The organism is Cognatundibacterium crateris (assembly GCF_010078235.1).
Lineage (GTDB): Bacteria > Pseudomonadota > Gammaproteobacteria > Burkholderiales > Burkholderiaceae_D > Undibacterium > Undibacterium crateris.
In genome coordinates, this window is sequence record NZ_JAABOS010000008.1 from 115,343 (window position 1) to 173,013 (window position 57,671).

The following is a 57,671-nucleotide window of genomic DNA, read 5'->3' on the forward strand; positions in this document are numbered from 1 at the left end:
GCCAAACAAACCGGCGATGGTACCGATCAGTATCAGCGACCAGCGATGCTCGCGCACCAAGGCACGGCGCTCATCAGCATCAGCAAAATCCGCCAGCGCATCATAGCTCATCACACGGTAAGTCAGCCAACCCCAGAGCAGCGGCTGCAGCACCAGGTTCAGCGGCGGCAGAAACATCAGCGGCAGGCTCAGCAACCACAGCAGCAGAAAAATCACAAACGAGCTCATGGAGTGGGCGACGCTACCCAGCAAAGAGCCACCATGTCTGAGTTCCAGCGCAGGATAATGGCGGCTGCTGACATGGCGACCTATCGCGGGCATCGCGAACAAGGCAATACAACTCAGCGCGGTAAATACCATCAGCGGCAGCAGCAACCACATTGCCAGTAAGGGCACCACCAGCGCCTTAAAACTCAGCAGTCCGAGCGCCGCCAGTATTTCACCGGCAGTCTGAAAACTGTTATGGCTGCCTAACCATTGCTGCACAAAATCAATCAAGGCCTGCAGCCCAAAACCGATCACGACACCCCAGATCACCAGCGCGGCCAGAAACGGCAGCAGCGTGAGCAATAGCATACGATAATGCAGCTGGGCAGCGACAGCGCGCCCCCAGGCCAGACCGACTGCAGCGATATTCATGAGTGACTTTCCTTTTCCAATCCCAGCATACGTTTGATGCCCAGGTATTGCTGAGACCAGAAACCCTGTCCATAGTTTCTGTCGCTGCCTTCCGGTGCCGGTAACTGATCCCGGATGCCAGTCACGACAAACTCTTTCTGGAACAAGGCGGTACCAAACAGCACATCCCAGACCGGGAACAAGACCGCAAAATTATGTCCGCCCAGCGTGCCCTTGCCTTCACTTTCATGGCCTAAGCCTATCGTATGGTGCAGGCGGTGAAAGCGTGGCGACACCAGCAGGTATTCACCGATTTTTCCGAAATGGATGCGCACATTGGCGTGCTGCAGGCTTTGCAGCATTTGCGATGCCATCACCAGCATCACGTACTGACGCGGCTCGACGCCGATCACAATCGCAATCACACCCATGTAGATATCGCGGATAAAGTCATCCAGCAAGTGATTGCGGTTATCGCTCCACAGATTCATATTGCGCTGACTGTGGTGCAGACTGTGCAGCCCCCACCACCAGTTGAAATGATGCTCGGCGCGGTGGTACCAGTAGTCAAAAAAGTCCAGCACCACCAGGTAGGCCAGGAACAGCAACGCCGGATACTGTAAAAAGCCCGACCACAGATGTTCCAGATGCAGCGGATTCACACCCTGCAAATGCAGCAGCGCGGTGATATGGTCCAGCACCGGATCGAGAATGAAAAACACCGCAATCGAAAACGCACCCAGCCGGTGTAATGCGGTGTAAATGAAATCATTCCAACGCGCGCGCCGGTCGGTGATCGCATGCACCGGTATCCAGGCTTCCAGCGGACGCAATACCAGAAAGAGCACAATCAGTTGCAGTACGCCGAGTACAAACCATTCCACGCCTTCAAAGGCATCTTCTACAAATTCACCCAGGCCCAGAAAAAACATGGCGGGCTGTACGATGGTTTCGAACAGCCAGGCCTGACTATTGGTCAGCAAATCAGAGACATTCATTATTTTTTCAAACGATAAAGTGGATGCTCGCGTAGCGTAGCAAAACAAAAGGATTTCTGCTGCAAACCCTGAATTAAGGGTTCCAGATTGGCCGGTGCCCAGGGGTCGCGGCGTGACCAGATGCCCAGATGGGCCATCACGATGTCACCATCGTTAAGGTCTTTCAGCATGCGCTGTAACAGGCTGGCATTACTGAATTTCTCACTCGATAACTCATCCCCGGAAAACCCGGCTGGTGCCCAGCCCACATGCGCATAGCCACAGGCAGCACCGGCTGCACTCAGACCAGGTGTCAGCTTGCCACCGGGTGCGCGCCAATAAGGGTCCAGATGCTGGCCTGTGAGTTGCAGGAAACGCTGGTCCACCCGCTTCAATTCTTCGCAGTATTGTGCCGGGGTCCATAGCAAACTCTGCCCGGCCTGTGCGCCGAACTGGGGCTTCAGCCGTATGCGGCCATCCGGCGCATCCGACTGCACATACACATGATCAAAGGTGTGGCTGCCAAAAGCATGGCCATCCGCCACCAGTTGCTTCCAGTAGCCAGCCCATTCCGGCGACAGTGAATAATCGCCACGTGTAGTTTTCTCGTTAGCCAGAAAAAAACTGGCTTTGATACGGTATTTTCTGAGGGTGCTGGCGATGAATTCGGCTTGCGACTGGCTGCCGGTATCGAAAGTCAGATAGATAGTGCCGCGACAGGACTTGCTGGCCACGTTGGCGGCATTGGTAGTGCCTGGCAACTGCGCATCAGCCGCCAGTGCGGCGGCGCTGAAACACAACAGGGCTGAGGCCAGCCCTGCTTTTGCCTTACATATTGCCGGCACGGTTCGCAAAATACACACCATGCGGTGAACGGCCAACCGGTATCAGCTTAATCACTTTGCGGCTAGGGATATCAACCACGGCGACTTTCTTAATCCAGCGCAGCGTCGCCCACAGGGTTTTGCCGTCTTCACTGACTTCCATACAATCGGGACCACCCGGAACCGGAATCGAGCCTACCATTTCCAGGGTTTGCTGATCCAGGATGTTAATTTCATTCGAAGTGCGGTTAGACACAAAAATGTGACGCTTGTCGCCCATGGCGCGGAAGTTATGGGTACCGACACCGGCCTTGATACGCTTCACCGTCTTCTGCGCGCGCCAGTCGATCACTTCCACATAATCCTTACCCATGATACCAACCAAGAGATATTTATCATCCGGTGTCATCACGATACCCGCTGGCAGTTTGCCAACCGGGATAGTCCATTTCACTTTTTGCGTGGCAAGATCAATCGCCGAGACCTGATCGCTGCCTTGCTGAGTAATGAACACGGTGGTGCTGGCCGCATCAAAGGCCATATGGCTAGGCAATTTTGCGAGCGGCACGCGGTTGGTCAGTTTCAGATCTTTGCCGTCATAGCGGTAAAAATCGACGCGGTCCAGGCGCAGGGAATTGGACACAAACCATTTTTGATCCGGTGAAAAACCAATCTGATACGGATCGGCGATATCGCTGATACGACGCTGAATCTGACCGGTCTTAGGATCGAGGAACACCAGTTCATCACCGACCGCATTGGCCACGATGAGCGACTTGTTATCCGGCGTCGCCATCAGATGATGCGGCTCTTTACCGATAGGGAAGGTACTGATTTCTTTATACGTTTGCTGATCCAGCAAACTGACCGTGGCATCACGGGAGTTAAGTACCACCACCACATTGGCATGCACTGCAGGAGCAGCAAATGGAACGAGGAAAGCAACCAGTAAAGACGCCAGCAAGGAACGACTACGCATGAAAGAAGACCGCAAATAAAAGAATCAAGTCCGCATTTTACCGTGCAAAGACGACCTAGTTTTTGTTTCTGTACATGGTTTTTCTGCTTTTGCCGCTAACTTGAGCAAAATCAAGCGCTTATCCCGATAAATTTACGCTATTTCACAAAAATTAGTTTTCAAAACCCCGCATAAATACTGGCTGCTGGCGACATTTCGGCCTGCACGCGCCATCTGCTGCGGACTTTTGATCTACAATTGCGCCACATTTTTTAGATTGAGGAGAAACCATGAGCACTATTACTACCGTCAGCGGTTTGCAATATGAAGACAAAGTTGTCGGCGAAGGCGCAGAAGCGCAAGCTGGTAACCACGTCGTGGTGCACTACACCGGCTGGTTGCAAAACCCGGACGGCTCTGCTGGCAAAAAATTCGACTCCAGCAAAGACCGCAACGATCCATTCTCTTTCCCACTGGGCGCAGGCCATGTGATCAAGGGCTGGGATGAAGGCGTACAAGGCATGAAAATCGGCGGCACCCGCATCCTGACTATCCCTTCCAGCCTGGGCTACGGTCCACGCGGCGCAGGCGGCGTAATCCCTCCAAATGCAACTTTGATTTTTGAAGTAGAACTGCTGGGCGTATAAGCCCCCGGCCTGTTCGCTAAGCTAAGCTCTGTGCTGCTGCTGATCAATCAGCAGCACAGAGCCAGCAACTCAGCCTATAAAACGTCTGCCCGTTGTGTGCAACTGGCGGACGTTTTTTTATTGTTGTGGGGTTTGTGTGGAGGAGAAGATGACGATTCTAATTCCTACCTCTCGGTTTGAATCGCTTGAGTCAAATGAGACGACATTGTTACCTTTATGCAAACATGGTATTTTATCTTTTTTATTTAATACACACCCAGCATTGACATGACAAAAGCATCCCCGTTGCAGCTTGAGTGTGCGGCTATTAAGACTTTGAGCTGCAATACGCGATTGCCTCCAAAGGGGATATCGAGTTCTTTGACAAACCAGATTTCTTTGTGAGTGGAGCAGGTCGAATTGGTATCGCAATTTCTAACCTTAAAAAAATCGGCGAACAAAATATTCTCTTTTACGTCTCATAAATTAAGGAAAATGATAGCAATATTTAGCGACAATAAAAATAAGTTACATACACTTGCAAATAGATGGCGATCAATTTCGACGGCGCTTCTGATTTCAAGTGCAGCTGCACTATCGTTTATAGTTCAAAGCTATATGTTTTCATACAGCGGGAAAACCATAGAAAGTGGCAAAGACCAATATACATTCCAATTAAATCACTGGAACAATGAGATATTCAAGACTTTGGCGGAAATTCGGCATTTAGGGATAGCAAATCACGTAGTAATCCAAACCGAGCCTAAATCAAACCGGGTAACATTAAGTAATCAGACAACTGGTTTTTATAGAGAGTTTAGTCTTGAAGTCGCGCAATTAAGCCGTCAACTAGAATATCAGGGAATGGTTATCTCAAATATCATGGAAGCTCAAAATCGACTTTACGATGAAGCTAATGGTTTAGATAAATCAGAGAAAAAATTAATAGCTGATCACCTAAAAGCATTTCTTGCTGCCAGCGACAAGCATCGAGAAATACGGAAGAATCTAGATGAAATAGTAGAGGAACTTGAAAAAAATTTTTCGGTAGATGAATCAAAATTATCCGACAATGAATTAACAGATATTCACGTTAAAAGAATTCAATTGGGTATGCGAATCTACTCAGATAAAAAATCAATTCTTTGCTTTAAGTGTAATTCTATGCAATTTGTCAGCGATTTCGCTACTGCTTCTGCCTTGGTATTTAATGATTACACAGCCTTAGTTGCTACACACAATAGGTCGGCAAAGTACTTTGATGCTATTAAAATGGCATTACTAACTACTATTGTGTGTGTGACAGCAGCGATTACATCACGTAAAGAAGTTAAGTCAGTTTTGAATAAACCTAATGACTTTGATCAAATTTAAAACTAAATAAAACCTTTGCATGACCCAGTGAATCTCCTCCTACAGCGTGCTAATAAAAATAATTCGGCTATGCTGCGCTCACGCCAGCATCAGCGCGCTCTTACAGCCAGACTCGCGCCCTTAAAATCCAACGGGTACAGTGCAAGCCAACGCTGAAAGCAGCCGCTGGTTTACTCTTTGATGGTCGGCCAGCGCGGTGTTTTTCTGCTGTTTTTTGGATTCGGCCAGCAGCTACTGGGACCAGCTTAGGCATACCGTGCGCCGTAAAGCGGCGGTTCTGGCAGATGGCATTGCCACACATCCGGGAGGATGAAGGCATTCAACGCCCGGCACACTGCGTCCGGCCTGAAAACGGATGTGCCTCAGCATAGAACTCCCGGAGTTTTGCTTGAGCCGGAGCGATAAGTAGCGCCATCAGGACAACACAGCCAACTGTGGATCATTTGAGACGGCTGGAGTTTAATCATTGATTTCATGAAAATAAATCAATTATTATCGTTGTACTTCCTTACACATTTCGACGATAAATCTCCCCTGCACATCCATGAATCCACACTCCCCATCTGTCGAACGTCTGTACTTTTTAGACTGGCTGCGCATACTGGCATTTGCTGGTCTGGTCGTGTATCACGTTGGTATGTACTACGTGAGCTGGGACTTCCATGTGAAGAGTCCTTTTGCCGGGCCGGGTCTGGAACCATGGATGAAACTGAGTGAACCGTGGCGCATGAGTTTGTTATTCATGATTTCCGGCGCGGCGACTGCGTATATGTTGAAAGGTGGCCCAAGCCTTACGCTGATCAGGCGCCGTAGTGCCAGTCTGCTGTTGCCTCTGCTATTGGGCATGGTATTGATCGTGCCGCCTCAGTCGTATTTTCAGGTAGTGCAGAAGTTCGGCTATTCGGGTGACTACTTTGAGTTTCTTCGCCTCTACTTTGGCCGCTATCGTGGCTTTTGTAGTGACAATCAGTGCCTGATCCTGCCCACCTGGAACCACCTCTGGTTCTTGCCTTATCTCTGGGTCTATACGCTGCTGTCATGTAGCTTGCTGGCCGTATGGCCGGGCGCCATTCAAGCGGCATCCCGGCTCCTGGACTACACGCTGCGCGGAATTGGCTTGATCATCATACCTACGCTGCTGATTCTTGCCGCCAGACTTGCATTTTTTGAACGCTACCCCTCAACGCACGCGTTGGTTGGCGACTGGTTCAACCATATCAGCTACCTCGGCATGTTCGTTTGCGGGGCGGCATTTGCGACATCCAAAGTCCTTTGGGAACGCCTGGCTGCGGCGCGTTGGCTGGCACTGACGCTGGCTTTGGTATTTTGGGCGGTACTGGTTTTTGAGCGCCCGGCAAAGCCACTTGAGCATGCGGTGGTCGCTATTTACCAATGGTGTGCCATCGTCGCAGCCTTCGGATTTGCAAAGACTTACTTAAACACAGATTCGCCAGCCAGGCGTCTTCTCACGGAAGCCGTATTTCCAGTGTATATCCTGCATCAAACCATACTTATCGTTGCCAGTCAGGCTTTGCTACCGCTCAAGCTTCGGCCGGCAATCGAGGGTCCTCTCCTCATTCTTATCACTTTCGTTGTTAGCTACGCAGCTTATTTACTCGTCAGCCGCTTCAAGCTGTTACGCCCCTGGTTTGGTCTGAAGTCGAAAAGGCCTGATATCCACGGCCCTGTCGCCAGTGCTTAGGTTAGTGTAGGTAAATTCAAGCTAAGGAAAATAAATGATCAATGAACAAGAATCAAAAGAAAAATTGAGCTATCGGGCTGAGGAATACCTGAACACAAAAAAAGCTACCCAATAAAAACCGGGTAGCTTTTTTTTCGCCGCTATGCTGCAATCACACCTGCAACGCACGATAGCTGCGGAGCAGGCCAACGCTGAGAACAGCCGCTGGCTTACTCCTTGATGAAATGCTGGCGGTAGTACTTGAGTTCTTCTATGGATTCCACGATGTCGGCCAGCGCGGTGTGTTTCTGGTGTTTTTTGAATCCGGCCAGCAGCTCTGGTTTCCAGCGGCGGCATAATTCTTTGAGGGTGGACACGTCCAGATTGCGGTAGTGGAAGAAGGCTTCCAGCTTAGGCATGCCGCGTGCCATGAAGCGGCGGTCCTGGCAGATGGAGTTACCGCACATCGGCGATTTACCGGCCGGTACCCAGACTTTGAGGAAATCGATCAGGGCTTGCTCGGCATCGGCTTCGCTGACTGTGGAGGCTTTGACGCGGTCGATCAGACCGGAGCGGCCGTGGGTGCCTTTGTTCCAGGCATCCATTTTATCGAGGGTCTCATCGGACTGATGAATCGCAAACACCGGGCCTTCTGCCAGTACATTGAGTTCTGAGTCGGTGACCACGACGGCGACTTCGATAATTCTGTCATTGTCAGGGTCCAGACCAGTCATTTCCATGTCTACCCAGATCAGATTGAGCTCATTGGCGCGCGCTGCTGCTGCGTTGTTTGCTTGCATATCGGTCGCTTGTGACATAATTCTTCCTTAGCTTTTTTACGAATGTCACATTTTCCCATGAATTCTGTCAGCTTTTCGGTTTTCTTCATCGGCTTTTTGCTGATTTCTGTGTGCTTGCAGTTCTGGCTCAGCGCACGCCATATCCGCCACATCCTGTGCAAACGCGACAGCGTGCCAGCGCAATTCGCGAAAAAAATCAGTCTGGCAGCGCATCAGAAAGCGGCCGACTACACCGTGACCAAGACCAAGCTGGGCTTGTTGATGCTGATGCTGAATGTGCCCGTGCTATTGGGCTTCACGCTGTTTGGTGGGCTGCAATGGTTGTCAGTCACGATCGCGGGCATCACCGGGCCGGGCATGCTGTACCAGCTCAGCCTGTTTGCCGCATTTGCGCTGATCACGGGCGTGCTGGACTTGCCATTTGCTTACTATTCGCAGTTTGTGGTCGAAGAAAAGTTTGGCTTTAACAAAATGACACGCTCGCTGTTTGTGCGGGATCTGATCAAAAGCAGTCTGCTGGGCGCCGCGATAGGCGCGCCGCTGTTGTGGCTGGTGCTGACGCTGATGGCCTCGGCAGGTGATCTGTGGTGGCTGTACACCTGGCTGGTCTGGACTGGCTTTCAGTTCCTGATGATGCTGATTTACCCAACGTTTATCGCACCGCTGTTCAACCGCTTCACCCCGCTGGAAGATGACAGCTTACGCAGCCGTATCGAAGGCTTGATGGCCAGAGTCGGTTTTGCCTCTAAGGGTTTGTTTGTGATGGATGGCTCTAAGCGCAGTGCGCATGGCAATGCCTATTTCTCTGGCTTTGGTGCAGCGAAGCGCATCGTGTTTTTCGATACCTTGATTGAAAAACTGAGCCCGGCAGAAATCGAAGCAGTACTTGCGCATGAACTGGGGCATTTCAAACTGCGCCACATCGTCAAGCGTATCAGCGTGATGTTTGTTTTTTCACTGGGCTTCCTGGCTTTGCTCGGCTATCTGAAGCAGCAGGTATGGTTCTATACCGGCCTGGGCGTTGATCCGCTGTTACTGGCGCAAAATGATGCGATGGCTTTGTTACTGTTCATGCTGGTCCTGCCGGTATTTACTTTCCTGTTGTCGCCATTGGCGGCGATCAGTTCACGCAAGCATGAATTTGAAGCCGATGCCTTTGCCGCTAAACATGCGAGTGCGCAGGATCTGATTGCGGCGCTGGTCAAAATGTATGACGATAACGCATCGACACTGACGCCTGACCCTTTACACTCTGCATTCTATGACTCCCACCCACCGGCCGCGATCCGCATCCAGCATTTGCTGGCCGCACAGTGAAGCGCAGCCCTGAGACCACTTTGAAGGAATGATGATGAAAACTGCCGACTTACTCGCACTCAAATCCCAGCATACAGAAACCGGGCTGGCGGATGCGGAACTCAGCGCTTACTTTGCTGCGACCCCGGGCTGGAGCCAGGATGGGCCGCGTATCGTGAAGACCTTTCAATTCAAAAATTATTATGAAACCCTGGCCTTCATCAATGCGATTGCCTATGTGATCCACGCGGAAGATCACCATCCTGAGCTGGTGGTCACCTATAACCGCTGCCTGATCCGCTTCGACACCCATACCGTGAACGACGGCAAAGGCGGTATTTCAGTCAGTGACTTTATTTGCGCGGCCAAGGTCGATGCGATTTTCGAGCAAAGCTTTTCCTGATGGCACACTTACAAGGACTGGTGATCGCCGCGCATGGCCGGCATTATCTGATACAGGCAGAACTGGATGGCGAGCAGCATAAACTGCACTGCGTCACGCGTGGCAAAAAGAGTGATGTGTCGGTCGGCGATGTGGTCGAATTTGCGCTGACCTCGAAAAATCAGGGTGTGATCGAAGCCATCACCCCGCGCAAAACCCTGCTCTATCGCTCGGATCAGTACAAATCCAAAATGCTGGCGGCCAATCTGACGCAATTGCTGATCGTGATCGCGACTGAGCCCAGCTTTAGCGATGATCTGGTATCACGCGCCCTGGTCGCGGCGGAATCAGCCGGTATACAACCTGTGCTGATACTGAATAAAACCGACGTCACCGCCTCCCTCGATAAGGCCAGAGAGCGTGCCGGACTGTACGCGGGACTGGGCTATCCTGTGCATGAGGTATCAGCCAAAGAACAGCCTGAAGCAACCCGCGTGCTGCTGGAAACACTGACACGTGGGCAAAGCACTATCCTGATCGGTCAATCCGGCATGGGTAAATCTTCGCTGATTAATCTGTTGATACCGGATGCCGATATCGCCACCCGTGAAATCTCTGCAGCGCTGGATACCGGCAAACACACCACCACCTTCACCCGTCTGTATCAGCTCGATGCACAGTCCTATGTGATTGATTCACCGGGTTTTCAGGAGTTTGGTCTGCATCATTTGAGCGAAGGTATGCTGGAACGGGCCTTCCCGGAATTTGTGCCACATCTGGGTAAGTGCCGCTTCTATAACTGCCATCACCACACCGAACCTGGCTGCGCCATCCTGGCCGCGATCAGCGATGGCGAAATCAGCAGCATGCGCCATGAGCTATTCGAGCAACTGGTGCACGAATCGAAGCAAACTGTCGGGTATTGAGGCGTTTAGCTGGGTGATTCCACTTCGTGTGGTGCGGCATGCATACACATTGTTGGCATTGTTGGCATTGTTGGCATGATAGACATCATTGCCGGTTTGACTCAGAAAGCGTCATTCCCGCGCAGGCGGGAATCCAGTGGCGTACCAGTCGCGAGACACTGGATCCCTGCCTGCGCAGGGATGACGAATTTTAGTGCATCAGTATTTGGATCAAGGGTGCTCGCATTATCAGAGCTTACCCTGACGCAGACGTTCAAACCAGGCGCGTTCTTTGGGCTCAAGCGGGCGCTGTATCATGCGTTCCGGGATTTCCCACAGCACTAGCTTGGGGGCTTCCTGACTAAATTCTTTGCTGTGAAAATAGGCTTGTGCCGCGCCGTCGAAGGCACCACCGTCTTTCGCCAGATTCGCAACGGGCGCACCGACATGGCGGCTCAGGAAAGGCACAAAATTGCCACGCAGGCTGAATGAAGTACCGATCAGCGACAAGGCGGGTAAGCCGCTGTCACCAAACAAATCATCGCTATTGACCACCACCGGTGCGACTTCACTTAGGGTGGTAATTTCAGTCGCCGGTCTGGCCCAGGCTGGCAGGCCTTCCAGGCTGGAGACTTTATACAAATCACCCATGCGTTCGCCCTGACGGCTCTTCACGCTGTCAGCATTGAGCGGCGCAGCGTCCGAGCTGATCCACTGCTTCTGACGTAACTGAGTCGCGATATATGCGGCCACCGCATTGGCACCGGCTTCATTCCAGTGAGAATCAGTGCGGTAATAACGCTCCCCGGTCACAGCCTGCAGCGGCAAGCGCAAATCCAGCACTGGCACCTGTGCCTGCTGTAATTCGCCTATCCACTGATCCATACGCGGACCAAAAGCAGCCGGACGATATAGGCCACAAGTATGGCTGTTTTCCATGCGCGCCTTGTCCGGCACCACGGCCACCACCAGCGGTATGCCTTGCGCTTTAAGCAGTGTTGCCACCTGCCCTACCATCCAGGCACGTGCTTTGGCATTCTGGGCGGCGTCATCAAAGCTGCTCAATTCTTCGGTCAGAAAAAACCAGCCACTACATCCGGGCCTGACCTGAGCGCCGGTATCACGCGCCAGGTTCCAGCTGACTGCGCGTTCGGTCGCCGCGAAGGCTTTGCTGAAGATGAATTTTTCGTTCAATTGCGAAGTCAGGATGCGCGTGGATTCACCTTGTGCGACTTTTTTCCAGTCGGCCATCTCACTCCATTTGTCAGCAGGAATCGCACGTAAAGTCTGAATACCAACTGCAAAGCCACCCAGCGTGATGGCCGCAAACGCGGCTGCCGGCAGGTACTTCCACAGTCCGGCACGTTCAGGGCGATAGATAAATGCTTCACTCATATCAGCCTCTTAAAACTGAAAATACAGGAAGGGAACGGCCTTCTGACCCGCCAGCACGATCACACCATAACTGAAAGTCAGCACTGGCCACAGCATGCTCCAGCTCATTACGCCGAGGCCGCCGCGTTTCGCAATCGGTGTGGCCGGATAGACCACGCACAGTAAACCAATCAGGAAGGTCAGGATAATCATAGGACGCAGCGCCAGGATCACTTCATCCTGTATGCCGAAACCGTGTAAGCCGAGCTGACCGGCCCACATGCCCAGTGCATTATCAAAGCCAGTAGCGCGGAAGATAGTCCAGGCGAACATCACGGTCAACATAGTCAGTGCACGCGAGGCATAATCCGGCATAGAGTAACCACGCTGAGTAAACGCACGGTCACAGCACAGGGCCGTACCTTGAATAATGCCCCAGATCAGATAATTCCAGTTATCGCCACCATGCCATAAACCACCGATCGCCATGGTCAGCATCAGATTGACATAAGTGCGTAAGGGTCCCTGACGGTTACCACCCAGACTGATGTACAGATAATCTCTTAACCAGGACGACAAAGTCTGATGCCAGCGGCGCCAGAAGTCCTGTATCGATACCGCCAGATACGGGTTGTTGAAATTCTCTTCGAAATGAAAGCCCAGCATCAGGCCCAGTCCGATGGCCATTGCACTGTAACCGGCGAAATCAAAATACAGCTGAAAGGTATAGGCGATGCAACCTATCCAGGCATCCCAGAAGCCGGGATGTTTGAGACCGAAACACAGTGCCACTACCGGTGCCAGCGTATCGGCGATCAGCACCTTCATGGAAAAACCTATCATGAAGCGACGCACGCCGAGCGAGAACTTTTCCATCGAAAATACGCGTTCGCGCAATTCCTTATCGATGACTTTGTAACGTACGATAGGACCGGCTATCAGATGCGGGAACATCGCCATATAGGCAGAAAATGCCAGCACATCATACTGCGCAGGTACCACCTTGCGCCGCACATCCACCACATAGGAAATCGCGTGCAACACGGTGAATGACAAGGCGATGGGCAGCATCACATGCTCCCACGGCAGTGCTTCCATCTGGCGTCCGGTCAGGAATTCATTGAGTGTAGACACCAGCATATTGGTGTACTTGTACCAAACCAGCGATGCCAGGTTGAGTACAATGGCCCAGGCCATCCAGCGCGTCTTCCATTTTTCATCCTGCGTCTTGTCGATCAGGATCGCTGCGCCCCAGGCCAACAGGGTCAGCGCGATGATCAGGATCAGGAACTTGGGCGTCCACCAGGCATAAAAAATCCAGCTGCCGACCAGCAGCGTATGGTTGCGGTAGTTCTGCGGTGTGACCAGGTACAGGGCAAAGAACAGGGGCAAAAACAGAGTCAGAAACTCAAGTGAGGCAAATACCATAGCTGCGGTCCGGTGTCAGATCAGGATGTGCTGTCGCGCACGAAAAAGACTTGCTGCGCTTTTTTAGACGGAATCACGATCACGCTGTAACGTTCGCCCGCCTGCAACTGGCCCATATCCACGGCAGCACCGGCATCGGCCTTATTGCATTGTGCCTGCACACTGAGTTTGACTGCATTCACCAGACGGCGCTGGGTAGTACCAGTCGCCACATTCTCGAATACCGACGCACCTTTAGCACCACCATTCAGGCCAGCTGCAGTACAGGCTGGATCAGCATTAAGCAAGGAAATGGAAGCGCGATTGGCATTGAAATCAGCAGGCGACTCACGCACGATCAGGCTGTCCAGACCATTGCCTTTATTGACGATGGCGATAGTGATGAATTCACCTGGCTTGGCAACGACATCAATCGCTGTTTTATGATTGCCGACTTGTACCGTGGCGCTCAGCTTATCACCGGCTTTGACCGGATAAAAACGTGATACCCGATTATCAGTCTGTGCTCCCAGCGCCACTTTGGCACTGCCATTGACCACGCTGGCTTTGTCGCTGGCGGCATTCAGAAAGCGCACAAACGAAGAATCCTGACCGGGACCGGTTTCATATAAAGGATTATCCGCATAGGCATTGAGGGACAGCGCCAATGTGATGCAGCTGAGGGCAAATTTTTTCATGATAGGTGTCAGGGTTCGGTGGCATTCTGGTTGCCAGCAGGCTACTTACCCTGCTGTCAGCTTACGTGCTTGCTTACTTGCTTATTTAATTGTTTAGCAGCCAGTCTCTGCATCGCGCAGGACTGGCTGGCATTGCGTCCGGAAGACGGTTTAACGCTTGATGGTATTGATAATCGCTGGTGTGCTGATCGCATTACCGATCGCTGTTCCCCAGGATTTATAGCCGGCATTATCAAAATGCTGGCCATCTATCGAGCCCCATTCGCCAGGCTGGGACAGCTTGAGCGAATCCACATAGGTGCATGGTGCGACGATTTCAGACAAATAGCCGGACATTTCTTTAGCGCGCGCATAAGTCTTGTTGAATTTGCCGCCTTCTGTACCCCAGGCCGGACCTACCCAGACGCAGGCCACGCCATTATTTTTCACGCCCTTAGTCAGACGTGACACCTGTTGCCAGATCCAGGTTTTCTGCAGTTCAGGCTGGGTATAGCCAGCCATGGTGTCACCGTTGACGACCACCACTAAATTTGGTTTGTAGGTTTTAACCAGTTCATTGAAAGGACGCGTCATTGCATCCTGACCAGTTTTGACCTCGACCGGACCATCTTTCAGACGTACCGCACCGCCGCAGGAGGACTGGCTTTTCACCATCCAGTCACCGGCAGCCACACCGCAGGCACCGAAGGAATACACCACCGCACCTTTGCTCATCAGATCATCATGCAAAGTCGTGATCAGATAATCAGGGGTGGACATGTGGCTATCGCCAATGATCAGGACGGTCAGTCCGGCTAACAGTGCGCTCATAGTTTCGACTCAAAAAAGTGGTGCTGATTAATCTGACGTATTCCCGACCTCATGTTGACCCCAGCGCCAGCGGATTACACTTTATTTCGGCATGGAACAAACATTTCGGGAATTGCGCACAATTATAAATATGATGCGCTCATTTGCTACTGGCAAACAGGCAACATTTCCATATTGAATTAAGTTTTTTTACCAATTGACTAGAATTGACAATCTGGAGTAAGTTGCTCCGGTACGCAAATATACTGACCAAGTCATAATAGTCCGTGAATAATTCGTCGCTAACGCATGAATAATTCGTAAATAATTCATATTCACGGCACTATTACGTCTTAAATTGCTTTTTCCTGAATTTCATATGGGAAAGAGAATTTAATCCCTTATAATTAAGCAGTTATGACAGGCGGCGGCATGCCCCCATGCTGCCCGTTTTATTTATGGCTATCAAACACTTCCTGCAATTCTCCGATTTCACCCGCTCAGAATTTGAATATGTGATGCAGCGTGCGCGCATTATCAAGCAGCGCTTTAAGGCGTATCAGACCTATCATCCGCTGGTCGACCGCACGCTGGTCATGGTATTCGAAAAAAACTCCACCCGTACCCGCCTGTCGTTTGAGGCAGGCATGCATCAGCTCGGTGGTGCTGCGATTTACCTGAATACGCGAGACAGCCAGCTTGGACGCGGGGAGCCGGTAGAAGATGCAGGTCAGGTCATGTCGCGCATGTGCGACATCATCATGATCCGTACCTTCGAGCAGGAAATGATAGAAAAATTCGCCGCCAATTCGCGCGTACCTGTGATTAACGGCCTGACCAATCAGCATCACCCCTGCCAGATCCTGGCAGATGTGTTCACTTACATAGAACATCGTGGCTCTATCGCAGGCAAGAAAGTCGCCTGGATCGGTGACGCGAATAATATGCTGTATTCCTGGCTGCAGGCAGCGCAGGTGTTCGGTTTCCACCTGCATGTCTCGACACCGAAAGGCTATGAGATGGATATGTCGCTGGTGGGTGCAGATACTGCGCATTACACCCTGTTCGATAACCCATCCGATGCCTGTGCTGGCGTAGATCTGGTCAATACCGATGTCTGGACCAGCATGGGTTATGAAGCAGAAAACGAAGCACGCCTGAAAGCCTTTGACGGCTGGATCGTGGATGAGGCTAAGATGGCACGCGCTAATCCGGATGCCCTGTTCATGCATTGTCTGCCCGCACACCGTGGCGAAGAAGTGTCTGCCAGTGTGATCGATGGCCCGCAATCTGTAGTGTGGGATGAAGCAGAAAACCGCCTGCATGTGCAAAAAGCGCTGCTCGAATATCTGGTGGTGGGCAAGATCGAAGGATAAAAAAATTTACGAAAACCTCTCAACACAGAGGCACGGAGACTCGGAGAAAAACAGGAGAATGGCAAATGCATTTCCAATTTCCTCCTAAGCTTTTCTCTGTGCTTCCTCTGAGTCTCTGTGTCTCCGTGTTGAGAGGTTTTTCGCTTGGCATAACACTATTAACAGAAAGTACAACATGAGCGATATTAAGAAAGTCGTCCTCGCCTATTCCGGCGGTCTGGATACCTCCGTTATTCTGAAATGGCTGCAAGACAATTACCAATGTGAAATCGTGACCTTCACTGCGGATCTGGGTCAGGGCGAAGAGCTGGAACCGGCCCGTGCCAAGGCCTTGAAATTCGGTATCAAACCGGAAAACATCTACATCGACGATGTACGCGAAGAATTCGTGCGCGACTTTGTTTTCCCTATGTTCCGCGCTAATACCATTTATGAAGGTGAATACCTGCTGGGTACCTCCATCGCGCGTCCGCTGATCGCAAAACGCCTGATCGAAATCGCAAAAGAAACCGGTGCCGATGCAATCTCGCACGGTGCGACTGGCAAGGGCAATGACCAGGTACGTTTTGAGCTCGGCGCTTATGCGCTGATGCCAGGCGTGAAAATCATCGCGCCTTGGCGTGAATGGGATTTGCTGTCGCGTGAAAAACTGCTCAAATATGCAGAAGATGCTGGCATCGATATCGACATGAAACACAAAAACGGCGGCGCACCGTATTCCATGGATGCCAACCTGCTGCACATCAGCTTCGAAGGCCGTCATCTGGAAAACCCAAGTGCAGAAGCCGAAGAAAGCATGTGGCGCTGGACCGTCAGCCCGGAACAGGCTCCGGACGCACCGGAATACCTGGACATCGAATTTGAACGCGGCGACATCGTAGCCCTGAACGGCGTGCGCATGTCCCCTGCCACTGTGCTGGCCGAACTGAACCGCCTGGGCGGCAAACACGGCATCGGTCGCCTGGATCTGGTTGAAAACCGTTATGTCGGTATGAAATCCCGCGGTTGCTATGAAACGCCAGGCGGCACCATCATGCTGCGCGCGCACCGTGCGATAGAATCGATCACGCTGGACCGTGAAGTCGCGCATCTGAAAGATGACCTGATGCCACGTTACGCCAGCCTGATTTATAACGGCTACTGGTGGGCACCGGAACGCATCGCACTGCAGACGCTGATCGACCATACCCAACAGACCGTCAATGGCTGGGTACGCATCAAACTGTATAAAGGCAATGTGATTACCGTGGCACGCGATTCGAAAACCGATTCGCTGTTTGACATGAATATCGCGACGTTTGATGAAGACGGCGGCGCCTACAATCAGGCTGATGCTGGCGGCTTTATCAAGCTCAATGCACTGCGTATGCGGATTGCCGCCAACGCGCGTGCAAAACGCGGTCAGTAAGCACTACAGTATGTAATATGAAAATGCCCGCATCTTTGCTTGATGCGGGCATTTTTTTGTCTGTCATTTCGTCTCTCAATTACCGGCGCTTTCACATTGCGCTGAACACTTTTTTCAGGACTAGTCATGAGCACACAGTTTGATCAGGTCAGTATCGTTAAAAAAGCCAACCTCTATTTTGATGGCAAATGCGTTTCCCACACCGTGCTGTTCGCGGACGGCAGTAAAAAAACCCTGGGTGTGATTTTTCCATCCACATTAGTGTTTAACACCGCAGCAGCGGAAATCATGGAACTGAATGCCGGCAAATGCCGCATACGTCTGCAAGGCAGTCAGGACTGGCAGGAATATCAGGCCGGTCAGCAATTTCAGGTAGCGGCCAATTCCAGCTTTGAGATAGAAACGCTGGAAACGCTGGACTACGTGTGTCATTTCATCTGAGGCAGATAGCGACCAGGCTGCTTCATTGACGCTGAAGCTGGATAATGCGCATCCGCTTCAGCTTGAATCTCAGATAGCTTAGGCGTCCGCCTTAGTCGTCGCGCCGGTGTCCATGTCCGTGCTCACGGCCGTGCTCTTCCCGGCGCCATTCACGCCGCTCTTCCCTGCGTTCATGCTCCCAGCGTCGATGATCATCGCGATAGCGGCGGTCGTCATAACGATCCCAGCCATAGACGGGTGCCGGAGCATAACGCCGATAGGACGGCGCATACACAGTCTGGTACCAGTTATCCTGCACAAAATAGACCTGGCGGCCGCAGGCATCGTAGCGATAACAGTGGTGAGACCAGTGATGGATATGGCCGGGTGGTACGCGCAGATACAGTGGCTGTTCGATATACACAGGCGGCCGGTTCACCAGCAGCGGACGTTCATACACCAGTTGTGGACGCATGGTATTGCCTATGTCCAGCCGGCCGTAAAAGCCAGGATCACCGACAGATACCGAGACGCCGATATCGCTGGCCTGGGCGGGGGAAGTGCCTGAAAGACTGGCTGCGGCCAGCGATAAGGCGATGAAGAATGCAGACGCTTTCATGATTTCTGTCCTTGTCCGGGTTGCGCTGTGATGCAGCTCACATGCTACAAGAGTGATGCTTGAGTGCAGCGTGAGTCCAGCATGAGTTCAGCGTTAACGCCGCCCGGATGAAAGCGGATGACAGCAGGATCGCAAGCATTTGTAAGCAGATGTATGCGATCCAGGTATTTGTGCCGGATCAGGCTTTAGACGTTTTGCGGAAATCTTTAAAGCGAAAACCCATGATGCCGAGTGCCGCAAAATACACACCGGCCGAAATCAGTACCAGTCCACACATAATCATCGCGCGCAGATACGGCGTGGATTTCATCTCCAGCCACGGGAACTGATCTGAAATCCAGGAACAGGTGGCGGCCATGATCAGCAAGGCTGCAGCGAGTTTAATGAAGAAAGGCAGCCAGCCAGCGCGCGGCTGATAAATGCCGCGACGGCGCAAACCGGTGTACAGCAAACCAGCATTCACACAGGCGCCCAAACCGACCGACAGCGCCAGCCCGGCATGCGCGAACCATGGCACAAAAATCAGGTTCATCAACTGGGTGGCGACCATCACCGACAGCGCGATTTTGACCGGCGTGCGAATATTCTGTTGCGCATAAAAGCCGGGCGCCAGAATTTTCACCAGAATCAGACCAATCAGACCGATGCCATACGAAAGCAAGGCATTAGCCGTCATATGCACTGCATGATCACTGAATTTACCTTGATGGAATAAGGTCGCAGTCAGCGCTTCCGGGATAATTGCCAGCGCCACTGCGGCTGGCATCGCCAGCAAAAATGTGAGTCGCAAGCCCCAGTCCAGCAAGGCAGAATATTCTTCTTTATCGCCATCGGCATTCGCCTTAGACAGACCAGGCAGCAATATGGTACCCAGTGCCACGCCGAGTATCGCGGTCGGGAATTCCATCAAACGGTCGGCGCTGGCCAGCCAGCTCACGCTGCCCGGGACCATACGTGTCGCCAGATTGGTATTGATCAGAATGCTGATTTGTGATGCAGACACGGCCAGCACGGCAGGCGCCATATTTTTGAGGATGCGACGCACGCCGGCATCCTGCCAGGCGGTGCCGGGCCGCCAGCCTATACGTGGCAACATCCCTACCCGCATCAAGGCCGGTATCTGTATCGATAGCTGCAGCAAACCACCGACAAAGACTGCAATCGCGAGCGCGTAAATCGGCGTTTCCAAATGCTGTGCCAGCCACAGCGAAGCCGCAATCGACGTCAGGTTATACAGCACCGGTGTAAAGGCCGGGATCTTGAATTCACGCCAGGTATTCAGGATGCCGCCAGCCAGCGCCACCATGGACATAAAACCTATGTAAGGGAACATAATGCGGGTCATCACCACACTGGCCGCAAAATCATCCGGCCGGTCGACAAAACCGCTGGCTGCCGCATACATGATGGCCGGTGCACCTGCCACGCCCAGCGCGCAGGTCAGCACTAAGGCCCAGACCAGCAAGGTCGCTACGTGATCGATCAGGTCTTTGGTTTTTTGCTCACCCTGCTGGGTTTTATATTCCGCTAATATCGGCACGAAGGCCTGCGCAAATGCGCCTTCTGCGAACAAACGGCGCAGCAGATTGGGAATGCGAAAGGCGGTATTAAACGCATCGGTCATGCCGTCTGCGCCAAATTTTGTAGTGATCAATACGTCGCGCGCCAGCCCCGTGATGCGGGAAAGCATGGTCATGCCGCTGATAGAAACGAGGGTCTTTAGTAAATTCATAGGCCAGCATTATAGCCTCTGCACTGCACAATCTTCCGTTTTTCCCCTGATTTGGTACACTCTGGCAGCCGAGCCGCAATGCTCTTTTCCGCAGTGTTCTTCCGGAGTCCAATTATGTCTGTGTTTTCACGCTACCGCCGTGCCCTGCAGTTGCCGGGGCTCCTGACTGCCCTGTTGCTGAGCGCCAGCTTCTGTCTGCCAGCCAGCGCTATCGACAACAGCGGTCTGGAAAAAGCAGCGAGTGCGCTGGCCCAGTCCGGTTTTCAAGGTGCGGTTTTGGCCGCGCGTGGCGATCAGGTCTTGCTACAAAAAAGCCTGGGGCAGTTTGGCGAGCTGAATCAGACTTTCCGCTTCGCTTCTATCACCAAGCAGATGACGGCGATACTGGTGATGCAGGAAGTGGATGCCGGCAAATTCAAACTGGATGCCAGTTTAGGCAGCTATTGGCCGGATTATCCAAATGCGGATGCGCGTGCAATCACGCTGCGCCAGCTGCTCACGCATTACTCCGGCCTTTACAATGAAAATGCGATACCTGACTTCCATATGGCGTCGGCCGCACGCGGTGACAATATGCAGGAATTTGCGACTGGCGTGTGCGCTCAGCCGCTCAAGGCCAGCCCGGGCAGCAGCTTTGATTACAACAACTGTGACTACATGGTGTTGGGTGCGCTGCTGGAGCGCATGAATAAGCAGAGGTTTGCGCAACTGCTCAAAAAAAGAATCTTCCAACCCGCAGGCATGAAGCAATCCGGGCTGTATAACGCAGCCATGCCAGACAAGCGCAGCCATGTACACGGCATACTGAATGGCCAGCCTGAACCGGAAGTTAATTTCGCCAGTTATGGCGCAGCGGGTTCCAGCTATGGCACGCTGCAGGATTTGCTGGCGATGAACCGCGCTTTCATACAGGGCAAGCTGATGTCTGCCGCAGCCCGCAACGAGATGCTGAAGCCGAATGCGACTGGTGGTGCACTGGGCGTGTGGGTCTATCCGTTTGGTGGCGCAGATGCGGCTAAACCAACGGTGATCGTTGAACGTCAGGGCTGGATAGCGGGAATAAGAATCTTGAATCTGGTCGATACTGCGAGCGGCAATGTACTGATACTGGTCAGCACCAATGGCGATCTGGATCTGACCCAGACCTGGGCCAATCAAGGCCCGGCGGCGGCCTTATTGAGCGCGTTGATTAAAGCGAAGTGAGTTCTTGCTGCATAACTCGCTGCCGGATATAACTACAATCAGGCAGCGTTATCTATCATCATTAAAGTGCCAAAGCTGCCTCTGGCGACGGCATGGGTTTTACTGGCGGGGACAATGAATAATTCCCCCGCCCTGACCGAAATCACCTTCCCATCCAATTCCAGATTCAATTGTCCATCCAGCACAAACAAGCCCTGATCAAAATCATGCATTTGTGCAGGATAGCCAGTGGCATCCATACGCAAAACTTTCAGACTGGCACCCGCAGCTTTACCCAGCACGGTACTTTGCCAGGCATCAGGGAGCGCAGCGGCGCGGGATTTAACATGAGTCAGCGGCATAATTCAATCACAATCACTAATTACAGCTATTGAACAGGAACAGCACGAGCGTCATTCCGTTTGCGGTCAGCATTTGCTGACCAAATCAACTAAGCAAATTTGATACCACCAAATCTCAACATGCTATTTTCAGCCTTGATCTTGCATCAGTTCCGCTGCAATCTGATGAGTATCTTTTAAAGTCTGCAATACGATATTCGAACGTATATCGAGCACACCCGCCGTTTTATACAAGCGCTCCAGCACAAAGCCAGAGTAGTGTTTCAAATTCCTGGCGCGTACTTTCAGCAGGTAATTTGCATCGCCGGTGATGATGTAAGTCGCCACCACTTCCGGCCATTGCTGCAGTGCCCTAGAGAAATTTTCGTGCCAGTCTTCTACGTCTCGCCGCATCGTCACCTGCACAAAAGCCTCAACTTCTATCCCGACTTTGGTCGCATCAATCACCGCACAATAGTGGTGAATAATGCCTGCATCTTCCAGCGCTCTCACTCTGCGCAGGCACGAAGATGGGGATAAAAATACCTTATCTGCCAATTCCTGATTACTGATACGTCCGTCGGTTTGTAATTGCTGCAAAATTTTCAGGTCGGTCGCATCCAGTTGCATGTATTCGCTTTCGTCCGGGTTCAGGTCAAACTGTGTTTGCTGCATCACAGCAAACAAATTTAGCGGAAAATTTCAAATATTGTCTATATCTGGCAGTATATTCGACTACATCCAAATTACTCCATGCAATTTGCAAGAAATTGTCACGTAATCCGGCATAAAATCACTGCTACTCAATTGCAGGAGTTTTTATGTCCACCGCAACGCATAGCAGCCAGATCTGGGACATCAGTCCCGCCATCAAAACCGGTATTCCGGTATGGCCGGGCGATACCGCCTATCAGGCCGAAACCACCTGGCAAATCGCCGATGGCTGCCCGGTCAAAGTCAGCAAAATCACGCTGTCCACCCATACCGGCGCGCACTGCGATGCGCCCTCACATTACGATATCGACGGTGCCGCGATTGATGAAGTAGCGTTGCATACCTATATCGGTGCATGTCGCGTAATTGATTGCCAGGACGCGGCTCAGGTACTGCCGGAACATGTGCAGCCCTATCTGAGCGAGATTCCGGCGCGCGTGCTATTCCGCTGCTATACCCAGGCACCGCAAAGCAGCTGGGACAGCAACTTCCCCAGCGTGGCAGCCGCCACCATCACGCTGCTCGCGCAACATGGCGTGAAGCTCATAGGCATAGACAGCCCTTCGCTCGATCCACAGGACTCCAAGACACTGGACGCGCATCATTGCATCAAGGCGCATCAGATGGCGATCCTGGAAGGCATCGTGCTCGATCAGGTAGCGGCCGGCGACTATGAGCTGATTTGCCTGCCACTCAAGCTGCACGGCCTGGATGCCAGCCCGGTACGTGCGATTTTGCGGCGCTGAAGGCCAGACATCATTCATCCATATTTTCACTATCCACCACTGAACAATTGATAGAAACAGGAGACAGCATGAGCACCGTAGCGAACACCGTACTGACCCGCGCCGATTGCGAGCGCATGGACGCCAGCGATGCACTGGCCGCATTGCGCGAGGATTTTTTACTACCGGAAGGCATGATTTACCTGGATGGAAATTCACTCGGCGCGCGTCCCAAAGCCTCGCTGGAACGTGCACGCCAGGTCATCGAACAGGAATGGGGCCAGGACCTGATCACCAGCTGGAATAAAGCAGGCTGGTTCGATTTACCCTCGACCCTTGGTGATCAGCTGGCACCACTGATCGGTGCGGACAAAGGCGAAGTCGTGGTGACCGACACGACCTCTGCCAATCTGTTTAAAGCGATTGCAGCGGCCTTGCACATGCAGTCTGCACACACAGAACGCAAGACCATCATTACCGAGCGCAGCAACTTCCCTACCGATATCTACATGGCAGAAGGCATCACGCGCTGGCTGGATCGCGGTTATCAGATTGTACTGATCGATCATCCGGAAGAATTAGCCAGCGTGATCAATGAAAAAACGGCACTGGTGATGCTCACGCATGTGAACTACCGCACTGGCTATCTGCACGATATGAAGGCAGTAACAGCACTCGTCCATCAGCACGGTGCACTGGCACTGTGGGATCTGGCACACTCGGCGGGTGCGGTACCGGTGCAACTGCAAGAGGCGAACGCTGACTTTGCTGTAGGCTGCACCTATAAATATCTGAATGGCGGTCCCGGTGCGCCCGCCTTTATCTGGGTGCCGCACAAGCATCATGCGCAGTTTCATCATCCGCTTTCAGGCTGGTGGGGACATGCGAGCCCATTTGCGATGGACCCGCATTTCAGCCCGACACCCGGCATACGGCGCGCGCTGTGTGGCACCCAGCCTATGATTTCGCTGGCTCTGGTCGGCTGCGGTCTGGATGTGTTCGGCAAAACCTCGATGCAGGCTTTGCGCACTAAATCACTGGCATTGACCGATCTGTTTATCGCCCTGACAGAAAGCCGCTGCGCATCCCATCCATTGAAACTGGTCACACCACGCGCGCATGCACAGCGTGGCAGCCAGGCCAGCTTTGAACATCCGCATGCCTATGCCGTGATACAGGCACTGATTGCACGCGGCGTAGTCGGTGATTACCGCGAACCCGGCATTATGCGTTTTGGTTTCACGCCTTTATATGTCAGCTTTGCCGATGTCTGGGATGCCGTAGAAATCTTGCGCGACATCCTCGATCAGCGCGATTACGACAGCAATTTACAAAAAAATGCAGTGACCTGAGTTCACTGCAACTATTCGTTCAAATCCGCATCGTGCGCGGCCGCACCTCAGTTGCAGCGCCACGATGCCGCCCCAAATTAAGGAAAAATAAGATGAGCTCACACAACGAATCCGCTGGCAAATGCCCTATGGCCTGGCATGGTGCCCAACTCGATTTCTCTTCATCCATGAGTTATGGCGATTACCTGGGTCTGGATCAGGTACTGAGTGCACAGCATCCGCTGTCGCCCAATCACAATGAAATGCTGTTCATCATTCAGCATCAGACCAGCGAACTCTGGATCAAACTGATGCTGCATGAATTACACGCGGTGCGCCGTCAGATCCGCGACAATGATTTGCCACCGGCTTTTAAAATGCTGTCGCGGGTCGCGCGTATCATGGACCAGCTGGTACATGCCTGGGATGTCTTGGCGACCATGACACCGAGTGAATACACCGCGATCCGCCCTTACCTCGGTGCCTCATCCGGTTTCCAGTCGCATCAGTACCGCGAACTCGAATACCTGCTCGGCAATAAGAACGCCACCCTGATGGCGGTCCACGAAAGCAAACCGGAAGTGCATGCGACACTCGATGATGCACTGCGCACGCCATCGATTTACGATGAAGCGATCCGCCTGATGGCACGTCAGGGTCTGACGATAGATGCTGACCGTCTGGAGCGCGACTGGACCCAGCCAGTGACAATGAATGAATCGGTGAAAGCGGCCTGGCTACAGGTCTATCAGGCACCGGAACAACACTGGAGCCTGTATGAACTGGCTGAGAAACTGGTGGACATGGAGACCGCATTCCGCATCTGGCGCTTCCGCCATGTGACGACAGTCGAACGCATTATCGGCTTCAAAACCGGTACCGGTGGCACCGCTGGCGTCAGCTATCTGCGCAAAATGCTGGATGTTGTGCTGTTCCCCGAACTGTTTGCGCTGCGTACCGCTTTATAATCGCAGCACTGGCAACAATGAGGCGAACACGTCTGTGTCTGACCAGGACCGCAACCGGGGCGGTGTTACTCCGGTCAGATCACAGAAAGGCAGCCCATGCTGAGTTTGGAAACCGCCATCAGTTTTTTAGGCATCTCGATTTTACTCGGGCTCAGTCCCGGCCCGGATAATGTGTTCGTCCTCATGCAGTCGGTGATGCAAGGACGGCGCGCCGGCATGCTGGTGGTGCTGGGTCTGTGTACTGGCCTGGTGGTACACACCACCGCCATCGCGATGGGGCTGGCTGCCGTATTTGCCGCATCCGCCATGGCCTTTACCGTCATGAAGCTGATCGGTGCCGCCTATTTGCTGTATCTGGCCTATGGCGCTTACCGCGCACCGGTCAGCACAGCCGACCAGCAGCGTCCACCGGCCTTGTCTGGCCGCCAGCTGTATCTGCGCGGCATAGTCATGAATCTGACCAATCCTAAAGTCGTGCTGTTTTTCCTGGCTTTTCTGCCGCAATTTGTGTCGGCCGAACGGGGGGCGATTGCACCGCAGTTTTTTCAGCTCGGCGGCATCTTCATCCTGGCCACCCTGCTCGCGTTTGGCAGCATCGCCTGGTTTGCCGCCAGTGCCGGTCAGCGTTTGCGCAGCTCGGCCAGCGCTCAACGCTGGCTCAATCGCAGCGCGGCGCTGGTGTTTGCCGGTCTGGCAGCCAAGCTGGCGTTCTCACAACGCTAAATCAGGGACCATCTGTAAAACACAAAGTCCGCATCAAATAAGGCTGTCCAGCCATTTTGCCGCCAACAGGCGCAGCGGTATTGGGTCTTGCTTATTTTGATCTGGCATAGAAGTAAAAAAAATCTGCCCCAGGTGCGACCGGGGCAGATTTTTTTATATTGGCGCCAACTTATTTGGCCGCGGCTTTAGCGGCTTTAGCAGATTTCACTGACGCAGGCGCTTTAGCCTGATAAACCGTATTGCCTTCCTTGATGGTTTCCAAGACCTGGATGCTGCGTAACTGCTCAGGGTCTATCGTCATTGGATTGGCGGATAAAACCACCAGATCGGCCAGTTTGCCAGGTTCTATCGAGCCCTTGCTGCCGTCTTCAAAATGCTGCCAGGCAGCCCACAGCGTGATGCTCTTGAGTGCTACTGCGATCGGCAAACGCTGATCCGGGCCCAGGATGTCGCGGCTGCGGGTACGACGGTTGACCACCGCATCCAGAATCGCAATCGCATCCGGAAAGGCCACCGGTGCATCATGATGCTGGGTGAATTTCATGCCACGGCGCAGTGCCGACATGGCAGGTGAAATCCGGTCTGCACGTTGCGGGCCCAGCGTTTCATCGCGGTGCCAGTCGCCCCAGTAATACGCATGCATGCCAAAAAACGAAGGCACGATACCCAGCCTTTGCATCGCATCGAGCTGTTCTTCGCGCACGGTTTGCGCATGGATCATCACATTGCGCCGGTCCAGCAAGCCATATTTCGCCACCGCCTTGCCCACGCCACTCAGCATCTGATCGGCCGCCGCATCGCCATTGGCATGTACCAGCAATTGCCAGTTGTTGGCATAGGCCTTATCGATCAGACGTTCGGCTTCATCATCGCGGAAAGTCGGATAACCACGATAATCAGCCGGTTTGCCTTTGGGTGGCACATGGTAAGGATGACTCAGAAACGCTGTCTTACCTTGCGGTGAACCATCCAGACTCAGCTTCACACCACCGACCCGGAAATGGCCGCGATAGGCGCGCTGGTTCCAGGCCGAGCGCATAAATTCTTCGGTGAAGGACATGGCCAGATCAGGATAAGACACCACGTCGATCAGCATCTTATTCCCCTGCGCCAGCGCGGCCCAGGTCTTGTTGGTGTTTTCGTCAGAGCGCCCATCCTGACCGGTGGTGAAGCCAAAGCGCGCATACAATTGCTGGCCCGCGAGCAGCATCGCCGCGTAGTCCGTGGGCGATGGCTGGATCAGCTTCATGCCAGACGCAAACCAGGCAGTTTCTTCCAAGACGCCATTGGGCGTTTTACCATCGGCTTCACGCTGTATCTGACCGCCTTCCGGGTCCTTGGAATCAGCGTTCAGACCGACCATTTGCAAAGCCTTGGTATTGAGTACGCCCAGATGACCAGACTGATGAATCACCAGCACCGGCTTATCGCGCGAGACCGCATCGAGTTCCTGCCGGGTTGGCGCACGCCGCTCTTTTAACTGCGCATCATCATAGCCAAAGCCAATGATGATGCCCTTGCTGCGCGCCAGCGGGGTCGCTGCATACGCTTTCAGTATCTGCTGCAAGGCTGCGATGCTATTCCCTTTGCCATCTGGTGCAGGCAGTAAATTGGCCGATACCGCTTGCAAACCGGTCAAAGAGACATGGCCATGCGCATCGACAAAGCCGGGCAACAGCGTCTTGCCTTTCAAGTCGATCACCTTCGTCGTCGCCGACTTGTGCGCCAGCACGCTTTGCTGATCCCCTACCGCAATCAGCACGCCATCCTTGATCGCCAGCGCTTGCGCAGCAGGCTGCGCGTCATTCATGGTGACGATTTGCGCATTGATATAAATCTTATCGGCATCCGCCGCCAAGGCGATGCTGCTCATCGCCATCCATCCCAAACCCGCTGCCAGATTACGCCACATCGCATGCTCCTCAGTTAGATGAATCTTTGCTTCATTCAGTCATTTGTCGCTTTGCGCCCTAAAACCACAAGTGCGTCGCGTCGCCAGTTGCTGATCAGGCAGCTGTTCAAATGACATCATGCATCAAAGCGATGCTGCCCACAAACAGATTTTGTCTGCGTTTGCTGCGCACTTAGTCTGCCTGGCTTTCTGAGAAAATTCCCGGCATCAGTTAAACTGTCGCCTTTGCCGCCGTCTATTCAGGAGTAAGCATGCATACCGTGACACGCGAAGACCAGACCATCGTGCCATCTAAAATCGTCTGCGCTGGCAGAAATTATGTCGCCCATATCGCCGAACTCGGTAATGAGGTACCAGCTGAACCTGTGATTTTCCTGAAGCCGAATTCTGCGCTATCGGAACAATTGCGCGCCGATGGCGAAGACATCCATTACGAAGGTGAAATCAGCTTTTTGCTTAAGGATGGCCAGCTGGACGCCGTCGGTTTCGGCCTCGATCTGACCCGCCGTGCAGTGCAAACCAGCCTGAAAAAACAGGGCTTGCCGTGGGAACGCGCCAAGGCCTTTGATGGCTCGGCCGCGTTCAGCCGCTTTGTGCGCTTTGATGGCAATCCCGAAGAGTTAAGACTGGAATTATGGATAGACGGTCAGTTGGCGCAACAAGGCGGCACACCGCTGATGCTGTTCAAACCGGCGCAGTTACTGGCATCGATACAAAGTTTTATGCGCCTCAATGATGGCGACATCCTCATGACTGGCACGCCGGAAGGTGTGGGCCCGGTACGCCAGGGTGCCAGCTACTGCGGCCGGATTTATGCCGGTGACAACCTGCTGGTGGAACACAGCTGGATCGCCATCTGAACTGAGCACGAACACCGGGCTTTAAATACACCAACACCAGTGTGTTGCAGCACCACTGTCAGGCGGCTGCGACACACTGACACCACTGAGAAGAATGATGAAGCACAGAAGTAAAATCCCATACCACAGCGCGGCCAACATAGAAAAATCGCGTATCGCGGCACAACTGGCGGCCGATGTGCTGCATATGATCACACCGCATGTCAAAGCTGGCGTCAGCACTGAACAGCTGGACCAGATCTGCCACGACTACATCGTCAATGTACAAAAAGCGATACCCGCCAATATTGGCTACCACGGTTTTCCTAAGACTATTTGCGCCTCTGTGAATCAGGTGATTTGCCACGGCATCCCATCCGGCCTGGTACTGAATGAGGGCGACATCCTCAACATTGACGTCGCGGTGATCAAAGATGGCTGGTACGGCGATACCAGCCGTATGTATCTGGTCGGTGCGGTCAGCGCAGAAGCGCAACATCTGGTGCGCACTACCTATGACTCGCTGTGTGCCGGTATCCGTCAGGTCCGTCCCGGCAATACGCTGGGCGACGTCGGCTATGCGATACAACAAGTCGCAGAAAAAGCCGGTTACAGCGTGGTCCGGGATTACTGTGGCCATGGCATAGGCAAGATTTACCATGATGAACCGGAAGTGCGCCACTATGGCCGCCGTGGTGAAGGTATCGTGCTGCAGCCTGGCATGATCTTCACCATAGAGCCGATGATCAATGCCGGTAAAGCGGCAACCCGCCAGCTGGCCGATGGCTGGACCGTGGAAACCCGCGATGGCTCCTGGTCGGCGCAATGGGAACATATGGTGGTCGTCACAGAAACCGGCTGCGAAGTGCTGACCGCCTGGCCAGAAGCCGATCCGGCTTATCCGGATGTGTTTGCTTAATTCCTGATTGGTCGTGGTGGTGTGGGCGCAGTGCGAAACTGCTCAGCCCACACTGCTTCTGGCTGCAGCTATGAGTACTGCATTTTGGGCGCAAATTTGACGGAAAGCCGCGCTGATGCGTGCATCGCAGATCGGGCAAAAACGCCTGTGCGGTCAAAGCATTCGATTTCGCAAAAAGTACGGCTAACAAACTGTTAGAGTCGAATTTTTGCCGCCACAGAAAATTCCCCAGCTATCGTTTACAGCGCGACATATCGATGACGCGGGATGACATCGTGATGTAACGATTCTAAAAAGTGCACACCGCATTCAATCAACATAAAACCATATAAACAGGCTATTTTATGTAACGATTAATGTAACGATTAATGTAACGATTAATGTAACGATTAATGTAACGATTAATGTAACGATTAAAGAGGAATTGCATAAGGAGTAAAGCTTTAAGTATTCACCCCGGCGATGCCCGCCGCCCCAAGCATCAACCGATCTAGCTTATCCGACGAAATTGATTCAAAATAAAACGAAAGGCTAGTAACACCAAGCGAAAGCTGATTCACTTGATTCAGCCAGACACTTATAGGCAAGTAAAATTTGACGATGTGAGATGTGGAAATTAATTCCACCGAGAGAAGTTAAATGCACTATCTATTCATTGAATCACAAAAAAAACACCTAAAATTTGCGTAACAACGGCACAAGAAGTAAGTTTAAGCGAAAAAATTTCTCGCCTTTTCGCGAGCATACTCTTGCTAAGAATTTAAACCGCGCTCACTCATACCACGCAGTAAATCGGATTTGACATCGTCAAAACTTGCAGATCCTTCTCCGTTGACTTTTACGATTTCCGAAACAATTTGATCGAAACTCATATTGACGTTCCTTAACTTCCAACGATACTCCTTAACCTCGCTAGGGGCTCCACTATCCTTCATTCGCTCATAAACAAAAGCCCCAACGTAGCACAATACGTACAACCAACTTAGAAGTGTAGACAGCAGTCCAAAAATTAGAAAAACGGACCAAAAGAAAGTCTTCGCGTATACCGTTTGTTTCTTAAAATCTGAATTTAACTCTTTTAGAGAAAGAGACAACCTACTCTGTCTCATTCCAATTTTGTTTAGATTTTTTTCAAAAAGAGAATTGAGGACAATCACTCTATTTACGATAGAAGTTAGATAAAGCAAAAAAGCGATAGCAAGTCCAGTTTCATAAGACAACATATATTTTTCCTTTACATGGTTACCCTAATAAAAATTATTTATTTTTTATTGAAAATAATTTTTTAAAGAGACCAATTTTTCCAGATAATTTTATGATACTTTTAAAAACGTATTCGTTATATCAGATCAACATGTCGTAGAGCAAACATTTAAAGTTACAAAAAACGCCATTGACTATGGCATTCTTCGATGCAACTCCTGTCAACCCATTGCCTGCTACCATCAGGCTCTAAACTTGTCAAATTTCCCAATTGACGAAATCTTCATTTACAAGCAAAAACCTGAAGAATTATCGATCGAAATTGCCAAAGGCTCTGAGTAATTTATCGGCCTAGGATCGATTGTAGAAGCGTACGATGTTCAGGTTTACGTGTGTGAATAAACTAAAGCATTCGATTCACGCGATACTTTAACTGTATATCTACACACCATCCGCTGAACGACGTTCTAGTACTCACCATATTTACCTTCGCATGCGTAATTGGTGCGTAAATCGTGCGTAATTCAAGTTCGGATCGAAGCAAAAACGCGCTTACATGAGGGTATTGCAGACTTTAAGAAACCTACAGGACACGCCTGAAACCTATGTTAAATATGGGTTTGAGGGAAATTGCCAGGTTTTAAGATGTGGGAACTGGTCCCGCCGACAGGAATCGAACCTGTATCTTACGCTTAGGAGGCATACGTTCTATCCATTGAACTACGGCGAGACACGGTGTGAAACGCCATGACGGCGCTTCAGCAAGCCCGCCATCTTACCTGACTGGACAACAACAATCAATTCACGCTTGCATGCAGGATGCGGCGCGGATGGTGGAAGCTGCTGCGGTCTCGCGTACAATACGGTTTTTTTCAATGCTGTGCGGCACCCCGGGCTGCGCACTTCCCTCAGGAATTTATGGCTGTTATTTCATTAAGCGATGCCCAACTGGCATTCGGTCACGTAGCTTTGCTCGATCATGCAGAGTTTTCCCTGGAAACCGGCGAACGTGTCGGTCTGATCGGCCGCAATGGCACGGGCAAGTCTTCCCTGCTCAAAATTATCGCCCGTACGTCCAGGATAGATGACGGTTTGCTCGTGATGCAGCAAGGTCTGAAAATCGCCTATGTAGAACAGGAGCCGCAATTCTCTGCCGAGATCAGCGTGTTTGACGCGGTCGCTTCCGGCCTCGGTGAGCTGCCTGCGCTGTTGCAGGAATATGAAAGCCTGACCGGTCAGTTTGGCGGTGACAATGACGATGCGCTGATGGAGCGCATGCATGACATACAGGTGATACTGGATGCGGCTGACGCCTGGAGCCTGTCCAACAAAGTCGAAACGACCCTGGACAAACTGAATCTGCGCCGTGATTCCATCATGGGCACTTTGTCGGGCGGGATGAAAAAACGGGTGGCGCTGGCCTGCGCCCTGGTCGGCGCGCCGGACGTGCTGCTGCTCGATGAACCGACTAACCATCTGGATTTTTCGTCGATCAAATGGCTGGAAGGTCTGCTCAAAGACTTCAATGGCAGCGTGTTATTTATCACGCATGACCGCTCTTTCCTGGATAACGTGGCGACCCGTATTGTGGAACTGGATCGCGGCAAGCTGACTTCTTTCCCGGGCAATTTCAGCACTTACCAGACGCGTAAGGAAGAACAGCTGGAAATCGAGGAAACTGAAAATGCCAAGTTCGATAAGCTGCTGGCCCAGGAAGAAGTATGGATACGCAAAGGCGTGAAAGCGCGCCGCTGCCGCGATGAAGGACGGGTACGCCGGCTGGAAGATCTGCGTCTGCAGCGCAGCGCCAGACGCGACCAGCAAGGTCAGGTCAAACTCGATATCACGACCGGTGAACGCTCAGGCAAAATCGTGGCGGAACTGGAAAATGTATGCAAATCCTTTGGCGACAAAGTAATCGTCAAAGACTTCTCCAGCATCATCCTGCGCGGTGACAAAGTCGGCCTGATCGGCCAGAACGGTGCCGGTAAAACTACCTTGCTGAAGCTGATACTCGGTGAAGATCAGCCTGACAGCGGCATGATCAAACAGGGTAGCAAACTGCAGGTCGCTTATTTTGACCAGATGCGTGCCCAGCTGAATGAAGATACCAGCCTGGCCGATACCATTTCGCCGGGCAGTGACTGGGTTGAGGTGAATGGTCAGCGCAAGCATGTGATGTCGTATCTGGGTGACTTCCTGTTCGCACCGGAACGCGCACGTTCGCCAGTGAAATCGCTGTCCGGTGGTGAGCGTAACCGCTTATTGCTGGCGCGCCTGTTCGCGAAACCAGCCAACGTGCTGGTACTGGATGAACCGACCAATGATCTGGATATCGATACCCTGGAATTGCTGGAAGAATTATTGGAAGACTATAACGGCACTGTTTTCCTGGTCAGCCATGACCGCACCTTCCTCGACAATGTGGTGACCCAGGTGATCGTGTCTGAAGGCGAAGGTCAGTGGCGTGAATTTATCGGTGGCTATACCGACTGGGAACGTTATCGCGATACCGTCAGCAGCAAGCCAGCGAAACAAGAAGCCAAAGCAGATAACAAAGCCAATGCTGCGACCACGGCAGCCAGTGCAGCCCCGGCAGCCAAAGGCAAAAAACTCAGCTACAAAGAACAGCGTGAGCTGGAAGAATTACCTAAACTGATCGCGCAACTGGAGCAGGAACAAGCTGCCATTACCGCAAAACTCAGCGATGCCGACTTGTATAAAAACGGGCCGGATCAGGCCAATCAGTTGAATGCGCGCTTTGCAGAAATTGATGAGCAATTGCTGGAAGCGCTGGAAAAGTGGGAAAACATAGAAGCTAAATCTAAGGGCTAAGCGCCCTCCCTGTACGGGGGCATGATCGCCATGCCCCTTTCTTTATTCGGCATCGTTGGCGCTCACCCGAGCAAGGAGTCGTGCATGTCAGTTTCATCCCGTTTTTTCTTAGCTATGCTGCTGAGCGCTGCCACGCCGCTGCTGATGGCGCAGAATCTTTACCGCTGCGGAAACAGCTATCAGGATAAGCCCTGTGATCCGGGTCAGAAATCCCAGATCATCGGCACCTTGCCTGGCAATGGGAACAGCGGAATTCCGCGCGCAATACTGGATGGAGAATGTACACGGCGCGGTGAAGAGGCCAAGAAAATTATCTGGATGCGCGAAGGCGGCGCCACCCAGGATGCCTTGCTGGCGGAAGCAAAAACCGAGGACCGGCGTAAGCTGATCAGCGATATTTATGCGCAGCGTGGTAATTCCAGCGATGTGCGCAGCGCGATAGAAAAAGACTGTATGCAGGAAAAGCTGCGGCATATGCCGCTACCGGCCGCACCTGCTGCGCCCGCCTCCCCTGCGGCTCCAGCAGCACCAGCGGCTCCGGCTGCACCGGCCAGCCCTGCGGCTCAGCAAGCGGCACAAAAGCAGTTGTGCAGTCAGCTAAAAGAAATCAGCAAGCGCACGCCACCTGAAGGGCTGGGTAAGGGCGCGCCAGACCTGAGCCAGCAGATCAAGGCGCTGGGTTGCGATAAAAACTAAGCGAAGTCAGAGATTCAGAGATTCAGGAAATCGGCACTCAGTCTGGCTATACCGATGCATTGCGGTGAAAGTCGGTGCACCAGATCAGCAATTCCTGTGCGGGCATAGGCTTGGCGAAGTAATAGCCCTGAATCTGCTCGCACTCCATCGCGGCCAGTGCCTGCAGGGTTTCCAGGCGCTCCACCCCTTCTGCGACTACCGGCAAACCAAAGTTGTGCGCGAGGTCGATAATACTCTGCACGATTTGTTTGTCCTGCAGCGATTCCGTCATATTGTCGACAAACACGCGGTCGATTTTGAGTTCATCTATCGGGAAGCGGCGCAGATAAGCAAATGAAGAATAACCGGTACCAAAATCATCAATCGCGAGCGGAAAACCGAGCCGCTTAAGCTCACTCAGGACTTCGACGGTTTTATCCAGATCGCGTATCAGCGCACTCTCGGTGATTTCCAGTCCTATGCTGCCGGGTTCGGCAAACCAGACCTCCATTTTGTGCGCCAGTGTGCGCGGCAAATCCGGCTGACTAAGCAGGCGCGCTGACAAATTGACCCAGACTGTGACATCCAGACCGGCCATTTTCCAGCCTGAGGTTTCGCGTAACACGGTGCTGAGTACCTGCAGCGTCAGCGCTTCGACTAAGCCGCAACGCTCAACGGTATCGATCAGCACGTTGACCGGCACAAACTGAGGATGATCAGATGGCCAGCGCACCAGCGCCTCGACCGATACCATGCGATTACTACGGATATCCACCTTGGGCTGATACACCACCCGCAGCTCATTGGCCTCGATCACATCGGCAATCAGTTTAGGCAGGTTGTCGGGCATCAGACTGCTTTTTACATCCCTTTCAGCAAGCGCATAACGCTGATGCTCAAGTAAGGCACCCTTTTGAGCCTGGTCGGCCATACGCAGCATAGTAGCCGCATTCATTCCTTCCATCGGAGCCAGGGCCACACCTATGCTGGGATTAAAGTGCACGCTGTGACTGTCCAGCATCAAAGGTGCCTCCAGCACCCCAAGTATGCGGTGCACTGCCAGCAATGCCAGTTCCTGTGCTGCCAGACCAGGCAACATCAACCAGCATTCATTGTCACCCACAAACACGGCGCTATCCTGCGGCCGCAGCCCCGGTTGTATACGGTCCCACAAGCGCGTCTGCATCTCCTGCGCATAACTGGCTGAAATCAGCGCTGTAATGCGGTCACTACGCTGTAATTGCAGGATCAGCACTGCCAGGGTAGTGCCAGCTTCACAGGTATTGATTTGTTGCTGCAGTTGTATAGAAAATTCGGCACAGGAATTCAGGCGCTGCGCGCTGGAGGTAGTCAGTGTCATGATGATTTCGCCTGATAAAAACGCCTGCTGTCTATGCCATAAGCACCGTCCGGTAAGCCACGCAGGATGCGGACTTGAGTCTTTCCTTCGGATTTATCCTGATGCATCAGGCTGAAGGGATAGGGTTGTTCCAGCTGATTTTTGTCGCGGTCAGTCAGTATCAGGATTTTGGGTTCCAGGCGACGTAATTTATTATGCTCCAACACGATGGCGGCCTCACCACTCGATAATTCAATCAGACTGCCTATCGGAAAAATACCGATCGCCTGTACAAAATCTTCAACCAGCGGCGCATGTAATTGGGTATCGGCTTCGCGGAATAACTCTTTCATCGCATCAAATGCCGAGCGCGTTGAATCATAGGAGCGCTGCGAAGTCATGGCAGCAAAACTGTCCGCAATCGCCGCCATGCGACCAAAGATACTGATCTCCTTCCCCTTGAGTCCAGCCGGATAACCGCTGCCATCAAGGCGCTCATGATGCTGGCTGATCCCCAGATACACATTGTGCGACAGCGGGCCATTGCTTTGTAATTTACGCAGGCTGAAATCGACATGAGTACGCATCATTTCGCTCTCATCGTCTTCCAGCTTACCCGGCTTTTTTAATAACTCTTCGGGCAGACTCAGCTTGCCCACATCCAGCAGCAAGCCTATCAATCCCAATTCATTCAACTGCGGACGCGCAAACCCCAGATGGCGTCCCAGCACCATCAGATACACGGCGACTTTGATGCCGTGGTTATAGGTCTCGGTATCCTCAGACTGCATACGGATCAGCCACATCAAGGCAGAGGGATTGGCGATGATACTTTCGGTGAGCAGCATGACAGCGGGCTTGACCTGCTCCACCTCCAGCTCTTTACCGTTTTTAATATCATCCGACATACGGCTCAGGAATTCCTGAGTGCGCTCGACGGCGACGCTGGCATGGCCCAGCTCTTCCTGCATCGGCGCTTTGTCCTGATAAATCACCAGATTCAGGGTCTGAGGAATATGCTCAGGATGCTGCCTGCGTTTTGGGAAATGATGGCGCTTGCGGGTATCGGCAACAGGTTTGGCCTTATTCCATTCGATCACCCATTCTTGTGCACGCTCCATCCAGTTCAGCGGGGCATAAATCACATCGCGTGGATACAGGGTTTCAATAAAATGGCTGAATACCGGGGTCGATGGCGGTACCAGTTTGGAACTGAGTTCAGCCTGCGAAACACTGCTCTGCGCGACGACCTGATGAGTAAAGCGCAGATAATAAGGCTCAGGCTGACTGGCTCTGGGTTGTTGCGCCATGCGACGCGCCTGCAGATAGGCGGATGCGGTCGGCTTTTCAAACAACTGTCTGACGCCATGCTGGACTTTTGCCAGCACCGACTGTTCAGCGGCAGGCGGCGCAGTGTAAGTGACGCGCACGGTGCTGTCACCTGGATGCAAATCAGCCGCGATATCCGGATTCTCTTCATGAAAGCTGTCCCAGGGCAAATGCAATAATGCACCCGGATCGCTGCGACTGGGGTCAATGGTGAGTTGATTCACCATGCCCTGCAGCGTTTGTAAATCCATCAGCTCGGTCAGCAAGAAACCCTGAATCAGAAAATCCGTTTTTTCCCAGGGACGGTCCAGTTCCGCCACAAACATGCCAGTGCGCAGGTCAGCGATACTGATAACCAGACTGTGACGTAATTTTCTCTTTTCACGCATGTGAGGTAATCTGCTTTTGATGGAGTTCAGTCATTGAAAGAATAAAGATACTGATAGAGCAGGAGTAAGCCAGCTGTGCTGATTGTTCAATACCTTAGCACAGCTTGCAGTAAATACAATTCCATACCCGATTCAGCATACAGAAATGCCGCTAACCCAAGCTTGATCTGCAACATAAACCCGGCAGCAGCGCAATTTCCACGCAACAATTATTTCCACTTGGAAACAATTGAAATGATACGCTGAACATTTTCTCTATAGACAAACTAAAGACAAATTAAACGTTAAAGATGGATACAGAATAATCAAAGGCAGAGGATGTAGTCCATGCATCTGCCTGATTTAACAAAGCATCACAGTGCCTGAACAGAATCTGTAAATACCGGCTCTGCTTCCAGGCTGACCTGAAATAAGGTATGCACGTCTTGCTGGATAGCCGCTGCCAGCGCGCGGATATCCGCACCCGTCGCCTGACCGCGATTGACCAGCACCAGCGCTTGCTTTTCATAGACGCCGGCACGCCCCAACTGCCTGCCCTTCCAGCCGGCTTTCTCTATCAGCCAGCCTGCCGCCAGCTTGTAGCGGCCATCTTCCAGTGCATAACTGACTAATTCAGGGAACTGCGCCAGTAAGCTTGCGCGTAGTGCCGCACTGACGACAGGATTTTTAAAGAAGCTGCCTGCATTTCCGATTTGCGCCGGGTCCGGCAATTTGGACTGGCGAATGGCGATCACCGCATTGCAAACGTCTTGCGCGGTCGGTGCTGTGATTCCGGCCTGATCCAGAAAGCGCTGTACATCGGCATAGCCCAGACGCGCTTGCCAGCGCCTAGGCAAGGCCAGTGTGACCTGCAAGATCGTCATTCTTCCCTTGAACGCCTGCTTGAAGATACTGTCGCGGTAGGCAAACTGGCAGGCTGCCTTATCCAGCGTAACCAGCTCACCGCTATCCCAGTCAAACGCATCCAGACTATGGAACACATCCTTGAGCTCCAGGCCGTAAGCACCGATGTTTTGTACCGGTGCCGCGCCGGCTGTGCCCGGGATCAGGGCCATATTTTCCAGTCCGCCCACCCCTTGCGCCAAGGTCCACAGCACCAGCTGATGCCAGTTTTCTCCGGCCGCTACCTGTACAAACACGCTATCCGCGTCGCTGCCGACGATTTGCTTACCCTGCATGCACATATGCAAGACCAGTGCATCGATGCGATCAGACAGCACCAGATTGCTGCCGCCGCCCAGTATTAGTCTGGGCATAGACATCAGTTGCGGATTCTGACGAACAGACTGCAAATCCGCTACGCTGCGGATCTCGGCAAAATGGCTGGCAATCGCAGCGATACCGAAGGTATTGTGCTGAAGCAAAGAGAACTCAGTGGAAACAGCCAGCGGGTTCAAATGGGTAGGATGATTTGTCATAAGGCGAAATTATAACGTTTGGACTCTGTGCCAGTCGCACATTTGATAAAATGCGCTACGTTTACAATTCATCAGGAAAGTTTTATGCCATCGTTTGATACCGTCTCCGAAGCCAATATGGAAGAAGTGAAAAATGCGATCACCCAGTCGAATAAGGTGATCACTAACCGCTTTGACCTGAAAGGCACCAGCGCGAAAGTTGAACTCAAAGATAAAGAACGCGAAGTCATTATCTACGGCGATTCCGAATTCCACCTGGATCAGATCCTCATCGAAGTCACGCAGACTATGGGTAAGCGCAAGGTCGATGTACGCTTCCTGGACATGGGTAAACCCGAAAAAATTGGTGGCGATAAAGTCAAACAAGTCATCAAAGTCAAAAATGGCATTGAATCTGACGATGCCAAGAAAATCGTCAAAATCATCAAAGACAGTAAGATGAAAGTTCAGGCCAGCATCCAGGGCGATGCAGTGCGGATTCAAGGTGCCAAGCGTGATGACCTGCAAGCTGCCATGGCCTTGCTGCGCAAAGAAATGAAAGATCTGCCGCTGGATTTCAATAACTTCCGCGACTGATACGACGCTGAAGCCAGCACGCAAGCACCGCCCTTTCCAACCCGCCGGGTCCGCCAGTATGAAACTGCCAGCACTTTTCACAATATTGTTAATCAGCGCATGCTGTAGCGGGCTGGCGGTCGCGGCCGATATCGGTGTGGTCGCCATCCTGTCCGGTAAGGCGATACTGGTGATCGATGGGGCTGCGCCCAAGACCTACGAAGTGGGTGCCATGCTGAATGGCGAAACGCGTCTTCTTGCAGTCGATGGCGACAACGCCACCATCAGCACCAATGGCAAGCGGCAGGTACTGCGGCTGGGGCAAACCGATTTCAAAACAGGCGGAGGAAAATCCAACCAGGTGATGTTGAAAGCGGGCGACCACGGACACTTCATGGCACCCGCCAGCATTAATGGTGTTGCGCTCAGCATGATGGTGGATACCGGTGCCAGCCTGATCGCGCTGCCCGCCAGCGAAGCCAGACGCATAGGCATCAATTACAAAGCTGGCCGCCCAGGCCGCGCCAATACCGCAGGCGGCGTGGTCAATACCTATCTGATCAAACTCGATAGCATCAAGATCGGCGATATCGAATTATTCCAGGTTGATGCCTCAGTCATCGAAGCCGGACTCAGCATGCCTCTGCTCGGCATGTCCTTCCTGAATCGCATGGAAATGCGGCGTGAAGGTGAACAGATGACGCTGACTAAACGCTTCTGAATCCCAGCGTCAAGGTAATGCGTGCAGCGCTACTCAATGCGGCATTCAGCACAGCATAAATGCCAAATTTGGAAATTATCTTTATCAATATTGGCCACCAGGGTGGCTATTCAAATCCAAAATTAGCGAAATCCGCATAGTTATTTACTGGCAATGCTGGCGATCAGCGCAGTTTTCCCACGCTGATAGCCGTTGCTGTTGGCGTATCCGGTTTATTCAGAATGCGACAAACGACGCTGCTTAACGGCTGCCGCCAGGCCTTCCAATACCTGAATGCTGGATTCCCAATCAATACATCCATCCGTCACGGACTGGCCATAGACCAGTTCCTTGCCCGGCACCAGATCCTGACGCCCTGCGACCAGATGCGATTCCACCATGACGCCAACGATACGCGTATCGCCAGCTGCGATCTGGCCTGCGATATCGGCGCAAACCGGGATTTGATTGGCTGGATTTTTAGAACTGTTGGCATGCGAGGCATCGATCATCAGACGCGATGCCAGCCCGGCATTGGCAATATCCTTACAGGCCGCATCGACGCTGACGGCATCATAATTCGGGGCCTTACCGCCGCGCAGGATGATGTGGCAATCTTCATTGCCATTGGTCGATACGATAGCGGAGTGACCGCCCTTGGTGACTGATAAAAAGTGGTGTGGCTGTGAGGACGCCTTGATCGCGTCGACCGCGATTTTGACATTGCCATCGGTACCGTTTTTAAAGCCAACCGGGCAGGATAAACCCGACGCCAGTTCACGGTGTACCTGAGATTCTGTGGTGCGGGCACCGATCGCGCCCCAGCTGATCAGGTCAGCAATATACTGTGGACTGATCACATCCAGGTATTCCGTACCGGCTGGCAAACCCAGCTCATTGATATTCAGCAGCAGCTCACGCGCCAGACGCAAGCCATCGTTGATGCGGAAACTGTTATCCATGTAAGGATCGTTAATCAAGCCCTTCCAGCCGACTGTGGTGCGTGGTTTTTCAAAATACACGCGCATCACGATTTCCAGCTCCCCCAGAAAACGCTGGCGTTCCGCTGCCAGTTTGTGGGCATATTCCATGGCGGCTTTGGTATCGTGGATAGAGCAAGGTCCGATTACGACCATGAGCCGGTCGTCCTGACCGTGCAAAATACGGTGCAATGCGGTGCGTGCATTGGCGGCTGTTTCAGATGCGATTTCCGAACACGCGAATTCGCGGATCAGATGGGAAGGCGGGACCAGCTCTTTCATCTCGCGTATGCGTAAGTCGTCAGTACGTTGCATGGTTTCTCCTGAAAATGTTCAATGGTTTAAATTCGTACACTTATTCTTAGGGCTTACCCACCGCTATCAGCGCATTTCTGCCTATTGGTCTGATCTGGCCGGATAAGGCACTTGGTTCAGACGGCCTCTGTCAGGCACACAATATTGATAAAGCAAGAGGTAAAAAAAAAACCGCCATCGCTGGCGGTTTTTTAGAATTCTGGTTGGGCTCTTTTTCTTTGTGCGCTTACCTTCTTCCTACCGCCTGTGGCTGGGAATAGCTAAAGTAAAAAAAGAAAAAGAAGTAGACGCGTTTCATACAAAATTTGTGTGCGTTTTGACCCGTTAATTATCTGCATTTATGCGGGCGACATCGCAGTCTGCCACTTGCCAGCACAAATTCGAAAACTGATATTGCATCATATTTCAGCAAATGGCAAGCGTAAAACCCGCAGATTTTTCATTTTTTCCATAAGGCCGGCGGCTCAGGCGGAATATCTGCATCGGGATACACATTCATGATTGGTGGCGGCACTTCCTTGAGCTTGATTTGCGGCGCATGACGCGCCACCCAGGCACGCATCTCGTTGAGATTGGTCGCAATGTCAGCGCGCGCTGGCGCCAGTCTGACAGCGCGTTCCAGCAAGCCCAGTGCTTTTTCATAATCGCCCTGCGCCGACAAGGCGACAGCCTGATTGTTGAGCGCCGACGCATCAAACGGGTTCACCTTGGCGGCTTCAGCAAACTTTTTACTGGCCGCTGCTGCATCGCCCTGAGACAGTAACTGGCGGCCTTCGGTCTGCAAATCGGCGGCAAACAGCGCCGGACTCAGGCTCAACAATATGCAAAGTAAGACACTACGGACTAACATCTCAATTCCCCTGATAATAGGTTTTCGGTACCACCGGCGGGAAAGAAACTTGCGTCTTTCTTGGCTCAAAGGTGTAGCGCAAATAAACGATACCGGCAGCATCGGTGAAATCACCCGAATTATCCACCGAGAAGCGTCCGCCGACAGAGAAGCGCGGCGTCATTAAATATTCCAGACCACCCGCCAGCTTATACTGCAGACCGGTATGACTTTGCCCAGGATAGCTGGTCGTCACATTCACCAAGGGATTTGCACCGGCAAACAATTCGAGTGCGGCCTGGTCAGCCGCGATCAGCGGATAAACCAGGGCGCTGTCTTCGCGGAAGCGCTGAATACCGATTGCAGCGCCAAGCTGATAGGCAAGGCGGCCGTTACGTCCACTCCACTCCACCGGCAGATTCACTGCCAGATACGATTGCGGACTAAAGTAACCGCCATGACCGTAAGTGAAATAACGCAGATTCTTTTTATAGAACATGGTGTTCATACCGACACCGGCAGTCACTACATTATCCTTGGTTTTATACACACGCCAGTAAGCACCGCCACCAAGATCGAAGCCTGTGTTCTTCACCACCTGGGTGCCTTGTACGCTATAAGCGCCCAAACCACCATAGAGACCGCCGTCTTCCATGTCATAAGACAGGTCGAGGCGCGCACCATTTTTCGTTACACCGCCCCAGCTCAGACCAAACAGACTGTCTTTGGCACCTGCATACGACAAATAGCTATCGGTCACTGAGCGACGCGACAGTTCCAGACTCAGGTTCAGGCCGTCAACAGCGGTACTCCATTTGACACCACCGACCACATTCCGGATCGGGAAGTTGATCGGACTGGAACCCACATCCAGCTTCAGTCCCGCCTCTGCCAGGGAATAACTGAGATTGAGTGCAACCCCTTTTGCGACTTGTTCTATCGAGCTGGCACTGGACAAACCCTGCTCTTTGGCGACAGCTGTAAAGGAAGTTTTTGTGAATTTAGCGCGTTCATTCAGTATCGCATTCTTAGCAAACTGACCTGCGACGTTTGTGTCGTTCAGTTGCAAAGTACCGGCATCGATCACGACCGGAATAATCTTCAGTCCGAACTGGCCATAACCGAGCGTGGACAGTTTTGCCTCTACCGGCATTTCCACATCTTTTAACTGTGACAAGCCGCTCTGACCGCTACGTGCGCGCGCGGATAAGCCAGCAGTGACTTCAGAGCGGTTTAACTCATTTAGGGATTCAATTTCACGTATCAGGGCAGCTTCTTCCGGACTGACATCCGGTAAGTCTTTAGACGCTTTGCGTGTGACATTCGTTGCTTGTAGTTTGCTGGCATTCGCAACTTGCGTATTCGACGCTGGATAAGCTGGGTTGCCTGTGAGCGAAATCGGCTTCTGTGTGACAGGAGCGGCGCTTACTGTCACCGGGCTGCCAGCAGTGACAGCAGAATTGACACCAGAATTGACCACAGCAGCTTGGGCTGAAACTCTTGACAAAGCTGGCGTCGGTGCAGCACCAGCCGCACTGACTGGAGTAGCCGGAGCAAGAACAGCAGCAGAGACCGGGCTAAGGTTTGTGGTGACGGGCTGAGTCTGCGGCTTGCTAATGCTGCTGGCAGCGCCCGGATTCAAGCCAGGTAAGGCATGCTGTGGCCCTAATTGCGGCACTTCACGCAGTACCGGTCCCGATACTGGCTTAGCTACCGGCGTCTGCGTCTGTTGCTGCCCATCTTTGTTGGCGAAAGGATTGACCTTGAAATCGGTCACGGCAGCAGCCGGTGCTGCGGTTTCTACCAGGCGTAAGCCGTCGGCTCCTTTACCGGCCAGCGGACGCTGCGCCTGTTCCAGCGCCAGCGCTTTTTTGAAGTAGCCGAGTGCCTTACCGTTTTGTCCTTTAGCCCTTGCGACATTACCTGCCAAGGCAATGTAACGCGGATTATCCGGCTGCAAACGCATCAAGCGATCCAGATGTTGTTCCGCACCGTTAAAGTCTTTGATGTTGATCGCAGCGAACACCAGTCCCTGCAATACTTCAGGATTATCCGGTTCAGTTTCCAATACCTTGTTGTACAAGTCTTTGGCCTGATCCAGATCACCGGCCGATGAATAAATACGTGCCAGTGTCAGCAACAGCACATTATCATCCGGCGTTTCTATCAGCATGGGCTGGATATAGGTGTAAGCCGCCGCGAAATCACCCGCCTCGCGTGCGCGTTCGGAATAGCGCATGGCAAGTGCTTTTTGCAACTGGCGGAAAGACACTATCTCGTCTTCACTCAGTTTAGGCATGGCAGCGACTTTACGCATGACGGCTTCCAGCTCGGCTTCCTGATTGGACTGCATCAGGGTGCTGGCATATTGCAATAGCAAACCGGCCGTCGGTTGCTTCGTGTTTTGCACCAGCTGCCGTATCATGGAAAAACCACGTTCGCGGTCACCCAGCTTGATATACAGCGAGGCAACCGTACCGACAAATTCAGGATCGTTGGCGGCCGTACTGTCGACAGCCGCGAGGATTTCCTTCACTTCAGCCGTTCTGCCTTTTTTATTGAGAATATCGATACGGTCCAGCTGCACCTTCAGCCACAACCGCTTCTGCAAAGTGAACATTTCCGTCTTGCGTGAATTGGCTGGCACGCGCTCCAGTGTCATCATGCCTTCCCACCACAGCCCCTGCATTTCACTCAGTAAGGCACTGACATACAGGGCTTCCGGATCGGGTTTCTCCACATTGGTCAGTGCATCCAGCAAAGCCCGCGCCTGTCCGGGCATATTGCGCTTCTGATACAGCTTAGCCAGACTCATACGCAGCCAGGCATCTTCGGGCTTGATCAGAATTGCGTCTTCCAGCGCACTTTGCGCCGTGGCGAAATCACCGGCGGCTTCCGCTTTTTTAGCCTTTTCTGACAACTCTTCTGCTTTAGAATTCGCCAAGATCGCGAGCTGACGTGGCAACATATACGGGCTCAGTGCCTCCATGTCCTTCACGCGTTTTTGCAAAGAGTAGAGACCAACCAGACCATCAAGCGCGCGCATATTGGTCTTATCTTCGTTAAAGACCCGCTTGAAATTCTCTTCCGCGCCTGCCATGTCATTTTCAGCCTGTAAGGCATCTGCCAGCTGCAAAATACCGGATGGCTCTTTGTTGTCGAGCGCAATCGCCTGCCGTAACAGGGCTATCCCTTTTTTACTGTCGCCATCTTCGAAAGCGTTACGCGCCTCCTCTATACTGGCCCAGTAATGCGCGCCATCATAGGCTTTTTTCCAGTTTAGTTTTCCTTTAGCTGAAGACAGCTGCATTGCTTTTAGCAGATATTTTCTGGACTCAATAAACTCTTCCTGACGCATCTTAACCAGACCCATGCCGCCGTAGCCAACCGGGTCTTTAGGATGCGACTTCAGGATGGACTGGAATTCTTTTTCTGCGGTTGCCACATCATTGTCGTCCAGTGCTTTGAAGCCTATGGTCTGTCCCTTGATGACGGGGTTTTCTATTCTTGGTTTAGCCGGGCGACGCTCTTCACGCACTTCTGCTTTGGCCTGACGGCTCATGTTATCGAGCTTATCCTGTATGGTTTTATCGTCCGGATATTTGTCGAGATAATGGCGGAAGTAACGCGCATTGCTGGTTTTCAGGCCCATCCAGCTCAGTGCTTGCCGCCATGAGTCTCGCGCTGCCTTTGCCACATCCGGTTTAGCAGTCAGTTGCTCTAACTGCGCCATGCCCTCGGCTCGGGTCGCTTCACGATAAGTCAGCACCTGCGCATAAGCCAGTGCATAGCGAGTGTTACCTGGCTGTTCTTTCACCAGTTTTTCAAGTCCGCGCTTAGCTTCAGCATAGCCTTTTAAGGTGCCGGCCAAGGTCTGATAATACTCAGAAGCCGCATCGCCCTTGAGTTTGGACGGGTCGCCCAGCAAGCGGTAGCTTTCGACCGCAGCCTCTGCATCACCCTGCCTGGCTAAACGCCGCGCATCGTCGATCTGGGTGCGCGCGCCGGAAGCGCCCATTCGTATCGCCTCTTCCAAAGTGCGTATCTGCGCTGCACTCGCATTGACTTCACGTAGTTTGTTCAGATGTTGCTTAGCCTGATCAGCATTTCCGCGTCTGGCTTCATACGCGCCGACTGCGACTAAAGCATGAGGGCTGGAGGGATCAATTTTGAGCAGCTTGCGCCAGGCGTCCATCGCATTATCTTCTTTGCCGCGCTGCTCCCAGAACTGTGCCGTCTCTATCAGTTTTTCATGCAAAGGGGAATTGGCAAAAGCGGGGCTGTAGCAACCCTGGATCGCAAACAGCGCGAGTACCACCGCTTTTTTATTCAAAACCATGCAATTCCCCTATTTCTAATCTGTTTATCATTCATGCCTGAATAGCATTGAGGCCATACGACGCAGATTGCGCAGTATGGCCTGATTAATCCGCCTAGTTTGCCTTAATTATTCGTCGCTGCCATCGCCTTCGTGCAAACGCGCTGCAGCTTTGCGTTTCAAAAAGCGGAATAACAATGTCGCCGCGATCAATGACGCCAGCATCAGGAACAGGATCAACAACAACGGCTGTCCAGACAGCGTCCATTTTATCCAGGTCCACAGCGGCAGATTACCCGCGTAATACGTATCCCCAATCAGGAAACTCGCCACACGTTCACCCTTCAGTAACACCAGGTCGCCCTGGTACTTACTCTTCACATCGGCCTTGCTCAATCCGTCGGTCAGATCCAGCAAACTGCGTCCATCACCAGCCGTCAGAACGATTACATTACGGCTACTGGATAAAGGTGACTGAAACTGCATCATGGCCCCGAAATTATTACCGGTGGCTGCCAACATTTCACCAGACCGGCGTTCAATCTCATCCAGATCCTTACCACCCCAGCGTGCCAGTACACGTAAAAATCCGGTTGGCAATTGCAAGCGATTACCAGTTTCATCCATGGTCAACGGCATGTATTTCGCCCACTGCTTCAACAAAGGCTGATTACCAGCCGTTGCAATCACCAACAACTCTTTACTGCTGTGCTTATCGACGTCCGCCCCCCGTATCAGAGTGGCATTGGTGACCGGATACCCGGTAGACTCACCCATACGTCCCATCAGATTTAAAAATACTTCCATCTCTGGAATGGTGGACCGATCCGGCATGATGATTGCCGTTTCAGACAAATCAGCAAATCGCGTGTAAGGAAAACCTGCGTTCGCGAGATAAGCGAGATTTGGGAATGTCGCGTAATGCGGCATCTGCGAAAAATCTATCGTCGAATCCGGATCAATGGCGGAACGCACATTATCCAGATAAACGTCCTTACAGGCACCCTGCTTTGGATAGTCATAGAAGAAGTGGAATTTCAATTGGTTTTCAGCACCAATACGGAAAATAGGCAACTGCACTTCTTCTTGCGCAAAACGATGTCCGTCTTTAAAGAACAGCATCACGGATTCTTTGATCTTGCCTTTTTCAATTTCGGCACCGGATAAAGACAATGCGCCAACAAAATCTTCGTTGATGCCGATATTGAGCGTGGATTTATCTACATTAGGGCGTGGTGTAAAGCGGTAGCGCAAATCGATGGGCACCCCTTCTTTTTGCCAGGTAAACAAATCAGGAGCGACCCGCATATTGACCCGGATTAAATCCGGCGTCATACCACTGACTTGGAGATTTTCGTTCGGCACCAATTCGCCGAACTTCACTGGTCTGTGAGTTGGCAGCCACTTAGGTGCATCATAGGCGACACGTTGGTTGGGCTCTTTCAGATTTTTAATCACGGCAGATGGACCAGACATGGCGACTTGTCCGAGTGTCAGTGCCTGTACCGCTGTTTTTAATTCAGTCGCGTCACGTCCCATGACCAGCAACAACTTAGTCTTTGGACTAACCGGATTCGGTACCACCATCAGAGTAGGACCATTAATGGCAGGCAGCTGGAGTCCGGCCGGTGCTTCCTTTGCAGTCGCAAAAACGATGGCATTCCCTTTGGGCAGACCGTTCGTCGCAATCGGAAAACGTGAGCCACGGTAAGACGCGAGGTGCCCAAACCACGACGCAACGGTACCCGCATTTTTCAGCACATCGAGTGATGGAGTGGCAGGCAAAACAAAGGGTAACTCCAACAGTTTGGAATCACGCCGGTCGAAAAACGGTGCAGGCAATAAAGCCAGATCATTGGCCAGTTCGATAGAACTGACAGTCAGCTCCAGATAGGTCGTATTGCTCAGTCGCGCCCACAAACTCGAGTGAAACGGGTCTTCACAATCACGTGTGTAGTGACCGATCAGTTTAAAACTCAGTTGATTGAAGTCTGCAAAATAACGTGGATCAATGCTGTCTTCACGAACGATGCCCTTACTGGTCTCTTTAGGCAGCGGTACCACGCTGACCAGTTCATTATTGACCAGCACTTTGATATGAGACAGGTCGGGCAGCAGTGCCGGTGAGTAGGCAATACCGTAGCGCACTTTGGCAGAAGTGATGACCTCGTCACTGCGTACTGTAAATGGGAATGAGCGCTCGCCTTCCACGCCACGCAATTCGATACCGCTTTCCTGTCCCATTTGCTTGAGGCTGATGTTGTAGACCTTTTGTCCGGACACCGCCTGCGGCACAGTGGGTTCAGCCGCTGGTTTTTCTATTTCCTCAGTTGCCGCTTCCGACATTTTGGATTTTTTAGTTTTGGCAGCAGCATCATCCGTTGCGGAGAATGACAATCCTAAAGCGATCGCGATAGCCAGGGTAGACTTAGCGGTACGTTTCCAGGGCATTTTCATTTTCGATCTCTTCTCGTTATTCGTTGCGTTAGTAGTTGATGTGTCCATATCGCTTGTATCTTTGCTCAAATATTGTCTGATGCTGGCACCAAATCGTATGAACCCGCTCACACTATGCATGGCAATTTCTTTCAGTCCATTGAGCGGATGATCCATATCCCGCTCGTTAGACCAGTTTAGCCAGACGTCAGCACGGCCTATGGTGCAACTGATCAGTTCCATCTGCTGCTTCATGTCCAGCTCAAGAAACTGCACACTGAGCAAGCCTTTTTTGGAAAAAATCACTTTGGCCGGAAATACTGATTCGCCATTGGTTCCATACAAAGAGACCATTAAGCTGGCCTCTTTTTCCATCAAAAAGCCTTCAGGCACCCGGAACGACATACCGCCCATAGAAAAATCTTCGGTCTGACAAACCAGTGAGTGCCCGGTTGGCAAACGCAGGCTGGCATTGAGCACAGCGCGTACCCGATGGGTACGGCGCACCTGCTTGGTCTCGGTCGCTACCGCCAGTGTCGCACCCAATATCACCAGGTTATAGATAGTCCATAACATATTCAGGATCACCGTGTCTAATTCGTAGGTATTCCACCACAAAGCACGGCCAATACCGATCAGGAAACCCAGAATATTCAAACCCAGCATGATCAGGTAGGGTTTAGAAATAACCCAGTCAAAATGTTCTTTTTCAACCAGACCACCTTTAGCGGTCACGTTGAATTTACCAAGTTTGGGATTGATCAGCGCAACCAGCGTAGGTCGGAAAATATACCAGGCCAGCGTGGCTTCATACACTTCAGCCCAGAATGAATGCCGGTGTGCACCCTGTATCCGCGAGTTAGTCAGATTCGCATGCAATAAATGTGGCAGCGAATATGCCGCAATCGTCAGCGCGGACGCTTTGATGATGTGGACTTCGAAAAACAGATAAGAAATGGGGGCCAGCAAAAACACCATGCGTGGCAAGCCATAGAAAAAATGCAGCATCGCATTGCTATAACAAAGGCGCTGTCCGAAGGATAATCCCTTGCCAAGCAATGGATTATCTACCCGGAATATCTGCGCCATACCACGTGCCCAGCGAATACGCTGACCTACGTGCGCAGACAAACTTTCGGTTGCCAGGCCGGCTGCCTGCGGAAGAGCCAGATATGCCGTGTTATAGCCTAAACGCTGCATCTTCAGGGCGGTATGCGCATCCTCGGTCACCGTCTCAACGGCAATCCCGCCGACCTCTTCCAGACAAGTACGCCGCAAAATGGCACAGGAACCGCAGAAGAAAGTAGCATTCCAAAGATCATTCCCATCCTGAATCAGGCCGTAAAATAACTCACCTTCATTCGGAACATTACGGAAAGTCTGCAGATTACGTTCAAACGGATCGGGCGATAAAAAATGGTGGGGGGTCTGCACCATGGCCAGCTTTGGATCAACCAGAAACCAGCCCATGGTGTACTGCAAAAAGGAACGGGTCGGCATGTGATCGCAATCAAAAATGGCAACAAACTCCCCATTTGTTCGCTTGAGCGCGGCATTAATATTGCCAGCTTTAGCGTGATTGTTATCTGCCCGTGTGAAGCATTGCACACCGATCGATGCGGCAAATTCTGCAAACTCTGGACGACGGCCGTCATCCAGAATGATGATGTTGAGCTTATCTTTGGGCCAATCGATACCCATCGCCGCCATCACCGTGGGTTTGACCACACTCAAGTCTTCGTTATAGCTGGGGATGAACAGATCAACCGTAGGCCAGCTTGAAGTATCAGCAGGGAGTATCACTGGCTTACGTTTCAATGGCCAGGCAGTTTGCAGATAGCCCAGCAACAGAACCAGCCAGGCATAGACCTCTGCCATGATCAGCACGAGTGCAAAGAACAGATCGATGAGGTTTTCTGTATCGATGGTATAGGCAATCCGCCAATAGATGTAACGGCTGGTTGCACTCACCGAGAACATCACCATGATCAGCGAAATCAGGGTGCCGGTGTAACGGCGCAGATACATCGCAGCCAGAAAAACAATGGCAGAAAACAGCGTCTGCAAAGGCAGATCCATGGGGACACTGATCGCAGTCCAGTAGAGTAAAGCGGCAAATATCAGTGCCACTATGCGCGGTCCTTTCGCCTCCCATCCATGCCAGTTCACCATCGCGCGGCCAAACTCATTGAGCCGGCCATACATGTAACGGGAATTCAATATTGAGCGCATTAGTCGATCAGCCCGAAATGAGTTTGTAGCCACTGCGCCAGATGTTGTACATCCTGCGTGGCGGAGCAGAATCGCGCATACTCGGCGACTGGCATCTGACAGGCAAGCGCCTCCCTGACCCCTTCATCGCGATGGATCGCGGCTGGAACAAAACGCCCCCCCAATTGCGCACGTAACATGCCGTAGACATCCCGACACAACTGTTTGGACGCGTCCATTTGGTTCAAAACAAAGCAATGTCCAAGAAAATCCTTACGTTTACCGGTATAAAACTCGAGCAGTGCTTCAATCGACGGCACAGTCGAATAAGAAGCCGCATCCGGCTTCAGGACCACCAACCCTACATGAGCAACCTGCAATACCTGCTGCAAATAGATGCTGGGCCCAGGCGGTGTATCGATCAGTACCACGGCATTTTCCTGCAAGCCCAGCGAGTTCAGATGCTGAAACAACCAGTTCGGCTGAAACTGAACACCGTGTTCAAATTGCTCACGCTCTTTTGCATTAACAATACCATAGGGAATAAAATCGACTCCAAAACGACTGACATGCATAAATGGACGCCAACCGCCGGAAGCAGCCTCAGGTCTGGCTATGCCCGAGGTTTCTTCATAGGGCATACCAAAATGTAAACGCAAGGCGTTTTGTGGATCGAGATCCAGTACCGTTATTCTTTCCCCTAATTGCGACAGTGCGGCAGCCAGATTGGCTGTTACCGTCGTTTTTCCGACGCCACCTTTGGGAGAAATAACAGCAACAACTCTCATGACCTGAATATTTTTTTGAAGAAGGATTGATTCGGTGTCTCAATACGCTTACTTTGCTCTGGTTTTTTTGCCAGGCGATCCAGTATGGCAGTGACAGAACGCTGTCTGTTTTGCCCCACGTCAGGAACGATCCCGGGTGTCGCAGCAACTGTACTAAACAAAGACTGTCCTCGCTGTGGAGACGGCGTATTGATGCCAGCAGTTTGCCTGACCTGCGTTTCAGGCTGAATTTCCGGTTGAACAAGAGGGGCAGATTTATCAAGGCGAAATAGCGGCTCTGCCTGAGCTGCTAATGCACGTGAATCCGGCGCTGTCTCTTTCAGATAAGCGGCCGCATCCTGAGTCTGTTGCGTCAATGCAGATAATGAAAATTCAGGCGCTTCGTCTGTGTCATCTTCTGCATAGGTCGCAGCATGTACACGCACATCCCGCAGCAATGGCCAACGCTGCCTGGCCTGCTCACTGTCTACATCACGGTTAATCTCGCGATACCCGCTGGCAGACTGCCCAAATTTCTGAAACAGATTTTTAATGTCGTCATCCATAATATTCACCATCTTCATCATTTAGCGAAAGCATCACGCTCCATTTCAACGACGCCCGAAAAATGGCGACTCTTCTACCTGTCTCTTGAGCTCAAAGACCAGAACCTGAGCAATGCCCGCGTCACCGGCTTTCTGTTGCAATCGCAAGGAAGGATCCATTCCCATCCCTTCAAACCAGCTGGCATAAATCCCTTCCAGTAAGGCAGGGGTCCAGATCAGTGATTGTTCACCAAATGCCGCTTTGAGGGGGCTCGCATGGTGTAACAAAACCAATGCCTCAGCTTCTTCATTCACCTCCACCCACCCCCAGTGCATGCGACTCCAAATTGCATTCATGTTATCTTCAAGCAACTGCAAACTATCACCACCTGGAAACCCAAGACCCGGTGCCATGTTGCGACCTAACTGGTGCATGAATAGTCGCAAATCCTTTAAGTCGCCCTTGGAAGAAAATTCCACTGAAAATGCATTCAAAAAAGCTCGCCATTGCAATGAACATTGCTGTGACTCGTAATATTGGAGATCGTTTTTTGACATAATGAACACTTCCACTCAATGATTGCAAAAACGATCCCGGGACATTTCACCGGAACCGCTTACAATTACTTACAACTTTACCACCCGGCACAACTTATCGTCCAGAAAGTTAAAGTGCAGAATTGTCAACAATCTATAAGCCTAAATTTTCCGGTAAAAATAAGCACAAACAAATTTACCTAAAAGAAATATTTTTTTACAACAATTTTCCCGAAATTAAGTCTGCGCTGCCAGATAGTTGCCTCATATATGGCTATTATTGCTTAACGGCCCGAAAACAGAAAAATAAATACAAAAATACGAGAATTTCTATTTACATGTAAATATCCCAAACAGGCTACATGTAAGCCAACATGTCACTTCGCTTAATGCATCATGACATGTAAGTGGCTGCTCAGGATACCTGGTGCGGCAAACCTCGTATTATCCAATCCGTAATATGAAAGATATTTTGGGATGCAGCATTTTCAGGCTGATGAGCGACGACCGGTTTCTCAAAAGCCAAAGCTTCTTCAACGGCATCACTTTCCGGCACCACGAAAGGAAGCATTCTTTGTCCCAACTTCTCTGAAAACAAAGTAAGCACATCCTGTGCCAACTGACGTTGGTTGCTCTGATTAATCAGATAAGCAGAACCTATTCTGACTTTCAATCCGGCAGTGTAGCTGGCAATCAGTTCCTCCATCTCAGGCAAGGTTGAGTAAGAGGCCGCATCAGCCAGAACCACCGCCAGCAAAAAATCTGCCGCGCGCATCGCTTGCTTCAGATACACCGAGGGTCCGGGAGGTGTATCGAGTATGACGATTGTCTGATCCGGCAGCTTTGCCGCCATAAGCTTGGTTTTCAACCAATCTTCCTGCACTGCCAGCGTCGCTTCAAATTTTTGCCTGCGTTGCTCGCTGCAACTGCCATAAGGAACCAGCGCCACATCAAAAACGGTCTGATGCATCACACCTGCCAAACGCGTTCTGCTGGCATTGAGTGAACTGATGCCCTTAGCGACATCCGGGTCAAGTCCCCCCAAATGCCATTGCATGGCATTTTGCGGATCCAGATCAATTACAAGCACCGGCCGTCCGCGTTGCGCCAAACCAGCAGCAAGATTGGCCGACACCGTTGTTTTTCCAACACCGCCTTTGGCGGATACGATAGCGATGACAAACATAGGTATTGCCCTGTAGGTATTAAGCGGTACCGCCTACAGTCAACCCTTCTATACGCATGCTAGGCTGACCAACGCCGACCGGCAGGCTCTGCCCTTCTTTGCCACAGACCCCAATGCCGGAATCCAGCTGCAAATCATTACCTATCATAGAGACGTGATTGAGCACCTCAGGCCCATTACCAATCAGCGTTGCGCCTTTGACCGGGTAGCTGATTTTTCCGTTTTCTATCATGTAAGCCTCACTGGCGGAAAACACGAATTTCCCATTCGTGATATCCACCTGCCCACCGCCGAAATTGACGGCATACAGGCCATTTTTGACTGAAGCCAGTATCTCTTCCGGATCTTTGTCGCCAGCCAGCATATAGGTATTGGTCATGCGTGGCATAGGCAGATGCGCAAAGGATTCACGTCGCGCATTACCTGTAATATCCATCTTCATCAGGCGGGCATTCATCGTATCCTGCATATAGCCCTTCAGGATGCCGTCTTCTATCAGTACATTGCACTGAGTAGGATTGCCTTCATCGTCGATATTCAGGGAACCGCGCCGGTTTTGCATCGTGCCATCATCCACCACGGTCACACCTTTGGCTGCTACCCGCTCACCGATACGGCCAGAGAAAGTGCTGGAACCCTTGCGGTTGAAATCACCTTCCAGACCATGTCCGACCGCCTCATGCAGCAACACGCCAGGCCAGCCCGGACCAAGCACCACTGTCATCGGCCCCGCCGGTGCCGGACGTGCATCCAGATTCACCAACGCAGACTTGACCGCCTCATCGGCAAATTTCTCCAGCAAAGCATCGGTAAAGTAAGCATAGTCGTAACGACCACCACCGCCACTGGAACCCATTTCACGCCGGCCATTCTGTTCGGCGATCACGGTTACCGACACCCGCACCAGCGGCCGTACATCCGCTGCCATCACACCATCGCTACGCGCCACCATCACCACATCGTATTCGCCGGACAGTGAAGCCATCACCTGCACAATGCGTGGATCCTTAGCGCGCGCAATACGTTCTACACGCTCCAGCAAGCGCACTTTCTGATTTGCATCCAGAGAATGTAAGGGGTCGTTCGGCAAATACAAATCGCGTCCGACCGCTTCAGCCATGGTTTTAGCGACTTTCACTTTCCCCGCGCCCTGGCGCGCGATGGTACGGGTTGCCACAGCAGCCTCGGACAAGGCTTTACCGGAAATTTCATCAGAATACGCAAATGCGGTTTTATCGCCAGACACCGCGCGCACGCCAACGCCCTGATCGATAGAAAAACTGCCGGTCTTGACGATACCCTCTTCCAGACTCCAGCCTTCGCTGCGGGTAAATTGGAAATACAGATCCGCGTAATCAACACGATGCGTAAACATCGAGGCGAGAACCTGATTTAACTGATTTTCGTCCAGTCCAAAAGGAGTAAGCAACACATCACGAGCGATGGTCAAATGGCTAGGAGTCGGTACGCTGGAAGTCATAAATTAAGAGGCTCACGCAGAAAAAAACAGTAATGCAGGCATTGTAGTTCAGAAGCTGCCTGCAACACAGAAGGGACGCAAATATTAAGGCGGACAAAACAGCAGGATCACATGCGGCGATGACGTAAGGCTGGCAGGCTCTCTCTGACTGACGCGATCTGTGCCTGATCTATCTCGCCAGCTACAACACCCTCACCTTCAGCCTGGCAGGCCAGCACTTTACCCCAGGGATCAATCAGCATGCTATGACCCCAGGTGCGGCGGCCATTGCTATGTACCCCGCCCTGACCACAGGCCAGCAAATAGCACTGATTCTCAACAGCTCTGGCACGCAACAGGATTTCCCAGTGCGCCTCACCGGTCGTATAAGTAAATGCTGCAGTCACTATCATCAGGTTGCAAGGCCCCAGTGCGCGAAACAACTCAGGGAAGCGCAGGTCATAACAGATCGCCAGTCCTATCCTACCCAGTTCAGAATCAAAACTGACAACTTCATGACCCGCTGTAATGGTGCGCGACTCTTCATAAGACTCACTGCCTTTCTGAAAACCGAACAGATGTATTTTGTCGTAACGCGCTTTCAATTCACCATCCGGCCCATAGACTAAGGTCGTATTCAGTACCTTATCTGCTTCAGCAGACTTCAAGGGTATGGTTCCGCCTATCAGCCAGACACCGAGTTCGCGTGCGATTGCAGATAAAAACGTCTGCATACGGCCATTCCCCGGCTCTTCCGCAATCAATAATTTGTCCGTATCCTGCTGTCCCATTAAGGGCCAGTATTCGGGCAATAGCAGCAACTGCGCTCCGTCTGCCGCAGCCTGCCGTAGCAGGCGCTCTGCTGTCGCCAGATTGTCATTCAAGTCCGAAGACGAAATCATCTGTATCGCCGCAAGCTTCATCATTCACGTCTCCCCGTTTTACTGGTTTCAGCGGAGGAAGCACTGTTGCTGAGGCCTCCCTCCAGTTTTTTTACGACCGGCTCAGTCCAGGAGCCACTCACGCCATATTCAAATGTAAAAGCCCGGGCCAAAGGTTCGCGCAAAAACAATTGCGCCAGAAAAGTCCCAAGCCCAATGACAGGATTCACTGCCAGTCCGTAAACAACGGAGGCAGCACCCGCATTCACCACTGGAATCACCACCACATGCAGATCCTGGGTTTCATGCACGATGTCAGCTTTACCGGCCATCAGCACGGTCGCATTCAAGCCGCGCATTTTCAGATTTTCAGTATGGGCCCATCCTTTTTCGATCGCTGCGTTCCCACTAATGCCATCAAACGCAAAGCCTTCAGAAAACACATCGCGGAAATCCAGTGTCAGGCGGCGTGGCAAGGATTGCATACTCAATACACCTAGTAATTTCGCGGCGCCCGGATCGACTTTTAAAAACTGACCGGCTGCCAGATCAAGCTGTATTTTCCCTGTCATGGATGGCAAGTCCATCGCAAATGGCAATCCATTCCAACGCAAATTGCCTTCAATCTTACCTTTACCACCTTGTAAGACATTGGCAAAACCAAGCCGGTTCAGCAATTGCCCCGCATGCTGAATTTCCAGCACATATTCGAGCTGGGTCTGCCCGGCATCCGCGTGTTGCAGCCATTTGCCCGTGGCTTTTAATTCTGCGTCAGGATTTTTCAAATTGATTTTACGCAGTTGCCACTCGCTGCGACCGTTGACCAGCTGGTTACTGGCCTGCAGT

49 protein-coding genes, 1 tRNA gene and 1 pseudogene (2 of these 51 running past the window's edge) are annotated in these 57,671 nt (G+C 52.1%); 20 read left to right on the forward strand and 31 right to left on the reverse strand.

The window, feature by feature from the left end; translation table 11 throughout:
• The 4 genes in view from EYB48_RS15005 to EYB48_RS15020 are tightly spaced (each overlapping or abutting the next) and all read right to left on the reverse strand, a layout consistent with a single transcriptional unit that may run on beyond the window.
• A protein-coding gene (locus tag EYB48_RS15005; RefSeq protein ID WP_162021189.1) for an EI24 domain-containing protein crosses the window boundary here: on the reverse strand, nt 1-639 show its 5' portion. Its footprint begins 267 nt before the window's first position; only the first 639 of its 906 coding nucleotides appear in the window; its start codon is at nt 637-639; its stop codon lies beyond the left edge, outside the window.
• Nucleotides 636-1,616 carry a sterol desaturase family protein gene (locus tag EYB48_RS15010; protein ID WP_162021190.1) on the reverse strand — a complete coding sequence of 327 codons (981 nt, stop codon included), beginning with the start codon at nt 1,614-1,616 and terminating at the stop codon, nt 636-638. Before EYB48_RS15010 ends, EYB48_RS15005 begins: the two co-directional genes overlap by 4 nt.
• On the reverse strand, nt 1,616-2,449 hold the full coding sequence (locus EYB48_RS15015; protein ID WP_408058308.1) for a polysaccharide deacetylase family protein: 834 nt from the start codon (nt 2,447-2,449) through the stop codon (nt 1,616-1,618). The genes EYB48_RS15010 and EYB48_RS15015 overlap by 1 nt, the downstream gene beginning before the upstream one ends.
• Nucleotides 2,424-3,398, reverse strand: coding sequence for a YVTN family beta-propeller repeat protein (locus EYB48_RS15020; protein WP_162021192.1), 975 nt, complete (start codon nt 3,396-3,398; stop codon nt 2,424-2,426). Before EYB48_RS15020 ends, EYB48_RS15015 begins: the two co-directional genes overlap by 26 nt.
• Before the next feature lie 269 nt (nt 3,399-3,667).
• Between EYB48_RS15020 and EYB48_RS15025 the strand changes: the two genes are divergently transcribed.
• The 3 genes from EYB48_RS15025 to EYB48_RS15035 all read left to right on the forward strand — a co-directional run bounded on the left by EYB48_RS15025 (nt 3,668) and on the right by EYB48_RS15035 (nt 7,079).
• On the forward strand, nt 3,668-4,024 hold the full coding sequence (locus EYB48_RS15025; RefSeq protein WP_162021193.1) for an FKBP-type peptidyl-prolyl cis-trans isomerase: 357 nt from the start codon (nt 3,668-3,670) through the stop codon (nt 4,022-4,024).
• A gap of 474 nt (nt 4,025-4,498) precedes the next feature.
• Nucleotides 4,499-5,377, forward strand: coding sequence for a hypothetical protein (locus EYB48_RS15030; RefSeq protein ID WP_162021194.1), 879 nt, complete (start codon nt 4,499-4,501; stop codon nt 5,375-5,377).
• A 544-nt stretch (nt 5,378-5,921) separates the two neighbouring features.
• Nucleotides 5,922-7,079 (forward strand): acyltransferase family protein, encoded by a 1,158-nt coding sequence (locus EYB48_RS15035; protein ID WP_162021195.1) that lies wholly within the window; start codon nt 5,922-5,924, stop codon nt 7,077-7,079.
• Between the two features lie 209 nt (nt 7,080-7,288).
• Here EYB48_RS15035 and orn read toward each other — a convergent pair whose 3' ends face one another.
• Nucleotides 7,289-7,876: an oligoribonuclease gene (gene orn / locus EYB48_RS15040; protein ID WP_162021196.1), complete on the reverse strand. Its 588-nt coding sequence runs from the start codon at nt 7,874-7,876 to the stop codon at nt 7,289-7,291.
• A 39-nt stretch (nt 7,877-7,915) separates the two neighbouring features.
• Between orn and EYB48_RS15045 the strand changes: the two genes are divergently transcribed.
• From EYB48_RS15045 to rsgA, 3 genes are read left to right on the forward strand one after another with little or no spacing between them, the layout of a single operon-like run.
• Nucleotides 7,916-9,175, forward strand: a complete 1,260-nt coding sequence (locus EYB48_RS15045; RefSeq protein WP_162021197.1) for a M48 family metallopeptidase — start codon at nt 7,916-7,918, stop codon at nt 9,173-9,175.
• 28 nt (nt 9,176-9,203) lie between these two features.
• Entirely contained in the window at nt 9,204-9,557 is a 354-nt protein-coding gene (locus tag EYB48_RS15050; RefSeq protein WP_408058309.1) for a 4a-hydroxytetrahydrobiopterin dehydratase, read from the forward strand.
• The gene (gene rsgA, locus EYB48_RS15055; RefSeq protein WP_162021198.1) at nt 9,557-10,462 is read left to right on the forward strand and encodes a ribosome small subunit-dependent GTPase A; all 906 of its coding nucleotides are present in this window, start codon (nt 9,557-9,559) and stop codon (nt 10,460-10,462) included. Before EYB48_RS15050 ends, rsgA begins: the two co-directional genes overlap by 1 nt.
• A 228-nt stretch (nt 10,463-10,690) precedes the next feature.
• Here rsgA and EYB48_RS15060 read toward each other — a convergent pair whose 3' ends face one another.
• The 4 genes from EYB48_RS15060 to EYB48_RS15075 form a co-directional block, all read right to left on the reverse strand.
• A complete protein-coding gene (locus tag EYB48_RS15060; protein ID WP_162021199.1) occupies nt 10,691-11,836 on the reverse strand; it encodes an alginate O-acetyltransferase AlgX-related protein in 1,146 nt (381 codons plus the stop codon).
• Between the two features lie 9 nt (nt 11,837-11,845).
• Entirely contained in the window at nt 11,846-13,243 is a 1,398-nt protein-coding gene (locus EYB48_RS15065; RefSeq protein ID WP_162021200.1) for an MBOAT family O-acyltransferase, read from the reverse strand.
• Nucleotides 13,244-13,263: 20 nt separating this feature from the next.
• Nucleotides 13,264-13,920: an alginate O-acetyltransferase AlgF gene (locus EYB48_RS15070; protein WP_162021201.1), complete on the reverse strand. Its 657-nt coding sequence runs from the start codon at nt 13,918-13,920 to the stop codon at nt 13,264-13,266.
• Nucleotides 13,921-14,070: 150 nt separating this feature from the next.
• Nucleotides 14,071-14,730, reverse strand: a complete 660-nt coding sequence (locus tag EYB48_RS15075) for an SGNH/GDSL hydrolase family protein (protein WP_162021202.1) — start codon at nt 14,728-14,730, stop codon at nt 14,071-14,073.
• 437 nt (nt 14,731-15,167) lie between these two features.
• On the opposite strand from EYB48_RS15075, the gene argF reads away from it, so the two are divergent.
• From argF to ppnP, 3 genes are all read left to right on the forward strand, one after another.
• Entirely contained in the window at nt 15,168-16,085 is a 918-nt protein-coding gene (gene argF, locus EYB48_RS15080) for an ornithine carbamoyltransferase (protein ID WP_162021282.1), read from the forward strand.
• A gap of 175 nt (nt 16,086-16,260) precedes the next feature.
• Nucleotides 16,261-17,493, forward strand: a complete 1,233-nt coding sequence (locus EYB48_RS15085; RefSeq protein WP_162021203.1) for an argininosuccinate synthase — start codon at nt 16,261-16,263, stop codon at nt 17,491-17,493.
• Between the two features lie 126 nt (nt 17,494-17,619).
• Nucleotides 17,620-17,934: a pyrimidine/purine nucleoside phosphorylase gene (ppnP, locus tag EYB48_RS15090; RefSeq protein WP_162021204.1), complete on the forward strand. Its 315-nt coding sequence runs from the start codon at nt 17,620-17,622 to the stop codon at nt 17,932-17,934.
• A 91-nt stretch (nt 17,935-18,025) separates the two neighbouring features.
• Here the strand turns inward: ppnP and EYB48_RS15095 are convergent, their stop codons facing one another.
• A complete protein-coding gene (locus EYB48_RS15095) occupies nt 18,026-18,532 on the reverse strand; it encodes a hypothetical protein (protein WP_162021205.1) in 507 nt (168 codons plus the stop codon).
• Nucleotides 18,533-18,710: 178 nt separating this feature from the next.
• On the reverse strand, nt 18,711-20,264 hold the full coding sequence (gene murJ, locus EYB48_RS15100; protein ID WP_162021206.1) for a murein biosynthesis integral membrane protein MurJ: 1,554 nt from the start codon (nt 20,262-20,264) through the stop codon (nt 18,711-18,713).
• A gap of 114 nt (nt 20,265-20,378) precedes the next feature.
• Here murJ and EYB48_RS15105 point away from each other — a divergent pair, with 114 nt between their 5' ends.
• On the forward strand, nt 20,379-21,467 hold the full coding sequence (locus tag EYB48_RS15105; RefSeq protein WP_162021207.1) for a serine hydrolase domain-containing protein: 1,089 nt from the start codon (nt 20,379-20,381) through the stop codon (nt 21,465-21,467).
• Nucleotides 21,468-21,505: 38 nt separating this feature from the next.
• Here the strand turns inward: EYB48_RS15105 and EYB48_RS15110 are convergent, their stop codons facing one another.
• Together EYB48_RS15110 and EYB48_RS15115 are read right to left on the reverse strand one after the other, a co-directional pair.
• Entirely contained in the window at nt 21,506-21,808 is a 303-nt protein-coding gene (locus tag EYB48_RS15110; RefSeq protein ID WP_162021208.1) for a cupin domain-containing protein, read from the reverse strand.
• Nucleotides 21,809-21,937: 129 nt separating this feature from the next.
• Nucleotides 21,938-22,417, reverse strand: coding sequence for an Lrp/AsnC family transcriptional regulator (locus EYB48_RS15115; RefSeq protein WP_162021283.1), 480 nt, complete (start codon nt 22,415-22,417; stop codon nt 21,938-21,940).
• A gap of 191 nt (nt 22,418-22,608) precedes the next feature.
• On the opposite strand from EYB48_RS15115, the gene kynB reads away from it, so the two are divergent.
• The 4 genes from kynB to EYB48_RS15135 all read left to right on the forward strand — a co-directional run bounded on the left by kynB (nt 22,609) and on the right by EYB48_RS15135 (nt 26,248).
• Nucleotides 22,609-23,247: an arylformamidase gene (gene kynB, locus EYB48_RS15120; RefSeq protein WP_162021209.1), complete on the forward strand. Its 639-nt coding sequence runs from the start codon at nt 22,609-22,611 to the stop codon at nt 23,245-23,247.
• Nucleotides 23,248-23,315: 68 nt separating this feature from the next.
• Nucleotides 23,316-24,578, forward strand: a complete 1,263-nt coding sequence (kynU, locus tag EYB48_RS15125; protein WP_162021210.1) for a kynureninase — start codon at nt 23,316-23,318, stop codon at nt 24,576-24,578.
• 92 nt (nt 24,579-24,670) lie between these two features.
• The gene (gene kynA / locus EYB48_RS15130) at nt 24,671-25,525 is read left to right on the forward strand and encodes a tryptophan 2,3-dioxygenase (protein ID WP_162021211.1); all 855 of its coding nucleotides are present in this window, start codon (nt 24,671-24,673) and stop codon (nt 25,523-25,525) included.
• 96 nt (nt 25,526-25,621) lie between these two features.
• Nucleotides 25,622-26,248 carry a LysE family translocator gene (locus EYB48_RS15135; protein ID WP_162021212.1) on the forward strand — a complete coding sequence of 209 codons (627 nt, stop codon included), beginning with the start codon at nt 25,622-25,624 and terminating at the stop codon, nt 26,246-26,248.
• Between the two features lie 169 nt (nt 26,249-26,417).
• On the opposite strand, the gene EYB48_RS15140 is transcribed toward EYB48_RS15135, so the two are convergent.
• Nucleotides 26,418-28,160 carry an amidohydrolase gene (locus EYB48_RS15140; RefSeq protein WP_162021213.1) on the reverse strand — a complete coding sequence of 581 codons (1,743 nt, stop codon included), beginning with the start codon at nt 28,158-28,160 and terminating at the stop codon, nt 26,418-26,420.
• A gap of 251 nt (nt 28,161-28,411) precedes the next feature.
• Between EYB48_RS15140 and EYB48_RS15145 the strand changes: the two genes are divergently transcribed.
• Complete coding sequence (locus EYB48_RS15145) at nt 28,412-29,020, forward strand: fumarylacetoacetate hydrolase family protein (protein ID WP_162021214.1); 609 nt, start codon at nt 28,412-28,414, stop codon at nt 29,018-29,020.
• A gap of 94 nt (nt 29,021-29,114) precedes the next feature.
• Entirely contained in the window at nt 29,115-29,918 is an 804-nt protein-coding gene (gene map / locus EYB48_RS15150; protein WP_408058312.1) for a type I methionyl aminopeptidase, read from the forward strand.
• A gap of 752 nt (nt 29,919-30,670) precedes the next feature.
• Here the strand turns inward: map and EYB48_RS15155 are convergent.
• Entirely contained in the window at nt 30,671-31,141 is a 471-nt protein-coding gene (locus EYB48_RS15155) for a hypothetical protein (protein ID WP_162021215.1), read from the reverse strand.
• Nucleotides 31,142-31,776: 635 nt separating this feature from the next.
• Nucleotides 31,777-31,851, reverse strand: a tRNA-Arg gene (locus tag EYB48_RS15160).
• A 188-nt stretch (nt 31,852-32,039) separates the two neighbouring features.
• On the opposite strand from EYB48_RS15160, the gene EYB48_RS15165 reads away from it, so the two are divergent.
• Nucleotides 32,040-33,956, forward strand: a complete 1,917-nt coding sequence (locus tag EYB48_RS15165; RefSeq protein WP_162021216.1) for an ATP-binding cassette domain-containing protein — start codon at nt 32,040-32,042, stop codon at nt 33,954-33,956.
• An 84-nt stretch (nt 33,957-34,040) separates the two neighbouring features.
• Nucleotides 34,041-34,652, forward strand: coding sequence for a DUF4124 domain-containing protein (locus tag EYB48_RS15170; RefSeq protein WP_162021095.1), 612 nt, complete (start codon nt 34,041-34,043; stop codon nt 34,650-34,652).
• 46 nt (nt 34,653-34,698) lie between these two features.
• On the opposite strand, the gene EYB48_RS15175 is transcribed toward EYB48_RS15170, so the two are convergent.
• The 3 genes from EYB48_RS15175 to murB form a co-directional block, all read right to left on the reverse strand.
• On the reverse strand, nt 34,699-35,991 hold the full coding sequence (locus EYB48_RS15175) for a putative bifunctional diguanylate cyclase/phosphodiesterase (protein WP_162021217.1): 1,293 nt from the start codon (nt 35,989-35,991) through the stop codon (nt 34,699-34,701).
• Complete coding sequence (locus EYB48_RS15180; protein ID WP_162021218.1) at nt 35,988-37,688, reverse strand: HD-GYP domain-containing protein; 1,701 nt, start codon at nt 37,686-37,688, stop codon at nt 35,988-35,990. The genes EYB48_RS15175 and EYB48_RS15180 overlap by 4 nt, the downstream gene beginning before the upstream one ends.
• Before the next feature lie 353 nt (nt 37,689-38,041).
• Nucleotides 38,042-39,106: a UDP-N-acetylmuramate dehydrogenase gene (gene murB, locus EYB48_RS15185; protein WP_202927799.1), complete on the reverse strand. Its 1,065-nt coding sequence runs from the start codon at nt 39,104-39,106 to the stop codon at nt 38,042-38,044.
• Between the two features lie 84 nt (nt 39,107-39,190).
• Between murB and EYB48_RS15190 the strand changes: the two genes are divergently transcribed.
• Together EYB48_RS15190 and EYB48_RS15195 are read left to right on the forward strand one after the other, a co-directional pair.
• Nucleotides 39,191-39,682, forward strand: coding sequence for a YajQ family cyclic di-GMP-binding protein (locus tag EYB48_RS15190; RefSeq protein WP_162021219.1), 492 nt, complete (start codon nt 39,191-39,193; stop codon nt 39,680-39,682).
• An 85-nt stretch (nt 39,683-39,767) separates the two neighbouring features.
• Nucleotides 39,768-40,382 (forward strand): retropepsin-like aspartic protease family protein, encoded by a 615-nt coding sequence (locus tag EYB48_RS15195; protein ID WP_235935181.1) that lies wholly within the window; start codon nt 39,768-39,770, stop codon nt 40,380-40,382.
• 212 nt (nt 40,383-40,594) lie between these two features.
• Here the strand turns inward: EYB48_RS15195 and aroG are convergent, their stop codons facing one another.
• From aroG to EYB48_RS15250, 12 genes and pseudogenes are all read right to left on the reverse strand, one after another.
• Entirely contained in the window at nt 40,595-41,656 is a 1,062-nt protein-coding gene (aroG, locus tag EYB48_RS15200; RefSeq protein ID WP_162021221.1) for a 3-deoxy-7-phosphoheptulonate synthase AroG, read from the reverse strand.
• 439 nt (nt 41,657-42,095) lie between these two features.
• Complete coding sequence (locus EYB48_RS15205; RefSeq protein ID WP_162021222.1) at nt 42,096-42,506, reverse strand: tetratricopeptide repeat protein; 411 nt, start codon at nt 42,504-42,506, stop codon at nt 42,096-42,098.
• A 1-nt stretch (nt 42,507) separates the two neighbouring features.
• Nucleotides 42,508-46,824, reverse strand: a complete 4,317-nt coding sequence (locus EYB48_RS15210) for a cellulose biosynthesis protein BcsC (RefSeq protein WP_162021223.1) — start codon at nt 46,822-46,824, stop codon at nt 42,508-42,510.
• A gap of 108 nt (nt 46,825-46,932) precedes the next feature.
• A complete protein-coding gene (gene bcsB, locus EYB48_RS19580; RefSeq protein ID WP_456243317.1) occupies nt 46,933-49,308 on the reverse strand; it encodes a cellulose biosynthesis cyclic di-GMP-binding regulatory protein BcsB in 2,376 nt (791 codons plus the stop codon).
• A 33-nt stretch (nt 49,309-49,341) separates the two neighbouring features.
• Nucleotides 49,342-51,444, reverse strand: a pseudogene (bcsA, locus tag EYB48_RS19585) (UDP-forming cellulose synthase catalytic subunit); the annotation flags it as partial.
• 26 nt (nt 51,445-51,470) lie between these two features.
• Nucleotides 51,471-52,238, reverse strand: a complete 768-nt coding sequence (gene bcsQ / locus EYB48_RS15220) for a cellulose biosynthesis protein BcsQ (RefSeq protein ID WP_162021225.1) — start codon at nt 52,236-52,238, stop codon at nt 51,471-51,473.
• Entirely contained in the window at nt 52,235-52,783 is a 549-nt protein-coding gene (bcsP, locus tag EYB48_RS15225) for a cellulose biosynthesis protein BcsP (protein ID WP_162021226.1), read from the reverse strand. The genes bcsQ (EYB48_RS15220) and bcsP overlap by 4 nt, the downstream gene beginning before the upstream one ends.
• A 45-nt stretch (nt 52,784-52,828) precedes the next feature.
• Entirely contained in the window at nt 52,829-53,320 is a 492-nt protein-coding gene (gene bcsD, locus EYB48_RS15230) for a cellulose biosynthesis protein BcsD (RefSeq protein ID WP_162021227.1), read from the reverse strand.
• A 394-nt stretch (nt 53,321-53,714) separates the two neighbouring features.
• Nucleotides 53,715-54,485 carry a cellulose biosynthesis protein BcsQ gene (gene bcsQ, locus EYB48_RS15235; protein ID WP_162021228.1) on the reverse strand — a complete coding sequence of 257 codons (771 nt, stop codon included), beginning with the start codon at nt 54,483-54,485 and terminating at the stop codon, nt 53,715-53,717.
• Nucleotides 54,486-54,504: 19 nt separating this feature from the next.
• Nucleotides 54,505-55,965 carry a metalloprotease TldD gene (gene tldD / locus EYB48_RS15240; protein ID WP_162021229.1) on the reverse strand — a complete coding sequence of 487 codons (1,461 nt, stop codon included), beginning with the start codon at nt 55,963-55,965 and terminating at the stop codon, nt 54,505-54,507.
• 107 nt (nt 55,966-56,072) lie between these two features.
• Nucleotides 56,073-56,870: a carbon-nitrogen hydrolase family protein gene (locus tag EYB48_RS15245; protein ID WP_162021230.1), complete on the reverse strand. Its 798-nt coding sequence runs from the start codon at nt 56,868-56,870 to the stop codon at nt 56,073-56,075.
• Nucleotides 56,867-57,671, reverse strand: partial view of a YhdP family protein gene (locus EYB48_RS15250; RefSeq protein WP_162021231.1) — the 3' end only. Its footprint extends 3,386 nt past the window's final position; only the last 805 of its 4,191 coding nucleotides appear in the window; its start codon lies beyond the right edge, outside the window; it ends in the stop codon at nt 56,867-56,869. The genes EYB48_RS15245 and EYB48_RS15250 overlap by 4 nt, the downstream gene beginning before the upstream one ends.

Bases quoted from the DNA above. Each gene is read 5' to 3' on its own strand.
- kynU (WP_162021210.1), top strand. From the start codon at position 23,316: ATGAGCACCGTAGCGAACACCGTACTGACCCGCGCCGATTGCGAGCGC.
- EYB48_RS15035 (WP_162021195.1), top strand. From the start codon at position 5,922: ATGAATCCACACTCCCCATCTGTCGAACGTCTGTACTTTTTAGACTGG.
- EYB48_RS15095 (WP_162021205.1), bottom strand. From the start codon at position 18,532: ATGAAAGCGTCTGCATTCTTCATCGCCTTATCGCTGGCCGCAGCCAGT.
- EYB48_RS15145 (WP_162021214.1), top strand. From the start codon at position 28,412: ATGCATACCGTGACACGCGAAGACCAGACCATCGTGCCATCTAAAATC.
- kynA (WP_162021211.1), top strand. From the start codon at position 24,671: ATGAGCTCACACAACGAATCCGCTGGCAAATGCCCTATGGCCTGGCAT.
- ppnP (WP_162021204.1), top strand. From the start codon at position 17,620: ATGAGCACACAGTTTGATCAGGTCAGTATCGTTAAAAAAGCCAACCTC.
- bcsB (WP_456243317.1), bottom strand. From the start codon at position 49,308: ATGGACACATCAACTACTAACGCAACGAATAACGAGAAGAGATCGAAA.
- EYB48_RS15165 (WP_162021216.1), top strand. From the start codon at position 32,040: ATGGCTGTTATTTCATTAAGCGATGCCCAACTGGCATTCGGTCACGTA.
- EYB48_RS15020 (WP_162021192.1), bottom strand. From the start codon at position 3,398: ATGCGTAGTCGTTCCTTGCTGGCGTCTTTACTGGTTGCTTTCCTCGTT.
- EYB48_RS15170 (WP_162021095.1), top strand. From the start codon at position 34,041: ATGTCAGTTTCATCCCGTTTTTTCTTAGCTATGCTGCTGAGCGCTGCC.
- orn (WP_162021196.1), bottom strand. From the start codon at position 7,876: ATGTCACAAGCGACCGATATGCAAGCAAACAACGCAGCAGCAGCGCGC.
- EYB48_RS15070 (WP_162021201.1), bottom strand. From the start codon at position 13,920: ATGAAAAAATTTGCCCTCAGCTGCATCACATTGGCGCTGTCCCTCAAT.
- EYB48_RS15210 (WP_162021223.1), bottom strand. From the start codon at position 46,824: ATGGTTTTGAATAAAAAAGCGGTGGTACTCGCGCTGTTTGCGATCCAG.
- EYB48_RS15180 (WP_162021218.1), bottom strand. From the start codon at position 37,688: ATGCGTGAAAAGAGAAAATTACGTCACAGTCTGGTTATCAGTATCGCT.
- EYB48_RS15245 (WP_162021230.1), bottom strand. From the start codon at position 56,870: ATGATGAAGCTTGCGGCGATACAGATGATTTCGTCTTCGGACTTGAAT.
- map (WP_408058312.1), top strand. From the start codon at position 29,115: ATGATGAAGCACAGAAGTAAAATCCCATACCACAGCGCGGCCAACATA.
- rsgA (WP_162021198.1), top strand. From the start codon at position 9,557: ATGGCACACTTACAAGGACTGGTGATCGCCGCGCATGGCCGGCATTAT.
- bcsQ (WP_162021225.1), bottom strand. From the start codon at position 52,238: ATGAGAGTTGTTGCTGTTATTTCTCCCAAAGGTGGCGTCGGAAAAACG.
- bcsP (WP_162021226.1), bottom strand. From the start codon at position 52,783: ATGGATGACGACATTAAAAATCTGTTTCAGAAATTTGGGCAGTCTGCC.
- EYB48_RS15190 (WP_162021219.1), top strand. From the start codon at position 39,191: ATGCCATCGTTTGATACCGTCTCCGAAGCCAATATGGAAGAAGTGAAA.
- kynB (WP_162021209.1), top strand. From the start codon at position 22,609: ATGTCCACCGCAACGCATAGCAGCCAGATCTGGGACATCAGTCCCGCC.
- EYB48_RS15175 (WP_162021217.1), bottom strand. From the start codon at position 35,991: ATGACACTGACTACCTCCAGCGCGCAGCGCCTGAATTCCTGTGCCGAA.
- EYB48_RS15065 (WP_162021200.1), bottom strand. From the start codon at position 13,243: ATGGTATTTGCCTCACTTGAGTTTCTGACTCTGTTTTTGCCCCTGTTC.
- EYB48_RS15110 (WP_162021208.1), bottom strand. From the start codon at position 21,808: ATGCCGCTGACTCATGTTAAATCCCGCGCCGCTGCGCTCCCTGATGCC.
- argF (WP_162021282.1), top strand. From the start codon at position 15,168: ATGGCTATCAAACACTTCCTGCAATTCTCCGATTTCACCCGCTCAGAA.
- EYB48_RS15115 (WP_162021283.1), bottom strand. From the start codon at position 22,417: ATGCAACTGGATGCGACCGACCTGAAAATTTTGCAGCAATTACAAACC.
- EYB48_RS15085 (WP_162021203.1), top strand. From the start codon at position 16,261: ATGAGCGATATTAAGAAAGTCGTCCTCGCCTATTCCGGCGGTCTGGAT.
- tldD (WP_162021229.1), bottom strand. From the start codon at position 55,965: ATGACTTCCAGCGTACCGACTCCTAGCCATTTGACCATCGCTCGTGAT.
- EYB48_RS15205 (WP_162021222.1), bottom strand. From the start codon at position 42,506: ATGTTAGTCCGTAGTGTCTTACTTTGCATATTGTTGAGCCTGAGTCCG.
- bcsD (WP_162021227.1), bottom strand. From the start codon at position 53,320: ATGTCAAAAAACGATCTCCAATATTACGAGTCACAGCAATGTTCATTG.
- bcsQ (WP_162021228.1), bottom strand. From the start codon at position 54,485: ATGTTTGTCATCGCTATCGTATCCGCCAAAGGCGGTGTTGGAAAAACA.
- EYB48_RS15060 (WP_162021199.1), bottom strand. From the start codon at position 11,836: ATGAGTGAAGCATTTATCTATCGCCCTGAACGTGCCGGACTGTGGAAG.
- murJ (WP_162021206.1), bottom strand. From the start codon at position 20,264: ATGAATTTACTAAAGACCCTCGTTTCTATCAGCGGCATGACCATGCTT.
- EYB48_RS15010 (WP_162021190.1), bottom strand. From the start codon at position 1,616: ATGAATGTCTCTGATTTGCTGACCAATAGTCAGGCCTGGCTGTTCGAA.
- EYB48_RS15050 (WP_408058309.1), top strand. From the start codon at position 9,204: ATGATGATGAAAACTGCCGACTTACTCGCACTCAAATCCCAGCATACA.
- EYB48_RS15075 (WP_162021202.1), bottom strand. From the start codon at position 14,730: ATGAGCGCACTGTTAGCCGGACTGACCGTCCTGATCATTGGCGATAGC.
- EYB48_RS15030 (WP_162021194.1), top strand. From the start codon at position 4,499: ATGATAGCAATATTTAGCGACAATAAAAATAAGTTACATACACTTGCA.
- EYB48_RS15045 (WP_162021197.1), top strand. From the start codon at position 7,916: ATGAATTCTGTCAGCTTTTCGGTTTTCTTCATCGGCTTTTTGCTGATT.
- murB (WP_202927799.1), bottom strand. From the start codon at position 39,106: ATGACAAATCATCCTACCCATTTGAACCCGCTGGCTGTTTCCACTGAG.
- EYB48_RS15140 (WP_162021213.1), bottom strand. From the start codon at position 28,160: ATGTGGCGTAATCTGGCAGCGGGTTTGGGATGGATGGCGATGAGCAGC.
- EYB48_RS15105 (WP_162021207.1), top strand. From the start codon at position 20,379: ATGTCTGTGTTTTCACGCTACCGCCGTGCCCTGCAGTTGCCGGGGCTC.
- EYB48_RS15155 (WP_162021215.1), bottom strand. From the start codon at position 31,141: ATGTTGTCTTATGAAACTGGACTTGCTATCGCTTTTTTGCTTTATCTA.
- EYB48_RS15135 (WP_162021212.1), top strand. From the start codon at position 25,622: ATGCTGAGTTTGGAAACCGCCATCAGTTTTTTAGGCATCTCGATTTTA.
- EYB48_RS15025 (WP_162021193.1), top strand. From the start codon at position 3,668: ATGAGCACTATTACTACCGTCAGCGGTTTGCAATATGAAGACAAAGTT.
- aroG (WP_162021221.1), bottom strand. From the start codon at position 41,656: ATGCAACGTACTGACGACTTACGCATACGCGAGATGAAAGAGCTGGTC.